Here is a 57,671-nt window from a genome sequence, read left to right as displayed (position 1 = left end):
TAGAAGCTCAAGAAAGAATAGGAGAAGAAATAGTAAATGTGATTCAAGATTTCTTTCTTGACTTCAATAATCTAATAGAGGTAGCATTATAAAATATTTATATAATTAGGGGGAAATGAGTAATGGCAACTATTAAACCATTTAAGGCGATTAGACCAAATAAATATATAGTAGATAAAGTAGCAGCACTTCCTTACGATGTTATGAACAGTAAAGAAGCTAGAAAAATTGCAGAAGGGAATCCATATTCATTTTTGCATATAGATAAATCAGAAATTGATTTAGATGAAGATATAGATTTATATGATGAAAAAGTTTATTTAAAAGCGCGAGAAAATTTAGATGAATTTCGACAACAAGAAATTCTAGTAAAAGATGATAAAGAGTGTATATATATATATAAACAAATCATGGATGGTAGAGCTCAAGTTGGTATAGTAGCATGTATATCAGTTGATGAAAGCTTAAATGGAACAATAAAAAAACATGAATACACTCGACCAGAAAAGGAAATTGATAGAACTAAGCATATAAAATACTGTGATGCTAATACGGGAACTATACTTGTAACTTATAAACATCAAAGATTGATAGATGATATAATCAATGATTTTATGGATAATAATGACCCTTTATACGATTTTGTAACAGATGACAAGATAGAGCATACAGTATGGAAGATTGAGAATGATGATATAATATGTAATTTAGTAGATGAATTTGGGAAATTAGATTATCTATATATTGCAGATGGTCATCATAGGACAGCTTCAGCAGAAAATGTAGCAAAAGAAATGAGAGCTAAAAATCCAAACTATACTGGAAAAGAAGAATTTAATTATTTTATAGCTATGATTGCACCAGATGAGAACTTAATGGTTTTGGATTATAATAGAGTTATCAAAGACTTAAATGGTTTAAGTGAGGAAGAATTTATAAATAAAATAAAAGAAAATTTTGAGCTAGAAGAAATAGAAGGAAAAGAAAAATATAAACCTGACAAAAAAGGAACTTTCGGGATGTATCTAGGCAATAAATGGTACAAAATGGAGGCTAATAAGAATTTATTAGAAATAGAAGACCCTGTTGATTCATTAGATATTTCTATATTACAAGACTATGTTATTGATGCTATTTTAGGAATCGAGAATCCTAGAGTAGATAAAAGAATTGACTTTATTGGTGGTATAAGAGGTCTTGAAGAATTAGAAAAAAGAGTTAATGAAGATATGAAGATAGCTTTTGCAATGTATCCAACTAGTATTGAGGATTTGATAAGAGTAGCAGATGCAGGCAAGATAATGCCAGCAAAATCAACATGGTTTGAACCTAAAGTAAGATGTGGGCTATTTCTACATGAAATAAATGAATAATTAAACAAGGGCTAAAAAGTGAGATTTACACTTTTTAGCCCTTGTTTTTGTTCAAAGTTATATATGATATATAAACACTAGAAGATAATATTTTTAATAATAGTTACCTTTTTTTAGAAAATGGATAATTTTAATATATAGATAGCAGTATTCTATGTTATAATTTAGAATGAAAATTTATGTTTTATAATAATAAATTATATTTTCACACTTATAAAAATGAAAAAATAAAAGGACATTATAATGTTATGCTAGAATTATTATCCGATAATACATATTATTTTTTTGTATGAAATTAAGGGTATAGTAATTAATTAGAAAAGGAATGAATAATAATGAATATATTACATTATCAGTTTTGATAAATTAAAAATAGAGTTAGAGTTCTTAATATTTATTAAGAGTAAAGTATGAACCAAGGTTTTATAAATAAATCTGAAAGTATGTTGTTTAATTCTAATATAGGAAGAAATAAAATATTTATTAAAAAGTCTTAAAAATAGGAATGAATGCAAATGTTTGCAAAATGAATAAAGAATACTCGGTTTTAGTTAAATATTTTTTCTATTTTAAGATAATTTCCTACTGAAGAATTAAATAACATAATTATATAATGAGGATGTGAGTATGATTAACAGACTAAAGCCAAGAATATTAGGTATTAGTATCTTGTTTATTATTATAATTATTTTAACGGGTGGTGCTATTTTTAAGTTCAAGTTTAAATTAGATAATAAGTTAAAAGAAACCACACATACATATTTGTCCGAGTTTACAGAACATAATATAATTAATCTCAAGACAAAACTTAGTGGTCAATTTGACATGCTTGAATCTATTGCTAATTTTATTGGAAATTTGAACAATATAAATGATGAAATGGTAATTGATTTAATGGATTCTAGTGTAAATCGAAGTTCTTTAACTAGTATGACTGTTTCTAGATTGGATGGAAAAAGTTATTCTAATGATGGAATCATCAGTAATATTCAAGATAGAGATTACTTTAAAAAAGCTAAGAATGGGGAAAGGAATATATCAGAGCCTTTAAAATCTAGTATCGATAAAAAAGAAATAATAGTTTTATCAGCACCCATTTATAAAAGTGGGAAAATAGTGGGTGTTTTAAGTGGAATTTATGATTCAACAAAGTTAAATGAATTATTAGGATTATCAGCATTTGATGAAAAGGCAGATGTTTTTGTTGCAAAAAAAAATGGAGATATAATTGCTCAAAGTACAAATAGTAAAATGATATCCTGTATATTTAAACTTTTCAACAAAGATAATTGTAATGAAGTAGATTGTATAAAAACCATAAAAGAAAATATGAAAAATGATAAATCGGGATATTCTAATTATAATTTAGATAATGAGAAATTTATGCTAAATTATCGACCACTTGGGATTAATGATTGGTATGTTTTTTCTGTTGTACCAAATGAAATAGTGTCTATTCAGTCAGAAAATATATCTTATGATGTATATATATTCGCATTGGAAATACTACTAGTTATATTGATTTTCATAGTATACATAGCCTACATTATAAATAATAATACTAGGGTCATTATAAACGAAAAAGAAAAGTTCAAAGCACTTACAGATAATATACTAGGAGGTGTTAAAAACTGTCTGAAAGATGAAGATATGACTATGTCATATGTAAGTCAAGGGTTTCTAGAACTTACAGGTTACTCTGATGAAGATTTAAATAGAATATTTAAAAATAAATTTAAAGATATGATTTACAAAGAAGATATAGACAAGTTTAATCGTACTATCCTAAATCAGTTAGAAAAACAAGATAAAATTGAAGTTGAATATAGAATTGTAAAAAAAGATGGAAGTATAATTTGGATTTTAGAGAGAAGTAAATCTATAAAGGATAACAAAGGAAATGAGTGTATTCAGGGAGTTTTAACTGATATAACAGAACTTAAAAAGACACAAGAAGAGCTAAATTCAAAACGATTTGAAATAGAAGCTATAAATAATAATATTGTTGGTGGTATAGTTATAACTGAGATAAATGATGATTTTGACAGTATATATTTAAATGAAGGATATTTAAATATGATTGGATATACACGTAAACAACTGAAAGACGAACTAAATAATAAATTAATAAAACTGATTTTTAAAGATGATAGAAAAGGACTTATTGATAGTATTAATGAACAACTCAAAATAAGTGATACATTTGCGAGTGAACAAAGAATAGAGAAAAGGGATGGAACTATTATATGGATTTTATTAAAAGGTAGAAAAATAGTTTATGAAGATGGGAAATCTGTATTATGTAGTGTTATTGTAGATATTACTTCTGCTAAACTATTAGAACAACAGCTTAAAAAAAGTGAAGAACGTCATGAGATTATTATAAAACAGACTCAAAATATCATAGTAGAATGGGATATAGAAAAAGACCAAATGAATATTTCACCAAACTGGTATAATAAGTTTGGCTATGACCCTATAACCGAAAATGCAACAAAAAATCTAATTAAATCAGTAGATATATATCAGGATGATATGGATAAATTTATTTCATTAATTAAACTTACTTCAGAAGGTAGTGAATATGAAGAGTGTGAAATTAGACTTAGAATTAGGGATACTACTTATGCCTGGTTTAGCATAAAGGCAACAACACTTTTTGATGATAATGGAATGCCTTATAAGGTTGTAGGGAGTTTGACTGATATTGATGAGGTAAAGCGAGAAGCTGAAAAATTGAAAGAAAGGGCAGAAAAAGACCCTTTGACAGACTTATATAATAAAAAAGCATCTCAATCGCTTATAGAAGAGTACATAACATTAGATAAAAAAAGAAAAGGTGCTTTAATGATTATTGATATTGATGATTTTAAAGGAATAAATGACAATTTAGGGCATTTATATGGGGATGCTGTGTTAAGTGAAATTGCAAGTGATTTAATTAATTTATTTAGGGCATCTGATATAGTAGGAAGAATTGGTGGAGACGAGTTTATTGTTTTTATGAAAGACGTTTCTGAAATAAGAGATATTATAAATAAAGCTGAAGAATTGGTTAAAGCCTTTGAAAGGTCTTTTGTAGGGGCAGGAAACAATTATAAGATATCCTTAAGTGTAGGGATTGCTAGATTTCCACAAGATGGTCTGGACTATATGCAGCTATTTAGACGTGCAGACATAGCTCTTTATTCAGCTAAAGGAAAAGGTAAAAATTGTTATACATTATATGATAAAAGAATTGATAAAGCACAATATATAACTAATACAAGAAATACGTATGAAAATGTCAATATAGATAGGACTTTTAAAGAACATATAACAAACTATATATTTGATATACTATATGAATCAAACGATATAGAAATGGCAGTAAACTTAATTCTAGATATTGTAGGTAGGCATTTTAATGTAAGTCGTGTCTATATATTTGAAAACTCAGATGATAATTTAGCTTGTAAGAATACATTTGAATGGTGCAATGAGGGGATAAGTTCAGAAATTGATAATCTTAAAAATATTTATTATGATGATTTAGGCAATTATCTTTTAAACTTTAATGCAGATGGATTATTTTATTGTAATGATATTGATAGTTTGGGTAGTGATGAGAAAAAAATACTTAAGCCACAAGATATACGTTCAATATTACAATGCAAAATTTTGGAGGGTGATGAATTTAGAGGTTTTGTAGGTTTTGATGAATGTTCATATAATCGTATGTGGACTAGTGATGAAGTAAATACACTAACCTTTATATCTAAAACACTTAGTATGTTTTTATTAAAAATGCGTATACAAAACAAGCTAGAAGAGTCTTTAAAGATTCAAAAGTCTGTAATGGACAATATGGATATATGGGCGTATGTTGTTGATAGAAATACTTATGAATTGTTATTTATAAATAAAAAAATGCTTGAGTCAGCACCAAATACTCATATAGGGGATTTATGTTATAAGGCAATCTTAAACAATCAAAACAAACCTTGTAAAAAATGTCCTATGAGGCATTTAAAAGATAGCAGTGATACTTGTAAATCATTTATGCGTAATAAAAAATTTGATATAAATGCAAATATAACTACAACTACTCTGAAATGGTTTGATGGCAAAGATGCATGCTTAATATTTGGGAATGAAGTAAGTAGTTTTGAGCCTGAAGAAAATGTTTAAAATATAGTATTATGAATTTACTTAAAATCACAATTTAAATTTATTAGACTTAAAATGTCTATATAAATTATTTAAGTTGTGGTTTTAAGTATTTTTTGTGATATAATTAAGCGTTAAGAACAAAATAAAAAGATACTTTTGTATGAAAAATATTTGTTAAATATATATTGAGCAGGTGATAATATGGAAAATAAGTTTTTACCAATAAGTAAACAAGACATGATAGATAGAGGATGGGAAGAATTAGATTTTGTTCTAGTTACAGGAGACGCATATGTAGACCATCATAGTTTTGGGACAGCAATAATATCTAGGGTTTTAGAGAATGCTGGATATAAGGTTGGAATAATAGCACAACCAGATTGGAAGACTACAGACGACTTTATGAGGTTAGGAAAGCCTAGACTTGGGTTCTTAGTCAATGCAGGAAATATGGATTCAATGGTTAACCATTATTCTGTTAGTAAAAAACACAGAGACAAAGATATGTATTCTCCAGGTGGAAAAATGGGTTATAGACCAGATAGAGCGACTATAGTTTATTGCAATAAAATAAGAGAAGCATATAGCGATGTTGCAATAATCATAGGTGGTATTGAGGCCAGTTTAAGAAGATTTGCACACTATGATTATTGGAGTGATAAGGTTAGAAAATCTATGTTAATAGATAGTGGTGCTGATTTATTAGTTTATGGTATGAGTGAAAAGCAGATTGTAGAGGTGGCACATGCACTTAATGATGGATATGACCCAAAATACATTAGACATATTGATGGGACATGTTATGTTGCAGACACTTTGGATGAAATATATGATAAATATATATTAATTCCATCATATAAAGAAATATGTGAAGACAAAATGAAATATGTAGAGGCTTTTAAAATTCAATATGATGAGCAAGACCCATTTAGAGGAAATGTAATTGTTCAACCTCAAGGAAGTAAGTATTTAGTACAAAATAAGCCAGAAAAGCCTCTTAGCAGAGAAGAATTAGATGAAGTATATGGTTTACCATATCAAAAAACATACCATCCTGTATATGAAAAATTTGGTGGTATACCAGCGATAGAAGAAGTTAAATTTAGTATAGTAAGCTCAAGAGGATGTTTTGGAAGTTGTTCATTTTGTGCAATAACATTTCATCAAGGGAGAGCAGTTCAAAGTAGAAGTGAAAAATCAATTATTGATGAAGCAATAGGAATAACAAATTTAGATGATTTTAAAGGATATATACATGATGTTGGGGGGCCAACAGCTAATTTTAGAAGGCCAGCATGTAATAAACAAATTACTAAAGGTGCTTGTAAAAATAGACAATGTCTATCACCATCACCATGTAAAAATTTAGATGCAGACCATAGTGAGTATCTACATTTACTTAGAGCAGTAAGAAAATTACCTAAAATAAAAAAAGTATTTGTGCGTTCTGGTATCAGATATGATTATGTAATGGCAGATAAAAACAATAAGTTCCTTAGAGAATTGATAGAGCATCATGTAAGTGGTCAATTGAAGGTAGCACCAGAGCATATATCAGAAGAAGTTTTAAAATATATGCAAAAACCAGCAGGAAAAACTTATGATAAGTTTAGACAGAAGTTTTTTGCTATAAATGAAGAATTGGGTAAAAAGCAATATTTAATACCATACTTAATGTCTAGCCATCCTGGTTCAACATTAAATAGTGCTATAGAGTTAGCTGAGTATTTAAGGGATACTCATTATCAACCAGAGCAGGTTCAAGACTTTTATCCTACGCCTGGAACTCTATCTACGACAATGTTTTATACAGGTATAGACCCACTTACAATGCAGCCAGTTTATGTACCTAAAGCAAAACGTGACAAGGCAATGCAAAGGGCTTTATTACAGTATAGAGCACCTAGAAATTATGAATTAGTATATTCTGCATTAGTAGAAGCTGGGAGAGAAGACTTAATTGGTTTTGGGCATAGATGTCTGATAAAGCCAAGAGATGAGAAGCCTTATTTTAATAGAAATAATTCTAAGAAAAATACATCTAAAGGTGTAAATAAAAATAAAAGAGCCAATACAAATAACAAAACTAATAAGAATCAACAAAAAAGTTCAACTAAGAAAAAGAAAAGATATTAGAAGATAATATAAATAAAAAGATTTAAATAAGAAGGATAATTCGATAAATTAACAGAAATTAATATAAATAAATATAATTATTTTATAAGATGTTAGCTTTGGGAGGAAAAGATGAAAAAGTATATTTCTATAATATTATTAGTAGTATTCGGTGTGACTTTTTTGGTAGGATGTTCATCAGAGCAAAGTAAATCTCCAAAAAAAGAGTTATCAGTTGTTAAAGAAGTAAAAGTGGCTGTTCCAGATGGATTGCCAGCAGTAGCAATAGCTAAACTTGCAAATGAAAATCCAGAAATTAAAGAGGGATATGAAACAGAGTATAGTATTGAGAAGACACCAGAGGCAATCTCTACGAGAGTGATGAAAAAAGATGTAGATATAGCTATAGTTCCATCAAATATGGCTGCAATAGCATATAATAAAACTTCATCATATAATATCGTTGGTACTGTAGGAATGGGTTCACTTTATTTAGTATCAACAGAAAATATAAAAGACTATTCTGATTTGCTTGGTAAAGAAGTTGGATGTACAGGTAAAGGCCTTACTCCAGATATAACTATGAAGAGTATTTTATTGCAAAAGGGTATAAGTTCTTCAGATATAAAGTTCAATTATGTGAATTCAGCAAGTGAATTAGTACCATTATTGGCTACTGGTAAAATTACAACAGGTATTGTTCCAGAACCTGCACTTAGTGCTTTGATGTCTAAAAATCCAGATATAAAAATCATAAAAAGTTTAAATGACTCATGGAAGGAAATGAGCAGCTCAAAAGAGGGCTATCCACAATCTACATTAATTGTAAAATCTGAGTTCTTAAGAGATAATAAAGATTTTGTTGATTCTTTTGTAGGTCAATTATCAAATAGTATAGATTGGGCAAATAAAAATCCTGAAGAATTAGGTGCATATTCTGAAAAAATAAAAATATCTACTGAATCAAAGATAATAGGAAAAGCTCTTGAAAGAGCTAATTTAAAATATATTCCAGTTAAAGATATGCTTGAAGACTACAAAAACTACTATGATAAATTGGCTGATTTTGATGATAAGACATTAGGAGGCAAAGTACCTGATGAAGCAATATACTCTGTTGAAAAATAAAAAAAATAAAGAACAATTTATAGATAAATTAGAGGTAACACTTTCTTGTGTTATCCTCTTATTTTTATGGCAAATTATTGCTTTGAAAATTGATAATGATATCTTTTTGCCAACAGTAGTTCAAGTATTTAATAGTATTAAAGAAATCATACTTAATTCTAATTTCTATATAGACATACTTTATTCTATGGGAAGATGTTTTTTTAGTTTTTTATTTGCTGTGATTTTTGCTATTATATTGTCAATAATGTCCTATTTAAGTAGATTTTTTAGAAACTTATTAAAACCAATTAATGCTTTAGCACGTTCAATACCAACTATGATATTGGTAGTACTTGCACTTATTTGGTTTGAAAAAGATAGCACGCCTTTTATAGTTGGATTTGCTATAGTTTTTCCTATATTATATGATAACGTTTTAGGTGCTATATTGAATATAGATAAGAATCTATTAGAAATGGCAAGTGTATATAAAATAAGATTTATAGATAAGGTACTAAAAATTTATTTGCCAGCTATAAAATTTCAAATTATATCTATACTAGTGTCAACATTTTCTTTGAGCTTGAAAGTTGCTATAGCAGGAGAGGTCTATAGTCAACCTACATATGGTATTGGAACTATGATACAGACTGAAAAAATTAATTTTAATACATCTGGAATATTTGCATGGATAATTATCGTTCTATTAATTTCTGCCATTTTACAAATAACTCAAAAGTTTTTAGCAAGGAGAGCTTTTTTATGGAAAAGATAAAGTTGAGTATTGAAAATATAAATAAAAGGTATGACAATCGTATTATATTTGAAAATTTTAATATTGATTTTTATGTTAATGAGGTTAACTGTATTCTTGGAAAATCTGGCTGTGGAAAAACTACACTTTTGAACATAATAAGTGGAATTATTAAAAATGATACTGACAATCTAAGTATCAAAGAAGAATTGAATAGAGTAGAAAATAAATTAGAAGCTAGTTATATATTTCAAGATGATAGACTTATAGACTGGTTAACAGTAGAAGAAAATATAAAGATAGTCGTAAATAGATACTATAATAAGGTTCAACTAAATAAAATTTGTGATGAGTATTTAGAATTAGTTGGAATTAGCGAATATAAAAAGTTCTATCCACAAATGCTTAGTGGTGGTCTTAGACAAAGAGTAAACATTGCCAGAGCGTTTATATACCCATCAAAAAATATTATAATGGATGAACCTTTTAAATCTATTGATGTAAAGAATACACAAATTATAATGGATAATTTTAGAAAGATACTAAAAAAAGAAAAGAGAACTGTATTATTTGTAACTCATAATATAGAGGAAGCATTATTTTTAGCAGATAGAATATTTATTTTAGGAGATTCTCCAATTAGAATAAAAAAAATATTAAAAAATTCTAATGAATTGGAAAAAAATGAAGTCTTGAAGTTGATATAGAGTTATAATAATATTGTCATTTTAAAATATACTTATTTAAAATCTATAAGGCTGCGTTAAAATAGTACAGAATATTCGAAAAGATGTGTAATGTTCGTATTTTATAAAAGGGAAGTGAATGTATGGTTAAGACTAATGCTATGAGAATATTAGATTCAAATAAGATTGATTATAAAGTAATGTCTTATGAAGTGAAAAGTGAACATGTAGATGGTGTTGAGGTAGCACATGATATAGGAAGAGATGTAAATGAAGTGTATAAGACTCTAGTAACTCAAGGAGTTAGTAAGAATATATATGTATATGTAATACCAGTACATGAAAATTTGGACCTAAAAAAGGCCGCAAAGGTAGCTAAAGAGAAAAGTGTGGATATGATTCATGTAAAAGATATAAATAAGTTTACAGGATACATTAGAGGAGGATGTTCTCCTATAGGTATGAAAAAGCTTTATAGAACTTTTGTAAATGAAAGTGCAAAAAATCTGGAGACGATTATTGTGAGTGCAGGGAAAATAGGCTATCAAATAGAGCTGTCACCATTTGATTTACAAAAGCTTATACAGGTAGAATTTGTAGATGTAATAAAAAAATAAGCATTACATATAAAATATAGAGATTATGTGCTTAATAATAGGATATATATTGTTTATAACATTAATAATAACTCTTAAATAAATATTCAGTTGCTTATATGTAATTATACAAAAATATTGAGAAATTTTAAGAATAATGGTAAAGTGTAAATGTAATCACGAATATTTTTTATAAAGTAATGGAGGGATGTTCGATTGAGGAAAATAAAATCTGAACAAATTGTTGAACATGTAAAAAAACTTTGTATAGAAGCAAGTCTATATTTAGGAGAAGATGTTCTAAGTTGTATAAAAGAAAGAGCTAAAAGTGAAAAGAGTGAAGTTGGAAAAAATATATTAAATATATTAGTTGAAAATGCTGAAATAGCAAAAGAAAAAAATATACCAATATGCCAAGATACTGGTATGGCTGTATTTTTTGTTGAATTAGGACAAGATGTTGTAATTGAAGGGGATACACTTACTGATGCTATAAATGAGGGAGTAAGACAGGGGTATGAAGAAGGATACTTAAGAAAGTCTGTTGTAAGTCCTATTAGCAGAGTGAATACAAAAGATAATACACCAGCTATTATCCATTATGAGATGGTAAAGGGGGATAAGGTTAAAATAGAGTTTGCAGCTAAGGGATTTGGAAGTGAAAACATGAGTAAGATGAAAATGTTAAAACCTTCAGATGGTTTAGAAGGTATTAAAAAATTCATAATAGATACAGTTTCAGAAGCTGGACCTAACCCATGTCCTCCTATGGTAATTGGAGTTGGTATAGGTGGAACTGTGGATAAATGTGCTCAAATAGCTAAAAAGGCACTTTTTAGAGAACTCGGAGAATTTAATAAAGATGAAAATATAGCTAAACTTGAGAGTGAATTATTAGCATCTATTAATAAGCTTGGTATAGGGCCTCAAGGATTGGGTGGAACTACAACAGCTTTAGGCTTAAATATAGAGACTTTTCCTACACATATAGCAGGTCTTCCTGTTGTTGTAAATATAAACTGCCATGCATCAAGACATAAGAAGGTAGTAATTTAGGAGGAAAATAAAATGATAAAAATAACTACACCTGTAAGTGAAATTGATATAGCTAAATTAAATTGTGGAGATACTATTAGTTTGAGTGGTATACTTTATACAGCAAGAGATGCTGCTCATAAAAGGCTGATAGATTGTATAAATAAAGGTGAGGAATTACCTTTTGATGTATATGGTCAAGGAATATATTATGTAGGACCGACTCCTACAAAGCCAGGAGAAGTTATAGGAGCTGCTGGTCCAACAACTAGCTATAGAATGGATGACTTGACTATACCTCTTTTAGAAAGAGGTCTTAGACTTATGATAGGTAAAGGAAAAAGAAGTGATGAAGTCATAGAAGGGATGCAAAAATATGGAGCAGTTTACCTTGCTGCAATAGGTGGAGCTGGGGCATATATTTCAAATTCAATAAAATCATGTGAAATTATTGCATATGAAGATTTAGGAGCGGAAGCTATAAGAAAGATTGTAGTAGAAGACCTTAAGCTTACAGTAGCTATAGATAGTTATGGAAATAATATATATGAGCAAGGTCGAGCACTTTATGAATGCAAATAAAGTTTATAAATTTATATGAATATCAAGATTAAAAAATAGTTGTATATAATTTAAGGAGGAAAATTGATGTCTAAGGATTATGCAAAATTGGCATTAGAAATGCATGAAATCAATAAAGGAAAAATAAGTGTAGAGAGCAAGGTGGAAATTAAAAATAAGGATGATTTATCAACAGCATATACACCAGGAGTTGCAGAACCTTGTTTAAAAATACATGAAAATAAAGAAGATGTTTATAGATATACTTCTAAAGGAAATCTAGTAGCAGTAGTTAGTGATGGAAGTGCTGTACTAGGATTGGGTAATATTGGAGCAGAAGCATCTATACCTGTTATGGAAGGTAAGGCTATATTATTTAAACAATTTGCAAATGTAGATGCCTTTCCTATATGTCTAAAGACTAATGATGTAGATGAGATAGTTAAATCTATTGAATTGATGGAACCAGTATTTGGAGGAATAAATTTGGAAGATATATCTTCTCCAAGGTGCTTTGAGATAGAAGAAAGACTAAAAAAATCTTTAGGTATACCTGTATTTCATGATGACCAACATGGAACTGCAATAATTGTTGCAGCGGCTATAATAAATTCAATAAAATTAATTGAAAATAAAAAAATAGAAGATTTAGAGATAGTAATAAATGGAGCAGGAGCTGCTGGTATAGCTATAGCAAAGATACTACTTAATATGAATGTTAAAAATATAATATTATGTGATAGAAGTGGTGCATTAGAAGCTAGTATAGAAAATCTAAATTATGTTCAGAAAGAAATGTTAGAAGTAACCAATATAAGAAATGAAAAAGGTTCTTTAAAAGACATTATAAAAGGAAAAGATGTATTTATAGGTGTTTCAGGTCCAGGAGCTGTTACAAAGGAAATAGTTGAAAGTATGTCTGAAAAGCCAATAATACTAGCAATGGCAAACCCTACTCCAGAGATAATGCCAGAAGAAGCGAAACTAGGGGGAGCATTCATAATGGGAACAGGTCGTTCAGATTTCCCTAATCAAGTCAATAATGTCTTGGCTTTCCCTGGAATATTTAGAGGAGCACTTGATGTTAAGGCTAAAGAGATTAATGAAGAGATGAAGATAGCTGCTGCATATGCAATTGCCAATACTATAAGCGATGAAGAGATATGCCCAGAGTATATATTACCAGATGTATTTAATAAAAATGTTGTAAAAAATGTTGCTGAGGCAGTTAAAGAAGCAGCAATAAAAACTAAAGTAAATAGAATATAAATTTTTATATGCTCATATATCCTTACCTTTACATACATATCTTTATGATTAAACGTGTTAGAAAATGTAGGCATGCTGATTTTTATTGTTGTGTCTATGTGGGAATGATATAATGTTAATATTATAAATTAATAAATTAAAATTTATGGAGGTGCAAGAGATAATGGAATATAAAGTTAATGACCAAGAACTTAATGCCTCAATGTTTATACCATTCGTCAATAGGATATGGCCAGGAGATTATGATATGGATGAAACACAGACTGCATTATCAAAAACTTTGAATATAACTGCTTATAATGATAAAGTGCTTGTAGGATGTCTGCGAATTCTTTCAGATGGTTATTATTTTGGAACAATTACAGAATTGCTTGTTCTTCCAGAGTATCAGAAACAAGGCATTGGTAGCAAGCTTTTTCAGCTTGCCAAAGAGAATACCCCAACTATGCTATATTTTGGTGCACAGCCAGGAGTAGAAGAGTTCTATGAAAAAAATGGATGTCAAAAGAGTCTACAATCCTACATAATAAAAAAGAAAGATAGTTATTAAAGTTCAAGTTTTCAATCACCTTAAAAGTACAATATTTTAGTGGAATTATTTCATTTTTTATTATTAATATGACATAAACATGTCATATTAGTATTGATATAATTTGAATATGGTTAAGAGCCAAAGAAAAGTACAAGGAGTGATTTAAAATGGAAGAAATTAAATTTTGCCAATGTTGTGCAATGCCAATGGGACAAACTGATGAATTATATGGGACAAATAAAGATGGAAGTAAAAATACTGATTATTGTAGTTATTGTTTCAAAGATGGTGAATTTACAGCTGATGTAAGCATGGAAGAGATGATAGAGATTTGTGTACCTCATATGATTCAAAATAATAAGGATATGACTGAAGATGAAGCAAGAACAATGATGAACAAGTTCTTTCCGACATTAAAGCGTTGGAAGTAAATTTATACAAAATTAATAATAAATATATTGATTCTGCATACATTAGTAGGTTTATTTATAATGTATTAGGTAAGTTTACAAGGAATTATATGCAGAAGAATATGATATTAATAACAAGTGGTATGCTTCATAGCATACCACTATTTGTTGGTTTAGAGTCTAGCGCTTATTGTATGTTTAAATCTACATTATTCTAAAATTTCAAAGTATAAAATATATTTTTTCTACTCTATTTCTCTAGCTATGTCTTTTTCTACCTCAAGATTTATTTGATTAAGAGTCTTTAGCCAATTATCCAGAAATTCTAGTGAAGATAAGTTTCCTTAATAACATTAACAGATAAGGAGTTATCAAACTTTCTGATCATCTTAATGTACTTTATTAGAGAATTATCTTTTTTTATTTTTAACTGAATTAAATCCATGTGTATTTCTCCTAAATAGTTAAACTTAAAAAATCGAAGTAAATAGAAAATATTTTTCATTTTTACTTCGATTTTTTATTGTGCAAATTTTATTGAGTTCAATACTTTTTTACAAAAATAATGTAGTTACAATCAGTATATAGTAGTATAAGAATTTAAATCTAAATATTCTACTTTAAATAAGTTCCTTCTTCATCTTGATAGATTAATCCTTTTTTCATAAGTACTCCAAGAGCTCTTTTAAAATTCTTTTTACTTGAATTAAATAATATAGAAATATCTTTAGGGTCAGATTTATCATTAAATCTCATATATCCATCAGAACCTTCTAAATAACTTAAGATTTTATTTTCTAAAGTATCAAGTTCATCTTTTCTATTTCCTCTAGGAGAAAGACCTAGTTTTCCATCTTCATATACCTTTATAACATGTAAATTTTCAAGAACATCGCCAGTTTTTAATTCAGTAAAGTATTCATTATGAAGTATTACACCAGCATATTTATTATCGACACATATCATGGCAGAATTATTAGTTTGGAATCCATATACAATTCCAGTTACAATATCTCCAACATTGTAAGTATGGTCTGTTGATAAATACGAATCTATATCTGTAGTGGCAGCAATTCTTTTACTTTTATCTAAATATATATAAAATAAATATTTTTCATCTCTAAATAATGGATAAGTTTTAGCTTTAAAAGGAACTAGTATGTCCTTAGAAAGTCCCATATCTATGAAAGTTCCAATATCTGTATTGTCAACTACTTTCAAGTGTGCTACATCTCCAACCTTAGCTAAAGGAGGAATTAAAGTGGCAGCAGTTCTATCATCAGAATCTTTAAATATGAAAACATCTACCTCATCACCTATATTTATTTCATTTTTTCCAATTAGTCTATTATGAAGAAGTATATCGTCTTTTGTATTATTAGTCTGTCCATCCAAAAAATATCCAAATTCAGTTTTTCTTTTTACTGTAAGTTTATTAAAATCACCTATGTTTATCAAATCAAAATCATCCTCTCATTTTATATTTATAATTTAGCCATAATATACTTATATAGTAGTTTTTCACAGTATATGTATTAGTATTAGTGAAATTTGTAATAAATAATGTAGTTATCTATGTATTTTGCAATTCTCTAGCTTCTTATATAGTATAAACTTCAATTTCTTTTTTGTCTTTAGATTTTACTAAAATTTTTACAAAATAAGTTAAAAACTATTGAAATAAAATTTCTTTTAAAGTATAATTGGTATATACCAAAATTGGTATATACCATATTGAAAAGTGGTGACTATATGAAAATAGTAGATAAATCTAGTAACATACCATTGCATACTCAATTAAGTTCAATAATAAGAAATATGATAGAAACTGGCGAACTTAAAGAAGGCGATGCAATAATGCCAGAAAGAGAACTTTGCAACATACAAAATGTAAGTCGTATGACAGTAAATAAAACGATTGTTGGATTAGTTACAGAAGGACTTCTTTATAGAGTACAAGGTAAAGGAACATTTGTTGCAAAGCAAAAAAAGAAATATCAGTTTTCAAACGTAAAAGGTTTTACTGATGTTATGAAAGAAAAGGGAGTAAATATAAAAACTGATATATTATCCTTTGAAATGGAACTACCTGATGATTTAGTTAAAAGAAAACTTGGAATAAGTGATAATACAACAAATATATATAAGATTGTTAGACTTAGATATACTGATGGAGAGACATTTGGATTGGAAATAGTATATCTATCAGAAGAAATGTGTAAGGGTCTTACAAAAGGGATATTAGATAATTCTTCATTATATAGGGTGTTAAATGAAAGATATGGTTATAAGATACAAAAAGCTGAGCAAGTAATGGAACCAATAATACTTTCTGATGAAGAAAGTAAACTTTTGGAGACAGAAGAAGGTGCTTTGGCTCTTAAACTTCATAGAAATTCTTATAATAGAGAAGGTAATCCTATAGAATATACCATATCAATATTTAGAACAGATAAATATCAATATGAAATAGTATTGAGTGAGTAGGTGAATAATATGAAATGTTTAATTAATGGAAAGATAATATTAAAAAATCAAATCTTGGAAAATAAAGTACTCGTATTTGATGAAAAAATAATTGATATAGCAGATAGTGTACCAAATAATTGTGAAGTTATAGATGTTGATGGAAAGTATATATCTCCAGGGCTTATTGATATTCATATACATGGAAATATGGGTAAAGATACGATGGATTCTACTGATGAATCTATTGAGATAATTTCAAAATCAATAATGAGACATGGAGTAACTTCTTTTCTTCCAACTACAATGACTATGGATAAAGAACATGTTTATGATGCGCTTGAAATTATAAAAAAAGCCCAAAATAGAAAACTTGAAGGAGCACAGGTATTAGGTGCACACCTAGAAGGACCTTTTATAAATGAAAATTATAAAGGAGCACAAAACGAAAAATTTATAATAAATTCAAAATATGAATTTATCAAAGAATATAAAGATGTTATAAAAGTTATAACTTATGCTCCAGAGAAGGACATTGATTTTGATTTTACTAGAGAAATAAAAAGATGTACAGATATAGTATTATCTATTGGTCATAGTAATGCAAATTATGAGCAAGCTAAAGAAGCTATAAACTTAGGTGTAACAAATGTAACTCATATGTTTAATGCAATGACTGGCTTAAATCATAGAGACCCAGGTGTTGTTGGTGCAGCACTTACAACTAATGTATATAGTGAATTAATAGCAGATACAATCCATATAAATAAAGATTTATTTCAATTTATATTGAATAATAAAGGGAAAGAAAGACTTATTTTGATAACAGACTCTATAGAAGCTGGTGGGCTTGAAGATGGAGATTATGCCCTTGGAGGTCAGAAAGTAATTGTTAAGGGGAATGAAGCTAGACTTGAAAATGGAGCATTAGCTGGAAGTGTATTATCTTTAAATAAAATGATATTTAACTTCTTAGATAATACAAATCTTAAAGTGAATGAAGCTATTAATTTAGCATCTTTAAATCCTGCAACATCTTTAGGTATAAATTACAAAAAAGGAAGTTTAGAAATAGGTAAGGATGCAGATATAGCTATATTTGATGAGAATTTAGATTGTAAGATGACTCTTTGTTTAGGCGAAGTAGTATATAAAAATATATAATATAAAAACAAACTTCAAAGAAGGTAAAAGTAACGTAAAAAATAGTAAATTGAATTTATATCAATTAAAGCATTAGCTAAAATTTAGGAGGAACAAGATGAGAGTATTAGTATGTAAAGATTATGATGGAATGAGTAAAAAAGCAGCTGAGATGATAGCAGCTCAAATAGTTTTAAAACCAAATTCAATATTAGGACTAGCTACAGGAAGTACACCAGTAGGTATGTATAGAGATTTAGTAAAAAAATATAACGATAACATAGTAGATTTTTCAGACGTAATAAGCTTTAATTTAGATGAATATTATAAGTTACCAGTATCTAATGACCAAAGCTATGATTATTTTATGAAAGAGAATCTATTTAATCATGTAAATATAAAGTTAGAGAATACTCATCTACCAAATGGAATGGCTGATGATATTGAAGAAGAATGTATAAATTATGAAGCTTCTATAGATGCAGCTGGTGGTATAGATGTACAAGTACTTGGAATAGGCCGTAATGCTCACATAGGTTTTAACGAGCCTGACAATAAATTTGCAAAAAGAACTCATGTAGTTAAACTTACAGAATCTACAATAGAAGCTAATGCAAGATTCTTTGAATCAAGAGAAGATGTCCCTAAAAAAGCTGTAAGTATGGGAATTGGTTCAATATTAAAATCTAAAAAAATATTACTTTTAGCTTCAGGAGAAGAAAAAGCTGATGCAGTATACAAAACTGTTTATGGAGATATAACTCCAGAAGTTCCTGGTTCTATACTTCAACTTCACAAAGATACTATAGTTATAGTAGATGAAGCAGCAGCAAGTAAACTGAGTCCAAAAGATTATAAATTAGTATAAGAATAAAATTAGATTTAAGTAAAAAATAGCTATCTTTAAATAATAAAATTTATTTAAAGATAGCTATTTTTATTTAAGTTATTTAGTTTATAATATTAATTATTTGAATATTCAACAAAAAGTCTGAGAAATATCGGTTTTGCTAGAAAATGAATAAATATAGTTAGAAGTTGGATTATTATTTTATAACAATTTGTACTGAGTCTGATAAATTCTATAATAATTTGTTTTTGCCTTAAAATTGCCTTAAAATCTAAACAATTTTAAAACTAATGTAGCATAAAAAGCTGATATAATTTAAATATAGTAAAAAATATTATTTATCTTACAGATTGGGATTTTATTGTTTAATCAATGTATTTATACTATTTAATTTAAATTAAGAGTTTATTAAGGAGTGAGTGTATGAATAAGTTAATTTATATAGCAGATGACGAAGATAATATAAGAAATTTGGTAAAGACATTCTTAAAAAATGAAGGCCATGATGTTATTGATTTTAAAACAGGTGATGAACTTTTAGAGCAATTTAATAAAAAAGAGTGTGACTTAGTAATCCTAGATATAATGATGCCTGGTTTAAGTGGTTTTGATGTATGTACAAAACTTCGTGAGAAGAGTACCGTTCCAATAATCATGCTTACTGCAAGAGATACAGATATAGATTATATTACAGGGATAACTTTGGGTAGTGATGATTATTTTACAAAGCCATTTAGCCCAATGTCTTTAGTTATGAGAGTAAAGTCGATATTTAGAAGGATAGAATTTGAAAAGAAACAAATTTATGATAAGTATGGTGATTCTGTAGATATGGAATTGAAATTTGGTGATATAACAATAAATAAAAAGAATAAAATCGTTACAAATAAAAGTGACAATATAGACTTAACACCAAATGAATACAACTTATTAACCTATTTGTTTGAAAATAGAGACAGGGCAGTTTCTAGAGATGAATTATTAAATAAAATATGGGGATATGATATTGAAGTTGAGACAAGAGCTGCTGATGATACAGTAAAGAGACTACGTAAAAAAATTTTAGATACAAATATTTTGATAGAAACTGTCTGGGGTTTTGGGTTTAGATTAAAGGAGAAAAATTCAGATGGAAAATAAAAATGATAAAAAGAGAACAACTAAGATTAAATCCATACTTAAATTAAAATTTTCAAAGAAAAATATAAGTATAAAAACTAGGATTTTGTTGAGTATATTGTGTTTAATAATTGTAGTTTTTATGATAATATTAGTATCTTTTAATGTATTACTTGATACATACATAAAAACTACTGCAAATGAAGAGCTAACAAAATCTACAGAAATAGTAGAACATATGGATAGTAATTTTAGACCTATCAAGCCTCCTCAAGATGATGGAAAGCTTCCGCCAAAAGCATTATCTAATTTTATGAGAAATGTACAAGATAAAGTTAGGATGGCAGAAACACAATCAGATGCTGATGCTATGGTGATTGATTCGAAGTATAACTTGATATTTCCAACAAGAGAGGATGATTTTTTAAAGAATATTGATGAGATGGAATCGATTAAAAAATGTATCCAAAATGAAAAACTAGACTTAAACTCAGATGAAAACACACGTATCTCTACTGGAAGTAAGGATTACTATATTTCGACTGTAAAAATAACTAGTATATATGGAGAACAAGATAAGTATTTGATTCTTTTTATAGATATATCAAAAACTTTAAATCTAGTTCAAAAGATAAACATTGTATTGATATTTGTAATGTGTTTTGCTGGGATATTAGCAATATTTACAGCTGTAGTTTTATCTGAGAAAATTGCTAAACCTATAAAAGAATTGTGTGGTTTTGCAAAAAAAATGGGTCATGGGGATTTTAAAAGAACTTACTTTGACTTTTCAGATAAGGAATTAGTAGAACTTTCAAATATTATGAATAAGAGTGCTGAATATCTTGATAAGTATGATAATGAACAAAAAATATTTTTTCAAAATGCTTCTCATGAACTTAGGACTCCACTTATGTCCATTAAAGGTTATGCAGAAGCCATAAAGTATAATGTAATAGATAGCAAACATGCAAGTGATATAATACTTGAAGAAAGTGATAGATTGAGTGATATGGTCGAAGATTTGTTATATATATCTAAAATTGATAATATAACTAGAGATTATGACCTTGTAGAATGTGATTTAAGGGAAGTACTTTCAAACTGTGGTTCTAGACAAAATGTAAGAGCGACAAATAAAGGTATAAAATTTATTTATGAGTTTGATGAAGAAATGGTTCTATTTGAATGTGATGAAAAAAATGTATCCAAAGCATTTATGAATCTTATAGAAAATGCTTTAAGGTATGCTAAGAGTGAAATTAAAATAGTATGTAAATATAATCAAAAAAATATAGTTGTTGTAGTTGAAGATGATGGGATTGGTATTAATAAAGACGATTTACCTCATATTTTTGAACGATTTTATAAGGGGGTTGGGGGAAATCATGGAATTGGATTATCAATAGTTAAATCTATTGTAAATAAACATGGTGGACGTATATATGCTGAAAATGGTAAAAAAGGAGCTAAGTTTACTATAGTATTTAAGTTATAAAGATAATATTGATATATATTAAAGAAAATATGTCAATATTTGAAGTTGTTTTTTACATATATCTATTGTATACTGTTGAAAAAAGAACAATATTAAGCTGACATATATTATAATGGTTGACAATTAAGGTAGATGCTTAAATATATATGCAGAAAGGAAAAATAAAATCTGAAGTGTATTTAGTTTAAGTAAGCTTCTTATTTTATAAAAAATATGTATGAAAGAACAACTGCTTTTTGATATTACAAATTTAGTAACAGTTATCTTTGAAGCTTTTGTTGTCCATATGTTTTTATCAGATTTTTTAGGTCAGAAAGAAGGATATACAAGAGCTGTAAGATATGCTAAATTGGGTTTTATAATATGTTTAGGAGCCTGTAATTTAATAACTTTAAATCCTGTAATCACAACACCTTTAATTTTCATCCTTATTTTTTCATCATCATTTTTATATGAAGGAAATATAAAGACACGATTGTTTGCTACTGTTTTATTAAATGTATTCTTTATATTATCAGAAATTGTGGTAACAAGTATTTTTGTTTTATTTATAAAAGAAGGCTTCGAAATAATGTTTGAAAACAATACTATAAGAGTACTAGCCACAATTTTATCTAAGATAGTTTTTTTATTTATATGCAAAATTGTTTGTTTATTTAAAAAAGATGTACATTCAGATATGCCAATAAAATATTGGATTACTCTACTTGCAATACCTTTATTAAGCTTATTTCTGACTGTTTCTATATTTGATACAAATAAGTTTTTTAGTTCTGAAAGTTTAAAGTTTCTAAACTTAATATCAAGTGTTGGTATTTTATATATTAATTTTATTGTGTTTTATCTATTTAAATCTATTATAGATAAAACTAAATTATCTATGAAGTATGAAATACTTGAGCAAGAAATAATTCATAAGGAAGAATTAAGGCTTAGTAATGAACGTTATAAAATTATTGTTGAACAGACTGATTCTGTTGTCTTTGAATGGAATGCTAAAGAAAATAAATCATTTGTATCTCAAGCATGGAATGAAAAATTTGGATACAGTAATAAATGTGACAATCTTTTAAAAGAGATTATGGATAAAGAATTAGTTCATCATGAAGATTATAGGGGATTTGAAGAGTTTCTTAAGTGTATTAAAGAAAATAACAAACATAATCAAATAATCTATCGTTTAAAAAAATCTGATGGCGAATACCTTTGGTGTAGGACATCAGTAACCAAGATTTTTAATGATGAAAATGAACTTTTGAAGGTTGTAGGTGTAATTGTAGATGTAGATAGCGATATAAAAAAATACGAAGAGTTGAAAACTAGAGCAGAAAGTGACTCATTGACAAATATATACAATAAAGGAACCTTTGAAAAATTAGTAGAAGAAGTTATATCTACAAATAAAAGTAATAAAAAAGACGCATTATTCATTATTGATTTGGACGATTTTAAGGAAATAAATGATAATTTTGGGCATCCATTTGGTGATTTTGTATTAAAAACTTTTGCTGAGAAGATACAAGATAGTTTTGGGAATGAAGATTTAGTTGGAAGAATTGGTGGAGATGAATTTGTAGTATATATGCAAGACTATCATTCAGAAGTAAATTTACATAAAAAAGCTAAAGAATTAAATAGAGTACTTTATGAGAACTACAATGATTTAAGTTTTAACTTTGAGGCTTCTGTTAGTATAGGTATTGCAAGACATCCTCAAAATGGAAATTCATTTTTAGAATTGTTTAAAAATGCAGATAGAGCTATTTATAATGTGAAGGCCTCTGGAAAAAATTCTTACTGTTTATTTGAAGAAGAATTATACATACAGTGAATTTAGAAGATATAGTTTGAGTATATAGTTAAATTATTAAAAAAGTTGACTCATGTAGTGAATTTGTAAGTATTTGTTAAAGGCTATGATTATAAAAAGCATAGCCTTATTTTCATGTATAATTAAGTATTATGTATTTTAAAACAATTCCATTTATTAAAACCAAATTGGCAATAAGTTTTATGGTTTAAAAATATGTAGGATTCATAAATGGTATTATAAGTTTTGTGGCTTCTCCATCTGCATCAAGTCCCCAGTATCCACTATAAATACCATCACCCATACCACTTGTTAGCATAATTAATCTATAAGGTGTTTGTGGTAATTGCCAAATCAAAAAATTGCCACATTTATTCTGTACATTTGGATACATTTCATAGCTTTTTTCAAAAAGTGCTGAAAAATAATCGTTATATTTATTTTTATCTGGATTTTCATTTTGCCATTTTATTATAAAATCTTTGTATTTTTCTGCAACCTTTGCATCTGAAAAGCAAGCTAATCCTGTATCTACACCAAAGAAAGTCCATGCTCCTGCTTGTCCAAAGTCATCGATTTTCTTTCCTTTTGGCATAGCAATTTCATATTTAATGGGTTGTTTGTCACTAATAATTAATCTAGTTGCTACAATTCTAAGTCCTACAATTTCAGAATGACAGATAGAAATTTCTACAGGATAACTTCCAGATGGTATTTTTCTTTCTAAATAAGTTTCATATTCACTACCCAAGTATGCAAGAGGGTCTGCAAGGACAACTTCTCCACTTGGAAAATCTGTCTCTCCCACAATTAAGGGTTCGAGTTTGTCACTTTTCTGAAACAAGCTTTGAAAGAATTCTACTGGATAATTTTCCTGATTTAAAAATTTTAGGTTCTTTTCAAATGCTATTTGTGCAGGATGTTTAACTAGTTCTCTAATTTCTTTTCTTGTGTTTGTGTCAATAAAATATTTTCCACTTTTATCAGAGCGAAATTCTAGGTCTGTTCCTATAGGCATATAAAAAATATTTAAAGTAGTTGGTTCAATATTAATAAGAGTATTAAAATCTATAATTGTCATGTTTTTAGGATTGTCAATATACTCTTGTGTATCTGTATCTCCAAAAGCAATCCATCCATTTCCAAATTTACTGTCTTCTCTAAAAAGCCACTTCAATTTTGATGTACCATTGAGAATTGATTTGCTGACAATACAACCTCCTGCTCCAGTTATATACTGCTTCATTTCTGATTTTTCATCTTTCGCTTCCTTTTTATTAGACAATTTCATATAAATTCTCCTTGCTTTTTATAGTTTTAAAATAGTATAATTTATTATTTGTGGATAATAAAAACAGTTAATCTAGCCATTTACTAGCATTTTTTTAACTCAAAATAATGTAATACAGATTACCAAACCTATAGCGCTGATAGCCAAAAAAATCAATCCAACTCCAACTGATTTTTTTCTAGATTCAATTTCTTTGCAATCTTCTTTAGACATATTTATAATAGGGTATTTTCGTCTACCTATTAAGTATATTATTAAACCACTCGAATTATTACCATTCATAGCAAATAATCCCCACAATTTAGGATGTTTTAATCCACGAGCTTTTGCATCAATCACAGTCATATGATAAATTTGATATACAACACCAACTGAACCCACAAGAGCTACAGCAAAACATATCAAAATAAGCATATTTTTATTCGCTTCCATAATGAGTACACCTCCTAAAATTTTCTTATAATTTGGTAGAACAATGCTGATGAACTTATTATTGCTATACAAAATACACTAGCCATAAAGTAGTAGTTGTCTGGTATAAATCTATTAAATAGCACAAATAAAATAAGTAACATAATATTGATAATAATTGCAGTTATTAACTTTTTATTACTATGAACTACATTTGTACTTTCTTCTAAATGTTCAATCATTTTATTATCTCCTTTCAATAATTCATCTAAGCTAATGGAATACAAATCACTTAGTTTGATAACGCTTATAATATCTGGATAAGATTTCTCATTTTCCCAATTTGAAATTGTTTGTCGTGATACATTAATTTTTTCTGCAACTTTTTCTTGTGTCAATCCAGAATTTATACGAGCATTTTTCAGTTTCTTTCCAATTTCCATGTAGCTATCGCTCCTTTCATAATTATTTTGTCATATTGAGAGGGTAAAATCTATCAAATATCTTTTACAATGGTGATTTAAGTGTGTCAAAATGTTTTTACATGCTTGTATATGTGTTGAAACAGGTCTTATTTCTTGAGTTAATTTCAATCATTTTTATATAAATATAAATCTGAAGTATTTCATCAGCATAGTCTAGTGTAATACCTGTAATTTCTTTTATTTTATTAATTCTATAAAACAGAGTATTTCTATGGATATTTAAAACTTCAGCTGATTTGCTTGGCGAATTATTAAAGTAGATATATTGCTTTAAGGTCTCTAACAAATTAGAACCATTTTTTTTATCTTCTTCAATTAGTTTGGTCACAGCAGGATGATTGAGGTCATATAAATCATAGTTGGCACTAAGTAGCTCGTAGAGGATATATGGTATGCTTTTCCCAAATGGAGAAAAGTTTATGTTATATTTTTGAGCAATTTCACTAGCTTTTTTGGCTTGAATATAATACTTCCAACTATCAGATAGCTTTGAAAATCTCGGGCTTATTCCAGCATAAAGTGAATTTAGTTTTAAGTAATTAATAAATTCTTTATTTTCATGCTCAATTAAATTATGAATTAAAGAATCATTAATAAAAACAACTAAAGCAGACTTATATACTACACAATTATTAGAGGGTATAAATGCACTTAAAGACTGCATAATAAAAGGAACTTTACTGTCAAAGTAATTATTATCTTTGTTCACTATTACCATTATGTTTAATGAATTTGACTTAGTCCAATTTAAATAATGAAATCTTCTGCTTATAGTATCATCATCTAGATATTTTTTTTCTAACAAATCAGAAAGTATATAATTAGGAATAAGCTTTTTATCTATATTAAACAGATTGTTTTTTTGTAGTTCTAGAGATAAAGCTTTATTAAGTGATTCTAATAATTTGAAGTGAAATTCATTAAATGGAATTTTCCATTCACAGATAGCTATATGAGCTATTTCAATTTCTTCTACACATACGGATGAGATTAATGTACCAAGCCAGTTGTCTGGTTTATTTTCTTCTTTAATAGATTTATTATAATGTATTTTTTTATGTATATTTTGATATTTTATGTAATTTATAGTTTCTTCGTCTAAATATTTGTCTCCATTAGAATCTTCAGTAAGTTGTAATATATCACTAACATCGTAAGAAGAAGCCAAGACTTTGAAGGTAGAGTCACGAATTATCATAGGATAGCCAAATTCTTCACGTGCTATATCAATTAAATATTGTATGCCTTTATTCTCAGAAACTACATCAAAAAACCTTTGAGAGCATAAACTAAGATGTATTTCTTGATTCATAATATTTAACAATTCACTAAAAAGGTCATACTTTTCTTTTTTTGATTTTATGATACAAATATTTGAGTTTAAATTGTATCTTTCTAAATCAATGTTAACTTCATTTTGTATAAATATACCTAAAAAATTTATATTATTCAAATCCACAGTAATATCTGATATATTTCCTAAATATAAACATCCAGTAGTAAATTCAGTTTGATTATTCTTATAAATATTCAAGCTAGTAATGTCTATATATTCATCTGTAAATGGCTTTAATACTGAGATATATTGAGATATATCCTTCATTAAATCTGCTAATTTCATGCTAAACCCCCTCTAGTTATACTTTATTGTACTATAGCACAATCAATATAGTATATTTTACATCAAAGTTTAGGTTATAACACATAGTTTAGGTAAATTAATTTATATATAATTAGTTATATAAATTAAGAAAATATCAAAGTAAGAAATTTTTAATTAAATAAGAATTAGATTTTTAATAAATAAAAATAAAGGGAGTGTGGAGTATGGCAGTAACTAAAATTGCGAATGTTAAAATATTTGATGGAGAAAAACTTTCAGAACAAAGGAGTGTTGTAATAAAAGATGGTGTTATATCATCAAAAACAATAGCTGATATTACTATAGATGGAGAAGGATGCACTTTACTTCCAGGATTTATTGATTCTCATATACATTTGGATAGTTTAAAAAACTTGGAGGATGCAACTGATTGGGGTATAACTACTATGCTTGATATGGCAACTAATAGTAAAGATGTAGTAGAATCTTTAAGAAATTTAGACGGATTAACTGATATTCGTAGTGTATATGAACCTGTTGCACCAGAATCTCACCCTCATCTCATGGGAATGGGGTTTAAAGATAGTAAAATACATACTATTGAAGATGCTGAAAATTTTGCTAAGAAACAAATTAAACAAGGAGCAGATTTTGTAAAAATCATAATAGAAGACCCTAAAACATCTAAAACGGCTTTTGATTTTGAGACAATAAAAAGAGTAGTTGAAATATCTCATGAACATGGGAAAAAAGTATTTGCTCATGCACCTACAACTATAGCTTATGAATATGCAGAAAAAGCAAATGTTGATGTAATAAATCATATTCCTTTTATAGGTAAATTATCTGAGGATGTAGCCAAAAGGATAAAAGAGAAAAATCTTATATCAATTCCAACTATAGTTATGATGGAAAGTATAGTATCAAATATAAAGAAAGCTACAGGAAGAGAAGATGTTAGGTTAGAAACAGCAATAGAAAATACAGCTACATTGAAAAAAGCTGGAGTGATGATATTAGCTGGAACTGATGCAAATAATGATAAAAATTCTGTTAGTATAGTGAAACATGGAGAATCTCTTCATCGTGAATTTGAATTATTAGTTAAAGCAGGTCTTAATACAATTGAAGTACTTGAGAGTGCAACAAGTTTACCAGCAAAATTATTAGGTCTTAATGACCGTGGAGTAATAAGAGAGGGGAAAAGAGCTGATTTAGTAATGGTTGAAGGTGACCCAATTAAAAATATAGTAGCAACTAGAAATATAAAAGGTGTATGGATAAAGGGTAATAAAGTAAGATAATGAATTGAGTATTGCTAAAAATAAAAGAAGTTTATGTTAAAGGAGATTGAGAATATGTTATTAAGTAGACCAGGAAAGAACTCTATAGAAGATATAGTGGATAAAAATAGTGTAAAAGAGCTTATAGAATTTGAAAGGTTTTGTAGAGATAATGCGTTATGGGATGAAATGAAAAAATGCTTTGCAAAGGAATCTACTGTTTCAATATCTTGGTATCAAGGTAGTGGAGAGGGGTTCGTAGAAGAGTCAAGTAAGATGAAATCTTATGCGCCACATAAAATATGTGATACATTAGTTTGGGTAAATAAAGATAAGGCAGTATCAATTACAATGGGAGCTATCCATATTAGAAATGAAATAGATGGAAATTTAGTTGAACTTCAGTCAGATGTCAAGTTTCTGTATAAGACTCAAAAGATAGATGATATATGGTATATAATATCTATGGATGCTATATATGAAAAAGATATAATTTTACCTGTTTATCAGGATGGGGATGTCAAAATTTCTAAGGAAGATATAAAGGATTATAGACCTTCATATGCAAGTCTTTCTTATATGCTTAGTACAGATGGATATAAAATAAATCAAGAACTCCCTGGAATAGATAGACCAGAGATGGTTGATAGACTTTATAAAGATGCAGATAAATGGCTATTAGATAACTCTAGAAATTAGTTTGAATATAAATAAAGATGTAGGTGATTTTATATAAAATTACTTACATCTTTTTAAATAAATTTTGTATGCTTTAGATAATAGTATTATAAAGAATTTATTTAATTTGCTATTCTTATTATTAATCTTTACATTAACTTTTGTATTCTTTAGTAAAAATAAATAATGAAAGTATTACAGAAAAAATTAAACAACCTAATATAATATTTGAATTAAGATTTGAAGAATTAAAATTTAAAAATATATTATCCAAATCAGCATCTAAAAAGACTGTATTATTGATTAAATGAATCATAACACATGTCCATATATTTTTAGTTTTCATATAAACGTAACCCAAAAATATAGAAAGACTAATTACAGAAAATAATCTGATACATATACCTAGACCATCTACATGATAAATTGTAAACCATAAAGGTATGTGCCATAATTCCCATATAAACCCTAACAAAATAACTCCCGCTCGTTTACCAAATTTAATTTGCATTTTTTCTTGAAGAAATCCTCTCCATCCATATTCCTCACCAAAAAAAAGAATACTTTGAGTTGCAAGGTATGGAAAAATAAGGAATATATTCATAATTAAGTTAATAAAATTGATATCTTTACACCCTAACATTATAAACTTGCTTAAATTAATTATTATTATAAAACTAAAAATATATTTAATAGATTTTTTCTCGTTTTTGAATGGATAAAGTTCTTTACCTTCTATACAGACATAACATATAGTTGCAATACCAGTAAATAAAACTAAAATATTTATTCCTAAATTTATAGTTTCATTATCGATTATTCCAAAAGCTTTTAACATAACTAGAGATAAAGATAATAAAAAGTCAGCTATTATGACATAGTTGAGTATGATATGTTTATTATTTTTCTTATATTTATAAAGTCTTGCTATTGAGACTCCTGATGCTGGTAATATAGTCATAAATATTACCAGTATTTCTGGATTCATATATTCTTTAAAGTAAAGAGGAATCCCGAATAATAGTGATATACCATAAGTGACTGTAAAAAATATTACAACTTCTATAATATTTCTTTTTTTATCATTGTTTTTCTCAGCTATATTACTTTTTATCATAATAATTTATCTCCTTTTACATTTTAACTTCTGCTGATATTTGAGTTAGATATTCATTAGAATCTCTTACACTTATATCATATAGGAGATATTCTTCATAAACAAAGTCTCCCATATATAAATTATTCTGATTGAAAAATTCTAAGAGTTTTTCATAAGTTTTATTAATAGTTTCATAACTTCCTTTATGATAAGCATTTACATAAAGCCCTTTTGGTTTGATTGATGTAGGATATTTCTTATAGTCTTTATTAACTTTTGTAAATAAATATGAATACGACTCAAAATCTCTATTCATTACATCTTCACCTTTAATGATTGAACCAATCATACCATCATCACCTAAATCATAGCTATCCATAAAGTTAATACATTCATATAAAAAGTTTTCATCATCATCTCCAAGAAAGGGTTCCTTATAAGTAAGAGGCGTTTTGACTAAATACTCTTCCTCATGTTCTTCTAAAGTAATCGTATTTGCATCTATGTTACATGCTTTTTTAGTAAATGAAGTGGTAGACTCCATTAAAGCCTTAATATTATTCAATTTTTCAATTTCATTATTAATATCAATAGTTTTCTTTTCTAAAAGTTCAATTAGCAAATTGGGAGTACGTTTATCTATATAAGTTTTAATTTCTTTTAAAGGCATTTTAATTTCCTTAAGTGAAGAAATTATACCAAAAATACTGAGTTGATGGTATGAGTAGTATCTATACCCATTTTCCTTCTTTAACTCTGGAGAGAAAAGACCTATATCATCATAATGAAAAAGCGTCTTTTTGTTGACTCCACAAATCTTTGCAAATTCTCCAGTTGTGAAATAATTTTTCGAAATTTGACTCATAATTAAAATTCCTCCTTGACTATCCTGTTACAGTATAGTTTATCATAATATTCTATAAAGGAGTGTGATTATATGAAAAAATTAATTCGTTTTTTAAAACCATATAGAGTTTTAATTGTTACAGTGCTGATGTTTACATTTTTACAAACTCTTGGAACTTTATATATACCAACACTTACAGCGAGTATAGTAAATAATGGTGTAGTAAAAGGGGATGTAGATTATATTGTAAAGACAGGTATAATTATGTTGATAGCAGCAGGTATAACAGCCTTATCAGCTGTTTTAGTTTGTAAAGTATCATCAAATCTCTCATCTGGATTTTGTAGAGATATTAGAGAAGCAGTATTTATAAAATCACAAGATTTATCAATAAATGATTTTAATAAGATAGGTACAGCTTCAATGATTACTAGGAGTACTAGTGATATTACTTTAATAGGTCAATCCTTGTTTATGTTTATTCAATTGGTATTACCAGCACCAATTATAACTGTTTCTGGTCTATTTTTAGCATATTCTATAGATAAAGTAATGACAATTATTATTGTTACAGTAATGTTTCTATTCATGTTATCTGCATTTTTGGTTGGTAAGAAGGTTATCCGATTGTTTAAAATGATGCAAATAAAGATGGATAATATGAATAGAGTATTACGTGAAGTAGTAACAGGAGTAAGAGTTATAAGAGCTTTTGATAGAAGTCGTTTTGAAAAAAAGAGATTTGATAGAACTGCAATAGATTATTCTGAAACGGCAATTTCAATAAATAAAATATTTGCAGTACTTATGCCTGTTGTAATGTTAATAATGAACTTAGGTATAGTGAGTATAATTTGGTTTGGTGGTATGAGAGTAAGTAATGGAAATATGGAGATAGGTCATATAATGGCACTAGTTGAGTATTGTATCTTAATATTATTTTATTTAATTATGGGAGTAATGGTATTTATGTACATACCCAGAGCAGGAGCTTGTGCAGATAGAGTAAACCAAATCTTAGATATAGAACCTGAAATTGTAGATGGAAATGGATATAAAGATATTACTTCAGAAAGAGGACATTTAGTATTTAAAAACGTAACATTTTCATATTCAGATTCAGAGGAACCAGTTTTGAACAATATAACATTTGAGGCAAAATCTGGAGAAGTAACTGCAATTATAGGAAGCACTGGTTCTGGTAAATCCACTATTGCAAATATAATACCACGTTTTTTTGAAATTCAATCTGGAGAAATATCTATAAATGGTCAAGATATTAAGAATATGCCCCAAAAAGAGCTTAGAGACAAGATTGGATTTGTACCACAAAAAGCCTTTTTATTTAGTGGGACAATAGAAGAAAATATAAGATATGGAAAAGAAGATGCAAGTATTGAAGAAGTAAAGCATGCTGCAAATATAGCCCAAGCTGATGAGTTCATTTCTGATATGGAAGATAAGTATGATTCGTTTGTAGCACAAGGAGGAAATAACTTATCTGGTGGTCAGAAACAGAGAATATCTATTGCAAGAGCATTAGTTAGAAAACCAGAAGTATATGTTTTTGATGATAGTTTTTCTGCATTAGATTTCAAGACAGATAAAAGGCTTAGAAAAGCATTGAAGAATGAAATTAAAGATTCATCAGTTATAATTATAGCACAGCGTATAAGTACAATTATGGATGCTAATCAGATTATAGTTTTGAATGATGGAGAAATTGTAGGTATAGGAAAACATAAAGAGTTACTTGAAAATTGTGAAGTTTATAAGCAAATCGCAGATTCACAGCTTAGTAAAGAAGAACTTGCATAGAGTGAAGAATCAATCTGTGTATTTGGAGGTGTAATATGAGTGAAAAAATAACAGAAAAACAAGATGTAGATGTACTTAGTTTTGAGGATGGTATGTCAGCAGAAAAAGCTAAAAATGCAAAAAAGACTACTAAAAGATTATTGAAATATATGAAAAAACAAAAATTTAAGTTATTAATGATTTTTATTTCAGTACTAATAAGTTCAGCTCTTACAGTTTTAGCACCAATGGTTATGGGAAAAGCTATTGACCAATTATTTAATGGGATTAAAACTGCAGTTCAAACAGGTACAAAATTCAGTGTGAATTTTAGTTCTATGGGAGGCATAATATCAATACTTCTGGGGTTGTATTTAATTAGTGCAGTATTTATATATATACAACAATATATTATGTCAGGTGTTGCACAAAGTTTAGTTCTTAATATGAGAAAAGATTTAAGTGATAAATTAAATAAACTTCCGCTTAAATACTATGATTCTCACAAAAAAGGGGAAACACTTAGTATAGTTACAAATGATTTAGAGAAGGTAGCAGATAGTTTACAAGAAGGGTTAATGCAACTTATTACAGCAGTGGTCACAGTGATTGGTTCTATTGTAATGATGATAAGCATAAGTATACCACTTACAATAGTATCAGCTGTAACATTGCTTGTTTCTTTAGGTATTACTGTTATAATTGCAAGAAAATCACAAAATAGATTTTCAGAAAATCAAAAAGCATTGGGAGAATTAAATAGCAATATAGAAGAGATGTTTACTGGTCAAATAGTGGTCAAGGCATTTAGCAAAGAAAAAGATACTATACAAAATTTCAAAGAATTAAATCAAAATCTTTATAATGCTAGTAGAAAAGCTCAATTCTCATCATATGCTATATCTCCTATTATTAGATTTATAAATCAAATTGGGTATGTTATTATAGCAGTTGTGGGAGGTGTATTTGCATCAACTGGAGCAATGACTCTTGGTAGTATACAGGCGTTTATCCAATATGTAAATCAAGCATCAGAGCCTACTACAGAGATATCTTATATCGTAAATATGCTTCAAGCTGCAATTGCATCTGCAGAGAGAGTTTTTAAAGTTATGGATGAAGTTGAAGAAATAAAGGACAAAGAAGATTCAAAAGTTATCAACATGCCTAAAGGTAAAGTAGAATTTGAACATGTTAAATTTGGATATAGTGATGATTCTATTCTTATGAAAGACATTAATATTAAATTGAACGCAGGAGATAAGATTGCAATTGTTGGACCTACAGGAGCTGGGAAGACAACTCTTGTAAATTTACTTATGAGGTTTTATGAGATACAAGGTGGAAGAATTACTATTGATGGAGTTAATATAAAAGACTTAAAACGTGGAGAACTTAGAACTATGTTTGGAATGGTTCTACAAGATACATGGTTATTTAATGGTAGTATAAAAGAAAATATCGCTTATAGTAAGTCAGATGCTACAATGGATGAGATTGTAAGTGCAGCAAAATCAGCAAGAGTAGACCACTTTATAAGAACTTTACCTCAAGGTTATGATACTGTATTGACTGAGGATGCTTCTAATCTATCTCAAGGTCAGAAACAACTTTTAACAATTGCCAGGGCAATACTTTCAGACCCATCAGTGTTAATTCTTGATGAGGCAACTTCTAGTGTAGATACTAGAACAGAGGTTGAGATTCAAAAGGCAATGAATAACTTGATGAAGGGAAGAACTAGCTTCGTTATTGCACATAGATTATCTACTATTCGTGATGCTGATTTAATATTGGTAATGAAAGAAGGCACTATTATTGAACAAGGAAATCACAAAGAACTTATTGAAAATAAAGGATTTTATGAAGAACTTTATAATAGCCAATTTTCAAGTGAATACGATGAAGAAGTTGTGTAATTAAAATAATCAATATGATAAGAAATAGATAGACTTACTTTAAATAAGTCTATCTATTTTTCATTTGAAACAACTAAATCAATAAATAATTGCATAAGGGGACTAATCCACTTATTTTTATGATGACCACATACTGCTACAATGTTTCTATCATCTAACTCTGTATCTATTGCACATAGTTCTCCTGTCTTCAAATCATCTTCTACTGCAAATGTAGGAAGGTATGACACTCCCATATCATTTTTTACTAAATTTTTAATAGTAGGTATACTCCAAAGTTCAATCGTATGGTCTAGAGTAATATTTTTTTCATTCAAATATGATTCAAACATTTGTCTAAAAATACATGCTGGCTCATCTATTATGAAAGGTATATCTAATTCTTGGTTTGGAGTAATAAAATCAGGAAATTGTTTTTTTACTTTTGGGGATGCGACTAGTGTCAAAGGTGATTCTCCAACAGTATATGTAGAAATAGAATTTCCTAGGCCTCCAATATCTTTATAAAATATTCCTAAATCAATACTTCCTGCAAGCAAAGAGTTCCTAATATCATAGCAATTCATTGAGCGGAGAAATAGCCTTGCATTTGGTGCCATTTCATGAAAACGTTTTAAAATAGGAGGTATTTTATAACAAATAAGAGTTTCTCCCATTGCGATATGTAAATCACCACGTAGCTCAGACAAGTCAGTACCAAAATTCTTCATTTTATCAACAGAACATAGAACATCATCCACATAAGGTATTAGATTTTTGCCAGCTTTAGTTAAAACCATTTTTCTTCCTATCTTTTCAAATAAGTGTGTAGATAACTCTTGTTCTAATTGTTGTACTTGGAATGTTATTGTTGATTGTGTGTAATTGAGTTTATTTGCTGCTTTAGAAAAACTACCTTCTTCTATTATAGTTTTAAAAGTTTGTAGGTATTTAAAATACATGTTCATCCTCATTTCATTCAATATAATTGAAGTATAGATTTAAATATTTCGATTTTTTTTATTGTTTAATTTATAGTATTATAATATAAAAGGAGAGTGATTACAAGTGTTGAGTGAAGTTTTATTATCTTTTTTACCATATGCATTTGTTACAGGTTTTACACCAGGACCTAATAATATTCTTGCATTAAACACAATTAGCAATAATGGATGGAAAAAAGGAAAGTCAGTGGTTATAGGAATTAGTATGGGATTTATATGTATTATGTTTATATGTGCTCTTGGATGCCTTGAATTATCAAAGTTTATACCAATGATTACTGGTATTATGAAGTACATAGGAGCACTTTATATTATTTGGTTAGCAATACAAGTAGCTAAGAGCAAACCAAACAATGATAGTGATGTGAAGAAAGAATCCTTTTGGACTGGATTTATTTTGCAGTTTGTTAATGTGAAAATTATAATATTTGCCATTACTGTATATACAGGGTATGTAATACCTGTGTCACAGTCAGTTGAATATTTATTATCAGCAGCAGTTTGTAGTAGTCTTGTTGGCATATCTGGTACTTTGACATGGGCTCTAGCAGGAGGTATTTTACAAAAATATATAAACAAGCATTATAAAGTAATTAATATTATTATGGCACTAGTACTTGTTTGGAGCGCAGTAAAACTAATTTTAACATAATTAAGCATATATATTTTTAATTATTTGGTATTATAAATTTAGAAGATGGAACTATAGATTATATCATTTTGAATAAGAAACTTGATTTTTTATTTAAAATATTTAATTTATCTATAAGTGACATCTTCTTTTTTGCTTTCTAAAACAAATATTCATTGACTATATAGAATCTAATACCATATAAAATTTAATTTCCAGATAAAAATGTAATTTATTATTAAAACTTAGATAAATAAATTCATAGATATCTCATCAGCTTAATCTTGTTTGCCACATATATGCCATAAAGATGCACTTATTTTACGGAGATTTAACAAAGTCAAGTGAAGTATACTCTAAATATAAAATAAATCAAACATAGTTAAATGAATTGAGAGGTGATAATAATGAATAAGAAGTTAAACTATAGGTTTGAGATGAAACACAAAATAACTGAAGCTGATGTCCTAGCTTTAAAATCAAGACTTTATCCAATAATGAAAAAAGATAGAAATGCATCAAAAGATGGAAAGTATCTTATCAGAAGTTTATACTTTGACACTCCTGAAGATAAAGCACTTTTAGATAAGTTAAATGGAGTTGCAATGAGAGAAAAGTTTAGAATAAGATTTTATAACAATGACCCTTCTTATATAAAATTGGAGAAGAAAATAAAACATTATAATATGACGTCAAAGCTATCAGCTAATTTAACTAAAAAAGAAGTAGAGAAGATATTAAAAAATGACATTGAGTTTTTAAAAGAATCGACAAACTGCTTATTAAGAGAGTTTTATTTAAAAGTAAAATGTGAAAGATTGGAGGCAAAAAGTATAGTTGATTATGATAGAGAAGCTTTTGTCTATCCACTTGGAAATGTAAGAGTTACAATCGATAGTGATATTAAGACTTCTGTAAATTCAGTCGATTTATTCAATAAAGAATTGCCAACAGTATCAGTTATTGATGAAAATATGACTGTGTTGGAAGTTAAATATGATGAGTTTATACCAGATTTTATAAAAGATTTGGTTCAGATTAATAAAACTACTTCTACAGCAGTTTCAAAGTATGCATCGAGTAGATTGTATATATAGGATTGAAATTTAAACCTTATATAAAGAGTATCCAAATAAAATAAAAAAATTAAAAAACAGGAAGGATGATTTTAGTTATGACGTTTAACGATATTTTTAAATCAAGTTTTATAGAAAATGTATCAGGTTTTTCATTTGTAGATAGTGCTTTAGCTCTAGGTTCAGCATTTTTAGTAGGTTTGTTTATATATATGATTTACAAAAAAACCTATATGGGGATTATGTATTCTCGACCATTTAATGTGTCACTTGTAGCACTTACAATGCTTACAACTTTCGTAATATTAGCAGTTACATCAAATGTAGTTTTATCTCTAGGTATGGTTGGTGCTTTATCTATAGTAAGATTTAGAACAGCAATTAAAGACCCAATGGATTTGGTATTTCTATTTTGGTCATTAGGCTCAGGTATAGTTTTAGGTGCAGGTTTGATTCCACTAGCTGTTATGGGTTCAATAATCATGGGATTGATTCTAATATTCTTTTCAAACAAAACAATATCTGAAACACCATATATATTGATGGTAAATTGTAATAATGAGAATTCAGAAGACATTGCAACTGATAAAATTAAAAAAGTATTTTCTAAATATCAAATAAAATCAAAAAGTGTTACACCAGAAAAAGGTATAGAGTTGGTATTTGAAGTAAGAATGAAAGATGGAGAAACAAGTCTTATAAATGACTTAAGCCAAGTAGATGGAGTTACTAATGCAGTTCTTGTAAGTTATAATGGTGATTATGTAGCATAGGGAGGAGTAATCTTTTATGAAAGATAAAAAATTTACCCTTCTTATCTCAATTATGGTTATATTTTTATGTGCAGTAGTTGGAGTTTACAGTACATATGGTAATAAAAATGTTGACTTATATAGCAATGTATATATTGAAAAATATTTTGACAGAGATGAGGTTATGGAAGTTAATATAGAAATAGATGAAAGTGACTTGGAAGACATGAATGAAAATGCGATAAAAGAAGAATTTAAAGTTGCAAAAGTAACTGTAAATGGAGACACATATGGAAACGTTGGTATAAGAACTAAAGGAAATTCAAGTCTTACATCCGTAGCAAATAGTGATAGTGATAGATATAGCTATAAGATTAATTTCGATAAATATAATACTAGTCAAAGTATGGAAGGTCTTACTCAATTAAACCTTAATAACTGTTATTCTGACCCATCTTATATGAGAGAATTTTTAACTTATAGTGTCTGTGAGGAGATGGGATTAGCTACTCCAGAATTTGCATATGCCAAAGTTTCTATAAATGGTGAATATCATGGATTATATTTGGCAGTAGAAGGGTTAAAAGAATCTTATCTTGAAAATAATTTTGGAGATGTAACTGGAGACTTATACAAATCAGATGAAGGGGCCTCATTACAATATGAGGGTGATGACCCAGATAGTTACTCAAATCTAATCATTGAAAGTGATAAGAAAACGGCTGATTGGTCTAAAGTTACAAAACTATTAAAATCTTTAGACACAGGTGAAGATATTGAAAAATATCTTGATGTAGATTCTGTCCTCAAAAATATAGCAATAAGTACAGCTTTATTAAATCTTGATAGTTATCAAGGTAGTTTCGCTCATAATTACTATTTATATGAACAAGATGGAGTGTTTTCTATGTTGCCATGGGACTTTAATATGTCATTTGGCGGATTTAGTGGTTTTGGTGGAGGTAGTCAATCTATAGCTATTGATGAACCTACAACAGGTAATTTGGAAGATAGACCTTTAATATCTGCATTATTAAAAAATGATACATATAAAGCTAAGTACCATGAATATCTAGAAGAAATAGTAACCAAGTACTTGGATTCAGATTATCTAGAAAATATGACAACAAAATTACATGACTTGATAGCATCATATGTAAAGGAAGACCCAACAGCATTTTATACTTATGAAGAATTTGAAAAAAATATAACATCTTCAATTGAAGATTCTAGTGATAATAAGGGATTTGGTGATAAAGAATCTAATAATAATGATTCTAACAATGAAAATAAGAGTTTTGAAAATGAAAGTAATGAAAAAGAAGTTAATGCTGAATTAACATTAAGCGAAGTCAAAACTAATACGGATAATGATGCTCAAAATAATACTACAGATAATAGTGAAAATGAGAATAATACAAATAACAATAAAAGTGGAGACGATACTAATGAAAAGTCAGGAGGGGCAATGGGTAAAGGTGGAAAATCAATACCAGGAGTTTTAGAAGTTGCAGAAAATATGAGTAAAACTATAAAAGCTCAATTGAGTGGAGAATCTTCTTCAACTAAGGAAACTTCTGATGATAATAGTTCAAGTGAAAGTAAAGACACAGAAAATTCTGATGATAAGATGAGTGGTATGCCAGAGCCACCTGAAGGCATGGATGGAAAAACACCACCAGGAATTGGAAATATGGATAAGGGTGATATGAATGGTAAAAATGGAGATATGAATATAGATAGAAGTCAAGGGAATCCAAAGGAAGCAGGGGGGTTTGGTAATAAAGGAGGCGGCTCTATGAATAAAACAACAACATACTCTAAATTAATTTTAGGTGGAGCTTCAATGATAATCATGTCAGTTATGCTAGTAGGTGTATCAAAGATAAACCGAAGAAGATTTATAAAGTCAAAATAGGTTAAGATACAAATAATATTGATACTGTTAAGTAAATATCTACTTAACAGTATTTTTTTTATTTTAATATCTTTGTTTTTAATAAAAAGTATTTTCTTATAAGTGTTAGATTAATAATCATTGTAATTTTGCACATCTATAATTTTACAATGATATAGTAAAATTTAATTCTATTAAAAAAGTACATAGAAAAAAACGATTAGACAAAGTATGAAAAGTATAATACGATTGTTTTGGGGTAAATGGAAAATAAACTTATATTTTGTAGAAATATCCATAAAAATGAATGTTTTAAATTCAATTTATATTAAAGTAAAGAGTGATGTGTAAGTTGAAAAATTATAAAACTAAATCATGGTATATAAATAAAGTTTAAATTCATGTAAATAAAAATATCATCAAGTATGGAGGGATTTTAATGTATTGGAAAAGAGCATTAAGTTTATTAACATTAGGGTTAGTTATTTGTGGATTAACAATAGGCTGTTCAACAAAAGAAGAGCCTAAAAAAGAAGAAAAGAAGACTATTACAGTAGCTACAGGAGCAAAGTATTATCCTTTTAATTTTAGAGAAGATGGGAAAATGCAAGGTTTTGAAATTGATATATGGAATGAAATTGGTAAAAGATTAGATTCTGAAATTAAGTATGAAGTAAATAATGGAGATACAGGTGGATTACTTGGAATGGTGGATAGTGGTAAGGCAGATACAGCAGCTCAACAAATAAGTATAACGCCAGAAAGAGAAGAAGTGTATGATTTTACAGTACCATATGCTTATAATCCTCTAATGATAACTATTAGACCAGAAGATAAAGACAAGATAAAAAGTCTTGAAGATTTGAAAGGAAAAAAAGTCGAAGTTGGAGCAAATTCATCTGAAAGAGCGATAATGGAGGAAAAAAACAAAGATAATTCAATGGAATTAGTATTCAATGATGGAGCTGATTCATATGAAGGTCTTGAACTTGGCAGATCTGACGCAAGGATAATTTCTGTTTCTGCAACAGCTGCTAGAAATAAAAAAGCTGGTTCAAATTTTATCTCTGTTGGAGAACCTATTTATGAAGAAATAAATGCGTATCCATTTAGAAAAGATGAAGAATCAAAGGCTTTAAAAGCTAAGGTTGATGATACAATAACGGCTATGAGAAAAGATGGAACTCTTACTGAAATCTCTAAAAAATGGTTTGGAGAAGATATAACGATTGAGAGATAGGTGAATTTTATGAGTTTAGATGTATCATTCATGTTTAACATTTTACCAGAAATATTTATAGCATCTAAAGAAACAATAATAATGGCTTTAATATCACTAGTACTATCTTTAGTAATAGCAACTATAATGGCATTAATAAGCTATAACAAAGTTAAAATATTAAATGAAATTGTTAAAGTTTATACCTCAATTTTTAGAGGAACACCACTGCTAGTTCAGTTGTATGCATTGTATTTTGGATTACCAAGAGCTATTCCAGCTCTTGTAGATATGTCTCCATTTACTGCAATGATAATTGCTTTATCAATAAATATGTCTGCGTATATGTCAGAGACTATAAGAGGAGCAATTTCTTCTGTAGATAAGGGGCAATATGAAGCAGGAGCTTCCATTGGACTTACAAATGTGCAAATATTCAGAAGAATAGTCATGCCACAGGCTATAAGAGTGGCTATTCCTGCATTATCTAATCACTTTGTAGATTTAATTAAAGGTTCCTCATTAGCTTTTACTATAGGGGTAATAGAAATAATGGCGGCAGCAAATTATAATGGTGGTAGTAAATATAAATATCTAGAAGCGTTCTTAGTTGCAGGGTTTGTATATTGGTTTATCTTATTTATATTTGGACTTGTTCAAAAGAAAATAGAAGCAAAACTAAATTCTGCATATTAATAGTATTACATAATAAAATAGAAACCATTTAAATACAATTTCCTATTATATTTAAGTGGTTTCTATTTTATTATTCTATTTATGAACAATAAGATAATAAAGAATTTTAAAATATAGGACTAAATTTGAGAAGTGCTGAAACTAGAAAATCCATAATAAAAAAATAATTAAAAATTGTAACTAAATTGTAATAAAGTGGTAGTTATTTAGCATAAAATGATGTATCATAGAAGTGTATTATAAAATTAATAAAGTAAGATTTTTTAAAAGAGAACTGCTGGCTTTTGATATTTAAAGTGAGTAGTTAAATTATGTTTAGGAGGGGTAGATTTTGTTACAAAAAGTATTATGGAAATTTTTAAAGCTAGTAGCGGGTTTATTTATATGTTCAATTGGTATAGTATTGACGATAAATTGTAACCTTGGTTTATCTCCTTGGGATGTGTTTCATCAAGGTCTTTCAAATCATATAGGAATAACTATAGGGACTGCCTCTATAATTGTAGGCTCTATAGTAGTTATAGCTGATGTTGTTCTTGGTGAGAATGTAGGATGGGGAACTGTTTTTAATATGCTATTAATTGGATTCTTTATGGATTTGCTTTTGTATAGTAAGTTAATTCCAGAGGCTGATAGTTTATTTGTAGGAATAATTATGTTGATATTAGGATTGATTCTTTTGGCTATTGGAATGGTATTTTATATGGGAAGTGGTTTAGGAAGTGGACCTAGAGATGGTCTGATGGTTGCACTTCAAAAGAAAACTGGAAAATCACTTAACTTAATAAGAGGGACTATAGAAGTTGGAGCATTAATAGTAGGATTTTTCTTAGGAGGAAAAGTTGGTATAGGAACTATAATAAGTGCATTTGGATTGGGTTATTTTACACAGATAGTATTTAGTTTATTTAAATTAGATTGTAGTAAGATTAAGCATCGATTTATAGTAGATGATATAAAGTTTATTAAGTTATATATGAGTGGGGATAAAAAAACGGCTGCTCAAAATATAGCTAAGTAATTTAGTGATAAATTTAAGCAAAGGTTAAATGTTGTAACTTGAAGAAATTTTTAAATATATAATTTTAAACATTAAAAGAAGGCTAAGCTAATAGGATTGCTAGGAAACTATAAAATATAGATTTCTAGCAATTTTTTATTTGTTTAACACTTTTTTATGTTTTAGAAGTTTTATTATGTATTTAATGAATTAATTAATTTATAATTAGAGATACTAAACTTTATAAATATTAATATGAACACCTTTGATTGTGTATTTTCCAAAGCCTTTAAAATGCTTGTATTTATTCTAAGTAAAAAAATAAAAAAATGTCAAAAAAACTCTTGTATTATATCCGAATTTTATATATAATTACCTATGTTGTTTAGAAATTTTAAACTCAATGTTTAGTAAACAAAATGTTTAGTAAAATAAAACAGAAACTAGGAGGTGCAACATGGATATAGGTGAAAAGATAAAAAGATTAAGAACAGAAAAACAACTGACCCAGGAAGAGTTAGCTAATAGATGCGAATTGTCAAAGGGATTTATTTCTCAATTAGAAAATAACTTAACATCACCATCCATAGCTACCCTTATAGATATACTTGAAATACTAGGTACGAATTTAAGGGAATTTTTTAATGAAATAGATGACGAAAGAATTAGTTTTACAAAAGAGGATATGTTTGAAACAGAGGATGAAGATTTAAAATATAAACTGAAGTGGCTAATTCCAAACTCACAAAAAAATGAAATGGAGCCAATAATAATAACATTGTATCCAGGAGGACAATATAAAGAAGAAAAGCCACATGAAGGCGAAGAATTTGGATATGTATTAGCAGGTTCGATATATGTTCATATAGGCGAAAAGAAAAATAAAGTAAAAAAAGGAGAAAGTTTTTACTTTAGACCAAGAGCAAATCACTATATATCAAACGAGGGTAAAACGACAGCAAAAGTGATTTGGGTAAGTACGCCACCATCATTTTAGAATAGAGGTGTTTAATAATTGGTAGAAAACATAATAGAATTAAGAGATATATCTAAACATTATGAAGAACTTACGGTTTTAGATAATTTCAATTTAGATATAAAGAAAAATGAATTTTTAACTTTACTTGGACCAAGTGGATGTGGAAAAACTACTACATTAAAAATAATAGCAGGTTTTGAGTATGCTGATGATGGTAAAGTTTTATTTGAAGGTAAAGAGATAAATAATTTGCCACCATATGAAAGACAAGTAAATACAGTGTTTCAAAAATATGCTTTATTTCCACATATGGATGTATATGAAAATGTAGCTTTTGGACTAAAAATTAAAAAGACTCCAAAAGATGTAATAGATGCTAAAGTGAAAGAGGTTTTAAAACTTGTTGCACTAGAAGGTTTTGAAAGACGACAAGTTGACTCATTAAGTGGAGGACAACAACAGAGAATTGCAATAGCAAGAGCTCTAGTTAATGAACCAAAAGTATTGTTACTAGATGAGCCACTTGGAGCACTTGATTTAAAGCTTAGACAAGAAATGCAAATAGAATTAAAAAGAATTCAAAAAAAATTAGGAATAACATTTGTGTTTGTAACTCATGACCAGGAAGAGGCTCTTACTATGTCAGACACTATTGTCGTAATGTATAAGGGTAAGATACAACAAATGGGAACACCACAAGACATATATAATGAACCTAAAAACTCATTTGTAGCTAAGTTTATAGGTGAAAGTAACATATTTGATGGAATTATGATAGAAGATTATAAAGTTAATTTCTGTAATAGGGATTTTGAATGTGTTGATAAAGGATTTGAAAAAAACGAAAATATAGAAGTGGTAATAAGACCAGAAGATATAAAAATGGTAAAGCCAGAAGAAGGAATGTTAAAGGGGAAAGTTACATCTACTGTGTTTAAAGGAGTGCATTATGAGATAGAATTAAATGAGAATGGAAGATTGTGGATACTTCACAATACTAAAAATGCTGAGGTTGGAACAGAACTAGGCATGGACATATATCCAGAAGACATTCATATAATGAGAAAAGAGAGTAACTAAGATGAAGAGAAAATCTTTCTTAGCATATCCATATGTAGTTTGGAGTGCGATATTTGTAATAATTCCTTTAATACTAGTAGTATTTTTCAGTTTTACAAAAGAGTCAGGTGGAGGTTATGCATTTACACTTGAAAATTATAAAGAAGTAATCGACCCTATATATATTAAAGTATTTGCTCGTTCTATTCTTTTAGCAGGAGGAGCAACATTAATATGCCTTGTAGTTGGTTATCCAGTGGCATATATAATTTCAAAAGCTCATGTGAGTAGAAGAGGTTCATTAATATTATTATTTATTCTTCCTATGTGGATGAATTTTCTTTTAAGAACTTATGCATGGGTTGCTATATTAGGAAAAAATGGACTTTTAAATACATTTTTAGGCTGGTTTGGAATACAGCCATTAGCAATTTTGTATACTAATTTTGCTATACTTTTAGGTATGGTATATAACTTTTTACCATTTATGGTTCTTCCAATATACACTGCACTATCAAAGATGGATAATGATTTGATAAATGCTGCTCATGACTTAGGTGCAAATAATATGACAGTATTTAGAAAAATTATATTTCCTTTGAGTTTACCAGGTGTAATGTCTGGAATAACTATGGTATTTATGCCAGCAGTTACTACCTTTGCAATTTCAAGACTGTTAGGTGGAGGTAAAATAATGCTAGTTGGAGATTTGATTGAACAACAATTTACAGTTGTTGGAGATTGGAACTTTGGCTCAGCAATATCGATATTTATGATGATAGTAATATTAATATCGATGTCTATAATGTCAAAATTTGGAGATGAGTCTGACAAAGAAGGCGGTGGGTTACTATTTTAAAATTAAAGAAAATAACTTCTAATATATATTTAGCATTAGTATTCTTATTTTTATATGCACCCATATTTGCTTTAGTACTATTTTCTTTCAATGATTCAAAATCGATGGCAAGATGGAATGGATTTACATGGAAGTGGTATGGTCAATTACTTCAAAATGAGAGTATAATGAGTGCTTTATATTATACTATTGTAATAGCTATATTAGCATCTGTAATATCTACAATAGTAGGAACTATAAGTGCCATAGGAATACATAAGATGAGAGGTAAGAGCAAAAAATTAATACTAAATGTAAACTATCTTCCTATTTTAAATACAGAGATAGTTACAGCAGTAGCCCTTATGAGTCTGTTTGTGTTTGTAAAAATGGAATTTGGATTTACAACAATGCTATTGGCACATATAATGTTTTGTTTGCCATATGTTATACTTTCAGTTTTACCAAAAATGAAGCAATTACCTGATAATATAGAAGATGCAGCTATGGACTTAGGGGCGACACCTATATATGCTCTTAGAAAGGTAATTTTACCACAAATAAAGCCAGGTATAGTTTCTGGATTTTTAATTGCATTTACTATGTCAATAGATGACTTTATAATAAGTTTCTTTAATGCTGGAAATGGTGTAAGCAATCTTTCTATAGAAATCTATGGAATGGCTAGAAGAGGTATAAAACCTGAAATAAATGCATTATCGACAATAATGTTTGCAGTCGTTTTAGGATTACTTTTATTAGCTAATAAAAAAGAATCTATAGTAAGGGGGACTAAATAATGATTAAGTTTAAAAAAGTAATATCCCTTGTATCTATAGGTATTATGACAGTTACTTTATTTACAGGATGTAATAAAGCAACTGATTCTACAAAAGTTTTAAATGTATATAATGTTGGAGATTATATAGATGAATCTCTTATAGATAAGTTTGAAGAAGAAACTGGAATAGATGTTCAATATTCAACTTATGATACTAACGAAATGATGTATCAAAAAGTAAAGAGTGGCAGTACACACTACGATTTAGTCTTTCCTTCAGATTATATGGTAGAAAAAATGAAAAATGAAGGTCTTTTGGAAAAACTAGATTTTAAAAACATACCTAATATGAAGTATTTAGATAAGAGTTTTTTAAATCCTATATATGATGAAACTAATGAATATAGTGTTGCATACATGTGGGGAACTCTTGGGATATTGTACAATAAAAAAGAAGTTAAAGACCCTATAGATAGTTGGAATATACTTTGGAATCCAAAGTATAAGGGAAATATAATGATGTTTGACTCTGTTAGAGACACTATAGGTATAACTCTTAAAAAATTAGGATACAGTATGAATAGTGTAAATCCAAAAGAAATAAATGAAGCGAAAAATCTTTTAATGAAACAAAAGGATTTGGTATTAGCTTATGTAAATGACGAAGGTAAGGATAGACTGCTTGGTGGAGAAGTAGCAATGGGTATGTTGTATTCTGGAGATGCAGTTACATTGATGGACCAAAATCCTGACCTTGATTATGCAATACCTAAAGAAGGTACTAATAAATGGGTAGATGCTATGTGTGTGCCTACAACAGCACAAAATAAAAAAGAAGCTGAGTTATTTATAAACTTTTTACTAGACCCAGAAAATGCAAAAATAAATGCTGAGTATATCGGATATTCAACACCTAATACAGGAGCTCTAAAATTATTGGACCCAGAAATAACTAATAATCCTGTTGCATATCCATCTAAAGAAGTACTTAGTAAATGTGAGACTTTTGAAGATATTGGTGAGAACATAAAACTATATGACAAGGCTTGGATAGAATTAAAATCAAAGTAGAGTCTTGTTGATTTAATTATATTTACTTAATAAAACTGTTCTTATTTAGAAATTAATTTTCTAATTATTGAACAGTTTTATTTTTTGTCCATATTTATATACTTGCTTTGAATTTATTTTTATAACAATTTAAATTTTAATAAGCTAGTTAATTACTATTTTTATAATAATAATCATAAAAACAAGCAAATTCATGACTTTAATGTCAAGTATTTGCTTGTTTTTTTATTAAATTATATTCATATACAACTTAATTAATATTTTAATAGGTAAAAAGTTTATTTGTATAATGACTTTAATAATAATTAGAAAAAATGGGCAACTTAATAGAATAATTGGAGGTGTAAATTTATAAAAATGAATAGGATAAATAAAAAAATAGATTTATTAATATTGAGTTTGCTAGTTTTTATGTTTTTAATTGTTGGAATAGTAATATTATCTATTAGAACAGAAAATAAATTGAATGTATTTATAATGCTTGCAGTAATTTTTTTCATAATAATGTTAACTTATTTATCAAACTCAGTAGTAGGATTGATAACAAGTTCAATAATTATATTTATGTATACATCCTATATCTTATATAACAGTATTACTCACAATATAGATGTTGAGTTTTTATCATATATGTGGATAATAGCAATACCAATCTCTTCAATTATAATGGGAAATTTAAATAAAAATATAAATGAATTACAACATATAAACACAAAGTTATCTGAACAGTATAAAGAGTTAGTGACTATTGATAGTGAAACTGGACTTAGAAATCTAAAGATTTTTTATAATGATGTAAATATGGAGATAAGTAAGTCTATTAGACATAATACTAATTTTTCTCTTATGATAGTAAAATTGCCGTATTACGGAAATCTACAAACAATATTTGGTGAAAATAAGACTAATAAAATAGTAAAACATATAAGTTCAAGTATTATAGAATGTACAAGAAATGAGGATATAATTTATAGTTTACAGAAAGACATGATAGGTATATTGATGCCAAGTACATCCTTAGAAGGTTCAAAAGTTGTTAAAGATAGAATAAATAAAAAGATAAGAGAATTAAATTTAGACTTAAGTAATAAAGGACAATATGTAAATATAGATGTAAAAATTGCATTTTTAGAGTATAAAGATAGCTTTGGAGATAGTATAAATTTTAAGAATATAGTTGAAGAGGAATTACAATACGATGTTTAAAACGTTCAATAAAAATTTATTAAAAGTAGTAATGATATTATTCATAGTATTAATAATATCAAACTTTAATCTGTCTTCACATGCAACAGAAATTACATCTAATAGAAATAAGGTTTTAGTCATATATGATTCTAAGAAGGAAACATCTTATAATAGAGATATTTTAAAAATTATGAGGACACTATTGGGTCGATTTAGTTCAGATATTGATTTATTAAAATTAAGTGATTATGATGATGAAATAAATAAAAACTATTATAGTCATGTATTTATTATAGGAATTAATGAAAATTCATATGATAATCACAAAAAAACTAAATATTTACTTAGTGCATTAGATTCATATAAAGGTAATATATGTTGGTTAGGGCATGGTATAGAAAATCTTTTAGAATACAAAAAGTATAATTTAGAGTATTTGGGAAAAACAAATAACATAGTTAGTGTAAATTATAAGGGCAAATCGTACAATTTGGATGAACACTATTTGTTTAATCTTGTGAAATCAAAAGATGTAAGTAATAAAGTAATAGGGAGTATTGATGACACATTAAACAAGTATCCATATATAATAAATGATAAAAATCTTTTTTATGTATCAAAATTGGATTTAGATGGTGTTTTATTTTATATATTTTGTGATTCACTGAACGATATTTTTAATATTAAAAAGTTTGATAAGGGAAGTATATTTGTAAGAATAGAAGATGTACATGCTTTTAGAGACCCAAAAAACCTTGTAGATATAGCTGATTATTTAAGTAGTAAGGATATACCATTTGCAATTGCATTAATACCAGCTTATGTAAACCCTAAAAATCATAAAATAATTACTTTATCAGAAAGTCCTGAGGTTGTAAAAGCAGTAAAATATATGCAAGATAAGGGCGGCACAGTGATATTACATGGATATACTCATCAATACAAAAAAGAAGAAGTTACTGGAGAAGGGTATGAATTTTGGGATGGAGAAAAGGATGCACCTTTAAATGAAGACATGGAAGTGTTTGTAAAAAATAGAGTGTTGAGTGGCCTTAGAATATGTATAGAAAATGGAATTTATCCCCTTGCGTTTGAAGCACCACATTATGCGATAGAATCTGAGGGATACAAAGAGTTAAAAAAGTATTTTTCTACTTATGTAGGTCAACATCAAAATAATGATAAAAAATTTAGTACTAATACATATCCTTATGTTATTAGGGATACAGAAGAATTTAATATATTTATACCTGAAAATTTAGGATATATAGACCCAGAAGATAATTTTACTTTTCAAGATATCAAAGAAAAACTAGATAAAGTATCTATTGTTAGAGGGTTTAGTGGAGGATTCTTTTTTCATTCATATTTGGATATAGAGTATTTAAAATACACAATAGAATATCTAGAAAAACAAAATATAAAATTTATGAACTTAAGAGATTTTGATAATTGGGTAAGAATTGATGAAATACAAATAAGAAATGTTGGAGATGAAATTAAAGTAACTTATGATAGGAATTTAGAAGAAAATACTGAAGATGACACTAGATTTAAGTCTATATCTAGTATTAGTAAAATTTTAATATTAATAGTGTCTGTAAGTGTTTTAATATTTGTGATTATATTTATATATTTTAAGAAAATAGATAAAAAGAAATTTTTAAAATAAATGATTTTATATTAGAATATATGTTTAAAAAAATTTTAGGAGAAATTTATGAGAGATTTAAATATATCAGAATGTTTATTTATATTTAGCTTATTTAGTATATGGTCTTTATTGCTTATAAATATTATTTTGGCTATGGGTGGTTATATATTTTACTTTAAAAATTTTAATAAAGAAGTAAAAAAAATTGATGAATATCCTATGGTATCAATACTTGTGCCTGCTCACAATGAAGCTAAGGTAATAGGCAAAACTGTGGAATCCTTATTACTACTTAATTATCCTAAAGATAAAATGGAACTCATTGTTATAAATGATAACTCATCTGATAATAGTAAAGATATTTTAGAAGATATAAAAAATAAGTATAATAATTATAATTTTACCATAATAAATACAGACAATTTAACTGGAGGAAAAGGAAAATCAAATGCATTGAATATTGGATATACCATTTCTAAAGGAGAGTTTATAGCAGTTTATGATGCAGATAACACACCAGATAGAAATGCACTTAGATATTTAATACAAACAATAGTAATGGATGATGAATTAGGAGCTGTTATTGGAAAATTCAGGACTCGAAATAAAAATAAAAATCTATTAACCAAATTCATAAATATAGAAACGCTAAGTTTTCAATGGATGTCACAAGCTGGTAGATGGGAATTATTTAATCTATGTACAATACCAGGAACTAACTTTATATTGAGAAAAAGTATCATAGAAGAGATTGGAGGGTGGGATAGTAAAGCAATTGCAGAAGATACAGAAATTAGCTTTAGAATATATAAATTGGGATATAAGATAAAACTTGTACCACAGTCTATAACATGGGAACAAGAACCAGAAACTGTTAAGGTATGGATAAAGCAACGTACCAGATGGGCAAAAGGTAATATATATGTCTTAATGAAATATATAAGAAATATATTTAAACAGGGAAAAAATAAAATTGTATTTGATATAGCCTACTTTTTTTCTGTATATTTTTTGTTCTTAACATCTGTCATTATATCGGATATTTTATTTATTTTAAGTATATCTAAACTAATAGAGATTTCAATTCCAATTAACTTTTTTATAATATGGATACTATCATATCTTCTATTTATCATAGAAGTAAGTATAAGCCTAAGCATAGAAAAAGGTGAAGCGACACTAGAAAATATATTCATAGTTGCAATAATGTATTTTACATATTCTCAACTATGGCTGTTTGTAGCTATAAAGGGAATGATAGAGTATTTAAAAGATGTAATTTTTAAAAGAGAAGTTAAATGGTATAAGACAGAAAGATTTTGATTCATGTACAGGAGGAACTAGCATGAAAAAATTTGTTATATCAATTATATCTTTAGTATTGTTTTTTTCAAATATATTGCTTGTAAATGAAGTAAAAGCCGATGAGACTAAAGTTAAAAACTATAAGTTTGAAAGAGACATCACTATAGATGGAGTTATAGGAAGTAATAGTACCTTTTTTGAGGTAAATAAAAATTGGGATATTGAGGAAGTCTTATTACACCTTAATTTTAGTAAGAGTCAAATATTAAATGGAGATGTTTCTAGCTTAACCGTTTTAATAAATAATGTACCAATAAAATCCATTAAATTAAATGCTAAGACTGATTATAAAAATACACTAGAGGTACTAGTACCAAAAGACTATATAATCCAAGGTTATAATGAAATAAAAATAAAAGCATATAAAACAATATCTGATAAAATTTGTCAGGATGATTCCAATACTGGAAATTGGATGGTTATTCATAAAGAATCATATACTTCAATTAGATATACGCAGAAAAATATGGGAAATTCAATAAGTGAATATCCATATCCATATTCAGAAGTTGAAGATAAGCTTAATTTGGACACAACTATGGTAGTCCCAGACAATATGACTAGGGGAGAATCTACAGCTGTGTTCAATCTAGCTTCAGAATTTGGAAAAACAACAAAAAATGATAACTTAAAACTTAATGTTAAACTATATTCAGAAATGAAAAATTGGTCTGAAGATAATATTATATATGTTGGTAAACCTGAAAATACAGCAGAAGAAATTTTGAATATTTTAAGCACAAAGGAACAAACCCTATTATCTTCAAATTGTATAATTAAACAAGTAGATTCCCCTTATAATAAGAATAAGAAGATGATGGTGATAATTGGCAGTAATGAAGAGGACTTAATAAAGGCATCAAATTTATTGGTAGAAAATAAACTCTCTAATCAAGTGCTATCATCATCAGTAATTGTAAACAAAAACACTAATATAAAAATTAATGAGCAACAAGAGCTAAATTTAAGTCATTTGACATTAAAAGACTTAGGTTATTCAGATTTTTTGTTAGAAGGTGCATTTAATCAACAAGCTTTGTTCGATGTAAAAATACCAAAGGGTAAGATATTAGATGACGGTTCAAAGATTGTTTTAAATTTAAGATATTCTGATAATTTGGATTTTGAAAAATCTTTGGTTACAGTATCCATAAATGATGTTGTTGTGGGAAGTAAAAAATTGGATAGGTCACATTCTAATAACGATAAACTAGAATTAAAAATACCCAAAGATATAGATAATAAAGACTACTATCAAGTTAAGTTGGTATTTAATTTGAGTATAAAAAATCAGAATTGTACTACAAGGGAAAGTAATAATCCCTGGGCATATGTATTAAATAGTTCTTATTTGGAGTTATCTACAAAAGATAAGGAATCCTTGTCTTTTGAAAGTTATCCATATCCATTTGTTAAAGATGATAAATTTAATGATTTAACTGTAATAATGCCAGATTATTCAGGTTCACAAGCTATGACTTGGATGTCTAGATTAGGGGTTAATTTAGGTGCAAGTATAAATTCCTATAAAGGAAACATAAATGTAATTAGAGGAAAAGAATTTAATGACAAATATAAAGATACCAATATTATAGTTTTTGGGGTACCACTTAATAATTCCATTATACAGATGTTAAATGATAATTTAAATATAAAGTTTAACAAAAGCTACTCCACATTTTTATCAAATGATAAGATAAGTTTTATTGATGGTTATGGAAAAGATATTTCTGCAATTCAATTGATAAAATCACCTTATAATAATCAAAAAAATATCCTGGTAATTAGTTCGATAAATGAAAAAAACTTATATTTAGGAATGGATTATTTATTAAATAAAAGTAAAGTTAATGATTTAAAAGGAGATACAATAACAATTGATGAATATGGAGAAGTAGAAGATTTATCTTATAATTTAAAAGTAAATAAAGAAGTAAAAGTTTCAAATAATGACATTAGTATTAGTAAGACAACTAAAGCATTTTTAATAATTTCTTTTATTACTATAATTGTAGTGGCAGTATTGTCAATGTTATATATAAAAAAGTATAAAAGAAGATAATATGATAAATCTATTATTTTAAAAGAGGTATATAATTTGAATAAATATATAAATAAATTTAAATTAAAAAGAAATATTTTAATCTCAGTAATGGTTTTAATTTTTATATTTATAATCTACTTTATAGGTACAGAGTTAAAAGATAAAAGTTCAATAAATAATCAATATGATGGCAAGATTAAATCAGCCAATTTATCTGTAGACTATGAAATAAAACAAGTTATGAAGGATATAGATAAACTAGGATTGAATACAGTAAATGTACCTATAATTATAAATATAGATGAAATTAATTCTGATATTATGACAATAGATAATAGTAGTAAAGAAAAAGCAATTAAACTAATAAAAAAACTAAACAAAAAAGGTATTTCAACAATATTAGAAGCGTATCCGTGGATAGAAAATGGTGAATTATATGAGACCGACTGGAATCCTAGAAATAAAGAGCGATTTTTTTATACATGGCAAAATACTATATTAAATGAACTTATAATAGATGTAGCAAATCCTTTAGATGTAAATGTTTTAAATATAGGTTCTAATTTGGTACATTTAGAAGAATATCAGAAAAATTGGAGTGAAATAATAGATTTTGTACAATCAAAATTTGATGGGCTTGTAACATACAGGACTAATTGGTGGTATACAAAAAAAGATGACTTAAATAGTAAGCTATCCTATGAACAAAAACTAAATAATAATTTTTTTGATAAGTTAGATTTTATATCTATAGCAGCGTATTTTGAATTAAGTAATAAACCTATTAATACAGTGGATGAACTAGTTTCTGCATTACATTCATCTACTGTAAATAATAGAAGACAGAATATAAAAGAAGAAATATATAATCTTTATAAAGTTCATGGAAAACCAATATTTTTTGGAGAACTAGGTTTTTCAAATAGAGAAAATGCAAGTTCTCAACCTTGGAATCATATTCCTTCAGAGGTTATAAATGATGAAGAGCAAGCAAGATGCTTTGAGGCATATAAAAAAGTTTTTGAAAATGAGGATTGGATAAATGGTTTTTCTGTATTTTGTGTAGGTAAAATAGATGAAGAAAAATTTTTTTACCCATCAAAGGAAAGTATAAAGGTTATTAAGTCTTGGTATGAATAGTTTTGTTATGTAAATATTAGTATTTGTATAAATTAAATGTATGATTAGGAGAGATACAAATGAATGACATCAAGGTTATGACTGTATTTGGAACTAGACCTGAGGCTATTAAAGTGGCTCCTTTAATAAAGGAACTTGAAGATAGAGAACATATAAAAAGTATTGTATGTGTTACAGCTCAACATAGAGAAATGCTTGACCAAGTTATAGAAACATTCAACATAAATGTAGACTATGATTTGGATATAATGAAGAAAGGGCAAAGCTTAAATGATATAACATGCAAAATTTTAAAGGAACTTCCATTAATTATAAATAAGGAAAATCCAAATATAATATTAGTTCATGGAGATACGACAACAACTCTAGCCACTAGTTTGACTGCATTCTATAATAAAATCTTTGTTGGTCACATAGAAGCTGGACTTAGAACTTATGATAAATATTCTCCATTTCCAGAGGAATTAAATAGACAACTTACAAGTGTTATTGCTGATATACACTTTGCCCCTACTAATTTGGCTAGAAAAAACTTGATTTATGAAGGAAAGCCTAAAAATAGTATATTTGTAACTGGTAATACTGCAATTGATGCTTTGCGTATGACAATAAAAGAAGACTATAATCATCCTATAATTGATAAGATTGGTAATGACAGGATGATTTTATTGACTTCTCATAGAAGAGAAAACTTGGGTAATCCTATGAAAAATATATTCAAAGCTGTAAAACGAATAGTAGATGACTTTGAAGATGTACAAATAGTATATCCTATACATTTAAATCCTGAGATACGTAATATAGCGGATAAAGTATTTGGGAAATCTCATAAAAGAATTCATATTATAGAACCTTTAGAAGTGGTTGATTTTCATAATTTTTTAAATAAATCATACATGATAATGACTGATAGTGGAGGAATACAGGAAGAAGCTCCATCGTTAGGTAAACCAGTCCTTGTGTTACGTGATAAAACAGAAAGAACTGAAGGGATTGAAGCTAAGACACTTAAATTAGTAGGTACTGATGAAGATAGAATATATAATTCAGTGAGTAGTTTATTAATAAATAAAAAGAGTTATAATCAGATGAGTAAAGCATCTAATCCATATGGGGATGGAAAAGCAAGTAAATATATAGTGGACATAATAATGAAGAAATTAAATTGTAAATATCTAAATTAGTTTTTGTTTATTTAATTTTAAATTTATAGTGGGAAGAATTAAAATTATTATCCACTTGATATAAAATCTGTGATAACATAAGTAATACCATTTTTAAGGGGGAGTAATATGGCTAGAAAAACCATAAAAAACTTAGGTAGAAATAAAAGTGTAAAGAGAATAAAGCTTCTATTAAAAAAAATTTTTATTACCGTATGCATAATAGCAAGTATAATTGCTGTTTTTAATATAACGAAGTATTTTGAGGAATTATATAAAATAAGAGATATAGAAAGTACTAAAATTGAATACTATATGGATGTAGCTGATGAAGCAGGTGATAGTAAAGTCCAATTAAGTTGGAAGGAATTGCTTGCTATAGATATGGTAATACATGATGAAGATTTAAGTAACATAAAAAAGAAAGACACATTAAATATAGGGAAGAAGTTTATAATAGAAGATAAAAATGATAAGGGAGAGGATGTATATAAAGTAAAGAAATTTACTAAAGTATTGAGTGAATTAAAATTTGACTCTTCTCAAAAAAGTAGAGCAAAAAAATATATGAAGGATTTAGAATACACGTATCTTGGAAATAAAGAATTAAATAATAGTGATGAAAAAATTAAATTTATAAAAAAACTAGAAGACTTAGCTATAAGAGAGTATATTGATTATGGAATACTGCCATCAATAACAATAGGACAAGCTATATTAGAATCTGGATGGGGAAACTCTAAACTTACAAAGCAGAGTAATAATTTATTTGGGATAAAAGCAGACAAAGCATGGAAAGGAAAGAAAGTAGAAATTTCAACTTCAGAACATTATAATGAGAAAATAGTAGCAAATTTCAGGTCATATAATTCATTACAGGATTCTGTTAGAGACCATAGCTTGTTTTTAGTTGATAACAAAAGATATAGAAAGCATGGTTTGTTTGAGGCAAAAGATTATATTAGTCAAGCACAAGCATTAGAAAATGCAGGGTATAGTACAGCTGAAGATAAAAAAGGAAATCGCATATATGCAGAACTATTAATAGAAGTTATTAGAAGTTACAATTTGCAACTTATAGATAATAAAGTAGAAACAAAATAATTATTAACTTCATATGAAAATATAACAGGAGAATATTATTCTTTGCAAAAGAATAGAAAATTTGTAAAAAAAACTAAAAAAATGTATTGACTTGTTATTTGAAAGGTGATATTATTATTACTGTACTCGAAAGAGAACA

Annotated in this window: 51 protein-coding genes (1 of these 51 running past the window's edge); 43 read left to right on the top strand and 8 right to left on the bottom strand. The window is 27.7% G+C overall.

The window, feature by feature from the left end; all coding sequences use genetic code 11:
- From Q3304_RS13990 to Q3304_RS13925, 14 genes are all read left to right on the top strand, one after another.
- A protein-coding gene (locus tag Q3304_RS13990) for a D-2-hydroxyacid dehydrogenase (protein ID WP_407814059.1) crosses the window boundary here: on the top strand, positions 1–92 show its 3' end. The gene continues 850 nt to the left of window position 1, outside the view; 92 of the gene's 942 nt are visible here — the last part of the coding sequence; its start codon lies off the left edge, out of view; the stop codon is at positions 90–92.
- A gap of 30 nt (positions 93–122) precedes the next feature.
- Positions 123–1,373, top strand: coding sequence for a DUF1015 domain-containing protein (locus Q3304_RS13985; RefSeq protein ID WP_054269539.1), 1,251 nt, complete (start codon positions 123–125; stop codon positions 1,371–1,373).
- 627 nt (positions 1,374–2,000) lie between these two features.
- Entirely contained in the window at positions 2,001–5,543 is a 3,543-nt protein-coding gene (locus tag Q3304_RS13980; protein ID WP_407814060.1) for a diguanylate cyclase domain-containing protein, read from the top strand.
- A gap of 183 nt (positions 5,544–5,726) precedes the next feature.
- Complete coding sequence (locus Q3304_RS13975; RefSeq protein WP_054269541.1) at positions 5,727–7,661, top strand: YgiQ family radical SAM protein; 1,935 nt, start codon at positions 5,727–5,729, stop codon at positions 7,659–7,661.
- A gap of 111 nt (positions 7,662–7,772) precedes the next feature.
- Positions 7,773–8,768 carry an MqnA/MqnD/SBP family protein gene (locus tag Q3304_RS13970; RefSeq protein ID WP_223153208.1) on the top strand — a complete coding sequence of 332 codons (996 nt, stop codon included), beginning with the start codon at positions 7,773–7,775 and terminating at the stop codon, positions 8,766–8,768.
- Entirely contained in the window at positions 8,740–9,525 is a 786-nt protein-coding gene (locus Q3304_RS13965) for an ABC transporter permease (RefSeq protein WP_407814061.1), read from the top strand. The genes Q3304_RS13970 and Q3304_RS13965 overlap by 29 nt, the downstream gene beginning before the upstream one ends.
- Positions 9,513–10,211, top strand: a complete 699-nt coding sequence (locus Q3304_RS13960; RefSeq protein ID WP_054276159.1) for an ABC transporter ATP-binding protein — start codon at positions 9,513–9,515, stop codon at positions 10,209–10,211. The genes Q3304_RS13965 and Q3304_RS13960 overlap by 13 nt, the downstream gene beginning before the upstream one ends.
- Positions 10,212–10,333: 122 nt before the next feature.
- Positions 10,334–10,807: a Cys-tRNA(Pro) deacylase gene (gene ybaK / locus Q3304_RS13955; protein WP_407814062.1), complete on the top strand. Its 474-nt coding sequence runs from the start codon at positions 10,334–10,336 to the stop codon at positions 10,805–10,807.
- Between the two features lie 195 nt (positions 10,808–11,002).
- On the top strand, positions 11,003–11,842 hold the full coding sequence (locus Q3304_RS13950) for a fumarate hydratase (protein WP_054269546.1): 840 nt from the start codon (positions 11,003–11,005) through the stop codon (positions 11,840–11,842).
- 12 nt (positions 11,843–11,854) lie between these two features.
- Entirely contained in the window at positions 11,855–12,403 is a 549-nt protein-coding gene (locus tag Q3304_RS13945; RefSeq protein ID WP_074178270.1) for a Fe-S-containing hydro-lyase, read from the top strand.
- A 66-nt stretch (positions 12,404–12,469) separates the two neighbouring features.
- Positions 12,470–13,651 (top strand): NADP-dependent malic enzyme, encoded by a 1,182-nt coding sequence (locus Q3304_RS13940; protein WP_407814063.1) that lies wholly within the window; start codon positions 12,470–12,472, stop codon positions 13,649–13,651.
- A gap of 163 nt (positions 13,652–13,814) precedes the next feature.
- Positions 13,815–14,201, top strand: coding sequence for a GNAT family N-acetyltransferase (locus Q3304_RS13935; protein ID WP_054269549.1), 387 nt, complete (start codon positions 13,815–13,817; stop codon positions 14,199–14,201).
- A gap of 149 nt (positions 14,202–14,350) precedes the next feature.
- On the top strand, positions 14,351–14,614 hold the full coding sequence (locus tag Q3304_RS13930; protein WP_407814064.1) for a zinc ribbon domain-containing protein: 264 nt from the start codon (positions 14,351–14,353) through the stop codon (positions 14,612–14,614).
- Positions 14,605–14,811, top strand: a complete 207-nt coding sequence (locus tag Q3304_RS13925; RefSeq protein ID WP_407815444.1) for a hypothetical protein — start codon at positions 14,605–14,607, stop codon at positions 14,809–14,811. The genes Q3304_RS13930 and Q3304_RS13925 overlap by 10 nt, the downstream gene beginning before the upstream one ends.
- 397 nt (positions 14,812–15,208) lie before the next feature.
- On the opposite strand, the gene Q3304_RS13920 is transcribed toward Q3304_RS13925, so the two are convergent.
- Positions 15,209–16,051 (bottom strand): S1 RNA-binding domain-containing protein, encoded by an 843-nt coding sequence (locus tag Q3304_RS13920; protein ID WP_407814065.1) that lies wholly within the window; start codon positions 16,049–16,051, stop codon positions 15,209–15,211.
- 294 nt (positions 16,052–16,345) lie between these two features.
- Between Q3304_RS13920 and Q3304_RS13915 the strand changes: the two genes are divergently transcribed.
- The 6 genes from Q3304_RS13915 (at position 16,346) to Q3304_RS13890 (ending at position 23,500) form a co-directional block, all read left to right on the top strand.
- Positions 16,346–17,080 carry a GntR family transcriptional regulator gene (locus Q3304_RS13915; protein WP_407814066.1) on the top strand — a complete coding sequence of 245 codons (735 nt, stop codon included), beginning with the start codon at positions 16,346–16,348 and terminating at the stop codon, positions 17,078–17,080.
- A gap of 9 nt (positions 17,081–17,089) precedes the next feature.
- Positions 17,090–18,223, top strand: a complete 1,134-nt coding sequence (gene nagA / locus Q3304_RS13910; protein ID WP_407814067.1) for an N-acetylglucosamine-6-phosphate deacetylase — start codon at positions 17,090–17,092, stop codon at positions 18,221–18,223.
- 97 nt (positions 18,224–18,320) lie between these two features.
- Positions 18,321–19,070 (top strand): glucosamine-6-phosphate deaminase, encoded by a 750-nt coding sequence (nagB, locus tag Q3304_RS13905; RefSeq protein WP_407814068.1) that lies wholly within the window; start codon positions 18,321–18,323, stop codon positions 19,068–19,070.
- A 405-nt stretch (positions 19,071–19,475) separates the two neighbouring features.
- On the top strand, positions 19,476–20,192 hold the full coding sequence (locus tag Q3304_RS13900) for a response regulator transcription factor (RefSeq protein WP_407814069.1): 717 nt from the start codon (positions 19,476–19,478) through the stop codon (positions 20,190–20,192).
- Positions 20,182–21,669, top strand: a complete 1,488-nt coding sequence (locus tag Q3304_RS13895) for a HAMP domain-containing sensor histidine kinase (protein ID WP_054269557.1) — start codon at positions 20,182–20,184, stop codon at positions 21,667–21,669. The genes Q3304_RS13900 and Q3304_RS13895 overlap by 11 nt, the downstream gene beginning before the upstream one ends.
- A 217-nt stretch (positions 21,670–21,886) precedes the next feature.
- Complete coding sequence (locus tag Q3304_RS13890) at positions 21,887–23,500, top strand: diguanylate cyclase (protein ID WP_407814070.1); 1,614 nt, start codon at positions 21,887–21,889, stop codon at positions 23,498–23,500.
- Between the two features lie 187 nt (positions 23,501–23,687).
- Here the strand turns inward: Q3304_RS13890 and Q3304_RS13885 are convergent, their stop codons facing one another.
- The 4 genes from Q3304_RS13885 to Q3304_RS13870 form a co-directional block, all read right to left on the bottom strand.
- Positions 23,688–24,770 (bottom strand): DUF2185 domain-containing protein, encoded by a 1,083-nt coding sequence (locus tag Q3304_RS13885; RefSeq protein WP_407814071.1) that lies wholly within the window; start codon positions 24,768–24,770, stop codon positions 23,688–23,690.
- 99 nt (positions 24,771–24,869) lie between these two features.
- Complete coding sequence (locus Q3304_RS13880) at positions 24,870–25,202, bottom strand: hypothetical protein (protein WP_054276167.1); 333 nt, start codon at positions 25,200–25,202, stop codon at positions 24,870–24,872.
- A 14-nt stretch (positions 25,203–25,216) separates the two neighbouring features.
- Positions 25,217–25,624 (bottom strand): helix-turn-helix domain-containing protein, encoded by a 408-nt coding sequence (locus tag Q3304_RS13875; RefSeq protein ID WP_054269560.1) that lies wholly within the window; start codon positions 25,622–25,624, stop codon positions 25,217–25,219.
- Between the two features lie 97 nt (positions 25,625–25,721).
- Entirely contained in the window at positions 25,722–27,287 is a 1,566-nt protein-coding gene (locus Q3304_RS13870) for a PucR family transcriptional regulator (RefSeq protein WP_407814072.1), read from the bottom strand.
- A gap of 206 nt (positions 27,288–27,493) precedes the next feature.
- Here Q3304_RS13870 and Q3304_RS13865 point away from each other — a divergent pair, with 206 nt between their 5' ends.
- Positions 27,494–28,573 (top strand): amidohydrolase family protein, encoded by a 1,080-nt coding sequence (locus Q3304_RS13865; protein ID WP_407814073.1) that lies wholly within the window; start codon positions 27,494–27,496, stop codon positions 28,571–28,573.
- A gap of 54 nt (positions 28,574–28,627) precedes the next feature.
- A complete protein-coding gene (locus Q3304_RS13860) occupies positions 28,628–29,251 on the top strand; it encodes a hypothetical protein (protein ID WP_407814074.1) in 624 nt (207 codons plus the stop codon).
- Between the two features lie 133 nt (positions 29,252–29,384).
- Here Q3304_RS13860 and Q3304_RS13855 read toward each other — a convergent pair whose 3' ends face one another.
- Together Q3304_RS13855 and Q3304_RS13850 are read right to left on the bottom strand one after the other, a co-directional pair.
- A complete protein-coding gene (locus Q3304_RS13855) occupies positions 29,385–30,347 on the bottom strand; it encodes a CPBP family intramembrane glutamic endopeptidase (RefSeq protein ID WP_407814075.1) in 963 nt (320 codons plus the stop codon).
- 16 nt (positions 30,348–30,363) lie between these two features.
- Positions 30,364–31,194: a MerR family transcriptional regulator gene (locus Q3304_RS13850; protein ID WP_407814076.1), complete on the bottom strand. Its 831-nt coding sequence runs from the start codon at positions 31,192–31,194 to the stop codon at positions 30,364–30,366.
- A 72-nt stretch (positions 31,195–31,266) separates the two neighbouring features.
- On the opposite strand from Q3304_RS13850, the gene Q3304_RS13845 reads away from it, so the two are divergent.
- Complete coding sequence (locus tag Q3304_RS13845) at positions 31,267–32,994, top strand: ABC transporter ATP-binding protein (RefSeq protein WP_054269565.1); 1,728 nt, start codon at positions 31,267–31,269, stop codon at positions 32,992–32,994.
- 35 nt (positions 32,995–33,029) lie between these two features.
- Positions 33,030–34,892 carry an ABC transporter ATP-binding protein gene (locus Q3304_RS13840; protein ID WP_407814077.1) on the top strand — a complete coding sequence of 621 codons (1,863 nt, stop codon included), beginning with the start codon at positions 33,030–33,032 and terminating at the stop codon, positions 34,890–34,892.
- A gap of 53 nt (positions 34,893–34,945) precedes the next feature.
- On the opposite strand, the gene Q3304_RS13835 is transcribed toward Q3304_RS13840, so the two are convergent.
- Positions 34,946–35,833 carry a LysR family transcriptional regulator gene (locus tag Q3304_RS13835; RefSeq protein WP_054269566.1) on the bottom strand — a complete coding sequence of 296 codons (888 nt, stop codon included), beginning with the start codon at positions 35,831–35,833 and terminating at the stop codon, positions 34,946–34,948.
- Between the two features lie 106 nt (positions 35,834–35,939).
- On the opposite strand from Q3304_RS13835, the gene Q3304_RS13830 reads away from it, so the two are divergent.
- From Q3304_RS13830 to Q3304_RS13740, 19 genes are all read left to right on the top strand, one after another.
- The gene (locus Q3304_RS13830) at positions 35,940–36,527 is read left to right on the top strand and encodes a LysE family transporter (protein WP_054269567.1); all 588 of its coding nucleotides are present in this window, start codon (positions 35,940–35,942) and stop codon (positions 36,525–36,527) included.
- Between the two features lie 386 nt (positions 36,528–36,913).
- On the top strand, positions 36,914–37,603 hold the full coding sequence (locus tag Q3304_RS13825) for a polyphosphate polymerase domain-containing protein (protein WP_054269568.1): 690 nt from the start codon (positions 36,914–36,916) through the stop codon (positions 37,601–37,603).
- 77 nt (positions 37,604–37,680) lie between these two features.
- Positions 37,681–38,355 carry a DUF4956 domain-containing protein gene (locus tag Q3304_RS13820; protein ID WP_407812130.1) on the top strand — a complete coding sequence of 225 codons (675 nt, stop codon included), beginning with the start codon at positions 37,681–37,683 and terminating at the stop codon, positions 38,353–38,355.
- A 16-nt stretch (positions 38,356–38,371) separates the two neighbouring features.
- A complete protein-coding gene (locus Q3304_RS13815) occupies positions 38,372–40,252 on the top strand; it encodes a CotH kinase family protein (RefSeq protein ID WP_407814078.1) in 1,881 nt (626 codons plus the stop codon).
- Between the two features lie 418 nt (positions 40,253–40,670).
- The gene (locus tag Q3304_RS13810; RefSeq protein ID WP_054269571.1) at positions 40,671–41,471 is read left to right on the top strand and encodes a transporter substrate-binding domain-containing protein; all 801 of its coding nucleotides are present in this window, start codon (positions 40,671–40,673) and stop codon (positions 41,469–41,471) included.
- Positions 41,472–41,501: 30 nt separating this feature from the next.
- Positions 41,502–42,146, top strand: a complete 645-nt coding sequence (locus Q3304_RS13805; protein WP_407815443.1) for an amino acid ABC transporter permease — start codon at positions 41,502–41,504, stop codon at positions 42,144–42,146.
- A gap of 331 nt (positions 42,147–42,477) precedes the next feature.
- The gene (locus Q3304_RS13800) at positions 42,478–43,167 is read left to right on the top strand and encodes a YitT family protein (protein WP_054269573.1); all 690 of its coding nucleotides are present in this window, start codon (positions 42,478–42,480) and stop codon (positions 43,165–43,167) included.
- Between the two features lie 436 nt (positions 43,168–43,603).
- Entirely contained in the window at positions 43,604–44,143 is a 540-nt protein-coding gene (locus tag Q3304_RS13795) for a helix-turn-helix domain-containing protein (protein WP_021383760.1), read from the top strand.
- Between the two features lie 18 nt (positions 44,144–44,161).
- Positions 44,162–45,205 carry a spermidine/putrescine ABC transporter ATP-binding protein gene (gene potA / locus Q3304_RS13790; protein ID WP_054269574.1) on the top strand — a complete coding sequence of 348 codons (1,044 nt, stop codon included), beginning with the start codon at positions 44,162–44,164 and terminating at the stop codon, positions 45,203–45,205.
- 1 nt (position 45,206) lies between these two features.
- Positions 45,207–46,043, top strand: a complete 837-nt coding sequence (locus Q3304_RS13785) for an ABC transporter permease (protein WP_021383784.1) — start codon at positions 45,207–45,209, stop codon at positions 46,041–46,043.
- A gap of 104 nt (positions 46,044–46,147) precedes the next feature.
- A complete protein-coding gene (locus tag Q3304_RS13780) occupies positions 46,148–46,822 on the top strand; it encodes an ABC transporter permease (protein WP_003432155.1) in 675 nt (224 codons plus the stop codon).
- Entirely contained in the window at positions 46,822–47,874 is a 1,053-nt protein-coding gene (locus tag Q3304_RS13775; protein ID WP_054276179.1) for a PotD/PotF family extracellular solute-binding protein, read from the top strand. Before Q3304_RS13780 ends, Q3304_RS13775 begins: the two co-directional genes overlap by 1 nt.
- Before the next feature lie 357 nt (positions 47,875–48,231).
- Positions 48,232–49,080, top strand: coding sequence for a diguanylate cyclase domain-containing protein (locus Q3304_RS13770; RefSeq protein ID WP_407814079.1), 849 nt, complete (start codon positions 48,232–48,234; stop codon positions 49,078–49,080).
- A complete protein-coding gene (locus Q3304_RS13765) occupies positions 49,073–50,734 on the top strand; it encodes a DUF2334 domain-containing protein (protein ID WP_407814080.1) in 1,662 nt (553 codons plus the stop codon). The genes Q3304_RS13770 and Q3304_RS13765 overlap by 8 nt, the downstream gene beginning before the upstream one ends.
- 48 nt (positions 50,735–50,782) lie before the next feature.
- The gene (locus tag Q3304_RS13760) at positions 50,783–52,039 is read left to right on the top strand and encodes a glycosyltransferase family 2 protein (protein ID WP_054269578.1); all 1,257 of its coding nucleotides are present in this window, start codon (positions 50,783–50,785) and stop codon (positions 52,037–52,039) included.
- A gap of 22 nt (positions 52,040–52,061) precedes the next feature.
- On the top strand, positions 52,062–54,143 hold the full coding sequence (locus Q3304_RS13755) for a cellulose biosynthesis cyclic di-GMP-binding regulatory protein BcsB (RefSeq protein WP_407814081.1): 2,082 nt from the start codon (positions 52,062–52,064) through the stop codon (positions 54,141–54,143).
- Positions 54,144–54,179: 36 nt separating this feature from the next.
- The gene (locus Q3304_RS13750) at positions 54,180–55,265 is read left to right on the top strand and encodes a glycoside hydrolase family 113 (protein ID WP_407814082.1); all 1,086 of its coding nucleotides are present in this window, start codon (positions 54,180–54,182) and stop codon (positions 55,263–55,265) included.
- A 59-nt stretch (positions 55,266–55,324) separates the two neighbouring features.
- A complete protein-coding gene (wecB, locus tag Q3304_RS13745) occupies positions 55,325–56,449 on the top strand; it encodes a non-hydrolyzing UDP-N-acetylglucosamine 2-epimerase (RefSeq protein ID WP_407814083.1) in 1,125 nt (374 codons plus the stop codon).
- A gap of 108 nt (positions 56,450–56,557) precedes the next feature.
- Positions 56,558–57,532: a glycoside hydrolase family 73 protein gene (locus Q3304_RS13740; protein ID WP_407814084.1), complete on the top strand. Its 975-nt coding sequence runs from the start codon at positions 56,558–56,560 to the stop codon at positions 57,530–57,532.
- Positions 57,533–57,671: the final 139 nt, after the last annotated feature.

This window comes from Clostridioides sp. GD02377 (assembly GCF_045899875.1).
Taxonomy (GTDB): Bacteria; Bacillota; Clostridia; order Peptostreptococcales; family Peptostreptococcaceae; genus Clostridioides; species Clostridioides difficile_A.
Note: the sequence above shows the minus strand (reverse complement) of the source record. Positions and strands in the feature narration are given on the sequence as shown.

Coding starts and splice junctions, on each gene's coding strand:
- Q3304_RS13985 (WP_054269539.1), top strand. CDS start 123: ATGGCAACTATTAAACCATTTAAGGCGATTAGACCAAATAAATATATA.
- Q3304_RS13980 (WP_407814060.1), top strand. CDS start 2,001: ATGATTAACAGACTAAAGCCAAGAATATTAGGTATTAGTATCTTGTTT.
- Q3304_RS13975 (WP_054269541.1), top strand. CDS start 5,727: ATGGAAAATAAGTTTTTACCAATAAGTAAACAAGACATGATAGATAGA.
- Q3304_RS13970 (WP_223153208.1), top strand. CDS start 7,773: ATGAAAAAGTATATTTCTATAATATTATTAGTAGTATTCGGTGTGACT.
- Q3304_RS13965 (WP_407814061.1), top strand. CDS start 8,740: ATGAAGCAATATACTCTGTTGAAAAATAAAAAAAATAAAGAACAATTT.
- Q3304_RS13960 (WP_054276159.1), top strand. CDS start 9,513: ATGGAAAAGATAAAGTTGAGTATTGAAAATATAAATAAAAGGTATGAC.
- ybaK (WP_407814062.1), top strand. CDS start 10,334: ATGGTTAAGACTAATGCTATGAGAATATTAGATTCAAATAAGATTGAT.
- Q3304_RS13945 (WP_074178270.1), top strand. CDS start 11,855: ATGATAAAAATAACTACACCTGTAAGTGAAATTGATATAGCTAAATTA.
- Q3304_RS13940 (WP_407814063.1), top strand. CDS start 12,470: ATGTCTAAGGATTATGCAAAATTGGCATTAGAAATGCATGAAATCAAT.
- Q3304_RS13935 (WP_054269549.1), top strand. CDS start 13,815: ATGGAATATAAAGTTAATGACCAAGAACTTAATGCCTCAATGTTTATA.
- Q3304_RS13930 (WP_407814064.1), top strand. CDS start 14,351: ATGGAAGAAATTAAATTTTGCCAATGTTGTGCAATGCCAATGGGACAA.
- Q3304_RS13915 (WP_407814066.1), top strand. CDS start 16,346: ATGAAAATAGTAGATAAATCTAGTAACATACCATTGCATACTCAATTA.
- nagA (WP_407814067.1), top strand. CDS start 17,090: ATGAAATGTTTAATTAATGGAAAGATAATATTAAAAAATCAAATCTTG.
- nagB (WP_407814068.1), top strand. CDS start 18,321: ATGAGAGTATTAGTATGTAAAGATTATGATGGAATGAGTAAAAAAGCA.
- Q3304_RS13900 (WP_407814069.1), top strand. CDS start 19,476: ATGAATAAGTTAATTTATATAGCAGATGACGAAGATAATATAAGAAAT.
- Q3304_RS13895 (WP_054269557.1), top strand. CDS start 20,182: ATGGAAAATAAAAATGATAAAAAGAGAACAACTAAGATTAAATCCATA.
- Q3304_RS13890 (WP_407814070.1), top strand. CDS start 21,887: ATGAAAGAACAACTGCTTTTTGATATTACAAATTTAGTAACAGTTATC.
- Q3304_RS13885 (WP_407814071.1), bottom strand. CDS start 24,770: ATGAAATTGTCTAATAAAAAGGAAGCGAAAGATGAAAAATCAGAAATG.
- Q3304_RS13880 (WP_054276167.1), bottom strand. CDS start 25,202: ATGGAAGCGAATAAAAATATGCTTATTTTGATATGTTTTGCTGTAGCT.
- Q3304_RS13875 (WP_054269560.1), bottom strand. CDS start 25,624: ATGGAAATTGGAAAGAAACTGAAAAATGCTCGTATAAATTCTGGATTG.
- Q3304_RS13870 (WP_407814072.1), bottom strand. CDS start 27,287: ATGAAATTAGCAGATTTAATGAAGGATATATCTCAATATATCTCAGTA.
- Q3304_RS13865 (WP_407814073.1), top strand. CDS start 27,494: ATGGCAGTAACTAAAATTGCGAATGTTAAAATATTTGATGGAGAAAAA.
- Q3304_RS13860 (WP_407814074.1), top strand. CDS start 28,628: ATGTTATTAAGTAGACCAGGAAAGAACTCTATAGAAGATATAGTGGAT.
- Q3304_RS13855 (WP_407814075.1), bottom strand. CDS start 30,347: ATGATAAAAAGTAATATAGCTGAGAAAAACAATGATAAAAAAAGAAAT.
- Q3304_RS13850 (WP_407814076.1), bottom strand. CDS start 31,194: ATGAGTCAAATTTCGAAAAATTATTTCACAACTGGAGAATTTGCAAAG.
- Q3304_RS13845 (WP_054269565.1), top strand. CDS start 31,267: ATGAAAAAATTAATTCGTTTTTTAAAACCATATAGAGTTTTAATTGTT.
- Q3304_RS13840 (WP_407814077.1), top strand. CDS start 33,030: ATGAGTGAAAAAATAACAGAAAAACAAGATGTAGATGTACTTAGTTTT.
- Q3304_RS13835 (WP_054269566.1), bottom strand. CDS start 35,833: ATGTATTTTAAATACCTACAAACTTTTAAAACTATAATAGAAGAAGGT.
- Q3304_RS13825 (WP_054269568.1), top strand. CDS start 36,914: ATGAATAAGAAGTTAAACTATAGGTTTGAGATGAAACACAAAATAACT.
- Q3304_RS13820 (WP_407812130.1), top strand. CDS start 37,681: ATGACGTTTAACGATATTTTTAAATCAAGTTTTATAGAAAATGTATCA.
- Q3304_RS13815 (WP_407814078.1), top strand. CDS start 38,372: ATGAAAGATAAAAAATTTACCCTTCTTATCTCAATTATGGTTATATTT.
- Q3304_RS13810 (WP_054269571.1), top strand. CDS start 40,671: ATGTATTGGAAAAGAGCATTAAGTTTATTAACATTAGGGTTAGTTATT.
- Q3304_RS13805 (WP_407815443.1), top strand. CDS start 41,502: ATGTTTAACATTTTACCAGAAATATTTATAGCATCTAAAGAAACAATA.
- Q3304_RS13795 (WP_021383760.1), top strand. CDS start 43,604: ATGGATATAGGTGAAAAGATAAAAAGATTAAGAACAGAAAAACAACTG.
- Q3304_RS13785 (WP_021383784.1), top strand. CDS start 45,207: ATGAAGAGAAAATCTTTCTTAGCATATCCATATGTAGTTTGGAGTGCG.
- Q3304_RS13780 (WP_003432155.1), top strand. CDS start 46,148: ATGGCAAGATGGAATGGATTTACATGGAAGTGGTATGGTCAATTACTT.
- Q3304_RS13775 (WP_054276179.1), top strand. CDS start 46,822: ATGATTAAGTTTAAAAAAGTAATATCCCTTGTATCTATAGGTATTATG.
- Q3304_RS13770 (WP_407814079.1), top strand. CDS start 48,232: ATGAATAGGATAAATAAAAAAATAGATTTATTAATATTGAGTTTGCTA.
- Q3304_RS13765 (WP_407814080.1), top strand. CDS start 49,073: ATGTTTAAAACGTTCAATAAAAATTTATTAAAAGTAGTAATGATATTA.
- Q3304_RS13760 (WP_054269578.1), top strand. CDS start 50,783: ATGAGAGATTTAAATATATCAGAATGTTTATTTATATTTAGCTTATTT.
- Q3304_RS13755 (WP_407814081.1), top strand. CDS start 52,062: ATGAAAAAATTTGTTATATCAATTATATCTTTAGTATTGTTTTTTTCA.
- wecB (WP_407814083.1), top strand. CDS start 55,325: ATGAATGACATCAAGGTTATGACTGTATTTGGAACTAGACCTGAGGCT.
- Q3304_RS13740 (WP_407814084.1), top strand. CDS start 56,558: ATGGCTAGAAAAACCATAAAAAACTTAGGTAGAAATAAAAGTGTAAAG.